Source organism: Pseudomonas maioricensis (genome assembly GCF_022790535.1).
In the GTDB taxonomy this organism is placed as follows: domain Bacteria; phylum Pseudomonadota; class Gammaproteobacteria; order Pseudomonadales; family Pseudomonadaceae; genus Aquipseudomonas; species Aquipseudomonas maioricensis.
This window is the reverse complement of the sequence record NZ_LOHG01000001.1, coordinates 552409-594950: the sequence shown is the minus strand read 5'-3', so window position 1 is coordinate 594950 and position 42542 is coordinate 552409. Positions and strand designations below refer to the sequence as shown.

General features: G+C 56.9%; 28 protein-coding genes. 14 read left to right on the top strand and 14 right to left on the bottom strand.

All coding sequences use genetic code 11. The annotated features are described in order from the left end of the window. Positions 1-157 precede the first annotated feature (157 nt). The 8 genes from AUC61_RS02630 to glnE all read right to left on the bottom strand — a co-directional run bounded on the left by AUC61_RS02630 (position 158) and on the right by glnE (position 10310). Positions 158-1594 (bottom strand): lipopolysaccharide kinase InaA family protein, encoded by a 1437-nt coding sequence (locus AUC61_RS02630; protein ID WP_243244328.1) that lies wholly within the window; start codon positions 1592-1594, stop codon positions 158-160. Then, on the bottom strand, positions 1594-2373 hold the full coding sequence (locus tag AUC61_RS02625; RefSeq protein WP_243244327.1) for a lipopolysaccharide kinase InaA family protein: 780 nt from the start codon (positions 2371-2373) through the stop codon (positions 1594-1596). The genes AUC61_RS02630 and AUC61_RS02625 overlap by 1 nt, the downstream gene beginning before the upstream one ends. Next, positions 2370-3104: a lipopolysaccharide kinase InaA family protein gene (locus tag AUC61_RS02620; protein WP_243244326.1), complete on the bottom strand. Its 735-nt coding sequence runs from the start codon at positions 3102-3104 to the stop codon at positions 2370-2372. The genes AUC61_RS02625 and AUC61_RS02620 overlap by 4 nt, the downstream gene beginning before the upstream one ends. Then, positions 3104-3910, bottom strand: coding sequence for a lipopolysaccharide core heptose(I) kinase RfaP (gene rfaP / locus AUC61_RS02615; RefSeq protein WP_243244325.1), 807 nt, complete (start codon positions 3908-3910; stop codon positions 3104-3106). Before rfaP ends, AUC61_RS02620 begins: the two co-directional genes overlap by 1 nt. Beyond that, a complete protein-coding gene (locus tag AUC61_RS02610) occupies positions 3907-5031 on the bottom strand; it encodes a glycosyltransferase family 4 protein (protein WP_243244324.1) in 1125 nt (374 codons plus the stop codon). Before AUC61_RS02610 ends, rfaP begins: the two co-directional genes overlap by 4 nt. Then, positions 5031-6098 carry a lipopolysaccharide heptosyltransferase I gene (gene waaC, locus AUC61_RS02605; RefSeq protein ID WP_243244323.1) on the bottom strand — a complete coding sequence of 356 codons (1068 nt, stop codon included), beginning with the start codon at positions 6096-6098 and terminating at the stop codon, positions 5031-5033. The genes AUC61_RS02610 and waaC overlap by 1 nt, the downstream gene beginning before the upstream one ends. Next, on the bottom strand, positions 6099-7133 hold the full coding sequence (waaF, locus tag AUC61_RS02600) for a lipopolysaccharide heptosyltransferase II (RefSeq protein WP_243244322.1): 1035 nt from the start codon (positions 7131-7133) through the stop codon (positions 6099-6101). A 219-nt stretch (positions 7134-7352) separates the two neighbouring features. Next, positions 7353-10310: a bifunctional [glutamate--ammonia ligase]-adenylyl-L-tyrosine phosphorylase/[glutamate--ammonia-ligase] adenylyltransferase gene (glnE, locus tag AUC61_RS02595; RefSeq protein ID WP_243244321.1), complete on the bottom strand. Its 2958-nt coding sequence runs from the start codon at positions 10308-10310 to the stop codon at positions 7353-7355. Positions 10311-10693: 383 nt separating this feature from the next. Here glnE and aceE point away from each other — a divergent pair, with 383 nt between their 5' ends. The 4 genes from aceE (at position 10694) to msrA (ending at position 19112) form a co-directional block, all read left to right on the top strand. After that, positions 10694-13339, top strand: coding sequence for a pyruvate dehydrogenase (acetyl-transferring), homodimeric type (aceE, locus tag AUC61_RS02590; protein WP_243244320.1), 2646 nt, complete (start codon positions 10694-10696; stop codon positions 13337-13339). 158 nt (positions 13340-13497) lie between these two features. Then, positions 13498-15141 carry a dihydrolipoyllysine-residue acetyltransferase gene (gene aceF, locus AUC61_RS02585; RefSeq protein ID WP_243244319.1) on the top strand — a complete coding sequence of 548 codons (1644 nt, stop codon included), beginning with the start codon at positions 13498-13500 and terminating at the stop codon, positions 15139-15141. A gap of 424 nt (positions 15142-15565) precedes the next feature. Next, positions 15566-18259, top strand: a complete 2694-nt coding sequence (locus AUC61_RS02580) for a sensor domain-containing phosphodiesterase (protein ID WP_243244318.1) — start codon at positions 15566-15568, stop codon at positions 18257-18259. Between the two features lie 190 nt (positions 18260-18449). Then, positions 18450-19112, top strand: coding sequence for a peptide-methionine (S)-S-oxide reductase MsrA (gene msrA / locus AUC61_RS02575; protein ID WP_243244317.1), 663 nt, complete (start codon positions 18450-18452; stop codon positions 19110-19112). Positions 19113-19218: 106 nt separating this feature from the next. On the opposite strand, the gene AUC61_RS02570 is transcribed toward msrA, so the two are convergent. Together AUC61_RS02570 and AUC61_RS02565 are read right to left on the bottom strand one after the other, a co-directional pair. Continuing rightward, on the bottom strand, positions 19219-20055 hold the full coding sequence (locus AUC61_RS02570) for a 23S rRNA (adenine(2030)-N(6))-methyltransferase RlmJ (RefSeq protein WP_243244316.1): 837 nt from the start codon (positions 20053-20055) through the stop codon (positions 19219-19221). A gap of 349 nt (positions 20056-20404) precedes the next feature. Further along, on the bottom strand, positions 20405-20776 hold the full coding sequence (locus tag AUC61_RS02565; protein ID WP_243244315.1) for a hypothetical protein: 372 nt from the start codon (positions 20774-20776) through the stop codon (positions 20405-20407). A gap of 540 nt (positions 20777-21316) precedes the next feature. Between AUC61_RS02565 and AUC61_RS02560 the strand changes: the two genes are divergently transcribed. After that, a complete protein-coding gene (locus AUC61_RS02560; protein ID WP_243244314.1) occupies positions 21317-21826 on the top strand; it encodes a BRO-N domain-containing protein in 510 nt (169 codons plus the stop codon). Between the two features lie 397 nt (positions 21827-22223). Next, positions 22224-23141 carry a hypothetical protein gene (locus AUC61_RS02555; protein WP_243244313.1) on the top strand — a complete coding sequence of 306 codons (918 nt, stop codon included), beginning with the start codon at positions 22224-22226 and terminating at the stop codon, positions 23139-23141. A 61-nt stretch (positions 23142-23202) separates the two neighbouring features. On the opposite strand, the gene AUC61_RS02550 is transcribed toward AUC61_RS02555, so the two are convergent. Together AUC61_RS02550 and AUC61_RS02545 are read right to left on the bottom strand one after the other, a co-directional pair. Further along, positions 23203-25254: a hypothetical protein gene (locus AUC61_RS02550; protein ID WP_243244312.1), complete on the bottom strand. Its 2052-nt coding sequence runs from the start codon at positions 25252-25254 to the stop codon at positions 23203-23205. Positions 25255-25401: 147 nt separating this feature from the next. Beyond that, complete coding sequence (locus AUC61_RS02545; RefSeq protein ID WP_243244311.1) at positions 25402-27360, bottom strand: hypothetical protein; 1959 nt, start codon at positions 27358-27360, stop codon at positions 25402-25404. 872 nt (positions 27361-28232) lie between these two features. On the opposite strand from AUC61_RS02545, the gene AUC61_RS02540 reads away from it, so the two are divergent. Further along, positions 28233-30479: an autotransporter outer membrane beta-barrel domain-containing protein gene (locus AUC61_RS02540; protein WP_243244310.1), complete on the top strand. Its 2247-nt coding sequence runs from the start codon at positions 28233-28235 to the stop codon at positions 30477-30479. Between the two features lie 297 nt (positions 30480-30776). Beyond that, a complete protein-coding gene (locus AUC61_RS02535; protein WP_243244309.1) occupies positions 30777-31034 on the top strand; it encodes a hypothetical protein in 258 nt (85 codons plus the stop codon). 60 nt (positions 31035-31094) lie between these two features. Here AUC61_RS02535 and AUC61_RS02530 read toward each other — a convergent pair whose 3' ends face one another. Both AUC61_RS02530 and gbdR read right to left on the bottom strand, forming a co-directional pair. Further along, positions 31095-32759 (bottom strand): hypothetical protein, encoded by a 1665-nt coding sequence (locus tag AUC61_RS02530; RefSeq protein ID WP_243244308.1) that lies wholly within the window; start codon positions 32757-32759, stop codon positions 31095-31097. A gap of 276 nt (positions 32760-33035) precedes the next feature. Next, positions 33036-34139 carry a choline metabolism transcriptional regulator GbdR gene (gbdR, locus tag AUC61_RS02525; RefSeq protein ID WP_243244307.1) on the bottom strand — a complete coding sequence of 368 codons (1104 nt, stop codon included), beginning with the start codon at positions 34137-34139 and terminating at the stop codon, positions 33036-33038. Between the two features lie 1006 nt (positions 34140-35145). On the opposite strand from gbdR, the gene AUC61_RS02520 reads away from it, so the two are divergent. The 6 genes from AUC61_RS02520 to betA all read left to right on the top strand — a co-directional run bounded on the left by AUC61_RS02520 (position 35146) and on the right by betA (position 42511). Beyond that, positions 35146-36093, top strand: coding sequence for a choline ABC transporter substrate-binding protein (locus AUC61_RS02520; RefSeq protein ID WP_243244306.1), 948 nt, complete (start codon positions 35146-35148; stop codon positions 36091-36093). A 67-nt stretch (positions 36094-36160) separates the two neighbouring features. Further along, a complete protein-coding gene (choW, locus tag AUC61_RS02515; RefSeq protein ID WP_095092419.1) occupies positions 36161-37006 on the top strand; it encodes a choline ABC transporter permease subunit in 846 nt (281 codons plus the stop codon). After that, positions 37003-38181: a choline ABC transporter ATP-binding protein gene (gene choV, locus AUC61_RS02510; protein ID WP_243244305.1), complete on the top strand. Its 1179-nt coding sequence runs from the start codon at positions 37003-37005 to the stop codon at positions 38179-38181. Before choW ends, choV begins: the two co-directional genes overlap by 4 nt. Positions 38182-38431: 250 nt before the next feature. Then, on the top strand, positions 38432-39025 hold the full coding sequence (gene betI / locus AUC61_RS02505; protein ID WP_122664215.1) for a transcriptional regulator BetI: 594 nt from the start codon (positions 38432-38434) through the stop codon (positions 39023-39025). Positions 39026-39139: 114 nt separating this feature from the next. Next, positions 39140-40612 (top strand): betaine-aldehyde dehydrogenase, encoded by a 1473-nt coding sequence (gene betB / locus AUC61_RS02500; protein ID WP_243244304.1) that lies wholly within the window; start codon positions 39140-39142, stop codon positions 40610-40612. A 195-nt stretch (positions 40613-40807) separates the two neighbouring features. Further along, a complete protein-coding gene (gene betA / locus AUC61_RS02495) occupies positions 40808-42511 on the top strand; it encodes a choline dehydrogenase (protein ID WP_243244303.1) in 1704 nt (567 codons plus the stop codon). Positions 42512-42542: the final 31 nt, after the last annotated feature.

Genomic DNA, 42542 nt, shown 5'->3' with positions numbered 1-42542 from the left:
AGGTCTAATGGTTGCTCCGCGACAGCGCTGTGTCAGGGCACAGAGCAATCTCTCCGAAAGACCCCATTGAATTGAAATGCACTCCGTAGGAGCTCACGAGCAACGCGAGGCAGCGATGGCGATCTCTCGGTGCTCTAAAGGTCCAATGTCTGGTGAGTTAAACCTTCGGCAACCGCTGCTCCAGCAATTGGTGCAGCGCGCTGCTTTCAGGCCAGTTGCGCATGAAGCGTGCGCGGTCCCGAGCGAAAGCGGTGGCGAACGAGGCCTGCGAGGTGTGCTGGCACATCGCATCCAGATCGATCAGCGCCCAACGGTCCTGATGCCAAAACACGTTGTGGCCTTTCAGATCACCATGGCTGATGCGTTCCCGTATCAGCTGTCCGAAAAGCTGATCCAGCGCCACCAGCTCGTTTTCCGGAGCATCCCCCGAGGCTACATACGGCGCAAAGCGCTCGATGATATCCGGCCCCGGCAAAAACTCGGTGACCAGATAAGCCTTGTTCCGCAAGCCAAAAAAACGGGTTTCCAGCAACGCCAGCGGTTTCGGTGTGGCAATGCCGAGGAACATCAGCCGATTGCCTTCGCGCCATGAATGCCAGGCACGGCTCGGACGCCAGAAACGCTTGAACCAGTGAGCCAGATCCTTGATGTTGTATCGCTTGATCACCAGCGCACGGCCATCGACCTCAACCCGGGCGACACTGGCCGCGCCACCGGTCTTGTAAAGATGCCCCTGGTCCAGCAGTGCATCGGCATTGGCCAGTATCGGCAGCATCGCTGCCTCTTCTTCCCGCCGAATCGCACGCAACTGTGAAGGCTCGTCCACCACAGCAAACAGACTGCAATCACGCCCGGCCTTTTCCAGGTAATCCTTCAAGCGCCAGGCACGCACTTTGTCGATCTGCTTTTGCAACGCTTCCATGGGCAAACCATGCTCGCCATTGCTCAGCAAATAGTGCACCAGCAGTTCTTCGGTGAAAGGCTCAAGTGACTTGGGCAACTGAGCGAAAAACACGCCGAGGTTTTCCAGCACTTTCTGCCGGGACAGCGGTTTGCCCGCTTCTTCAGCGCGAATCCCCGCGCCATCGATCAAATACAACTTGCCGTTGCAGCGCAGCAGATTGTCCAGATGCAGGTCTTCCTGCCACAGCCCTTTGAGGTGTAACTGAGCGATGGCTGACAACGCTTCGCCCAGCACCTCCTGCTGTGCGTCGCTCAAAGGCGTCTGATCTTCCACTGCGAGCCAGGCATCACCCAGGCTATTGGCCTGTTCAAGGAACTCGAAAAGCAGCCAGCCGCCTTCACCGTCCTGCAAGCCGTCGGCCAGCAGCAGCGGCGTGGTCATGCCCTGCGCTGCCAGCGCGCGTACGCCTTCCAGTTCACGTTGAAAATGCCGTGCGGCTTTAGGGCCGACCAGTAACTTGGCCAACACCGGTCGACCGCGCCATACCCCTGCGCCCACGTAACGCTGTCCGGGCAACACCCGTAGCAACGTCAGCAACTGCAATTCAGCAGGGCCAGCGGCATCGGCCAGCGCCAGATTGATCGGCAGGACAGGCGTGCGTCCGGCCTCTTTGAGTTCAGACAGACGCATCAACGGATCTCTTCATGTTCGTTGCGCCGCGCAGCGCGTTTGTGACTGCCGCGTTTACCGAGCAGCACGTACAGGTCTTCGACCTTGGGGCTGTCGATCCCCGATTGCAGGTAAGCCGCCAACAGCTCGCGGACCTGCGCGCTGCTCCACATAGGCGCTCGGCGCAGCAACGGCTCCAGATCCTTGATCCGGTCACGTTGCCCCAGCAGCAAGGGCCGGGTTTTCTCCAGGTCGATCAACTGCGCGCGATACAAGCCTGCCTTGGCCCGCATGAAAATATGCTTGGGATAGAAACAACCATGCACCTGCCGGGCAGCATGAAGCGTGCGTGCCAACTCACCGCAGGCCTGCAGAATCGCTGACTGCTGCTGACTTTCCAGTTCAGGCCACTGCTGCAGCAGCGTGTCCAGATCAGTCCAGCCATCCAGCGCACGCGTCATGAGGATTGCACGGCGCTCGCCATTGACCCGTTGCTCACCGTAAAACACCGCCTGCAACGCCGGGATACCCAGTTGTTGATAGCGGCTGATATTACGAAACTCACGGGAAAACGACGGCTCACCGAACGGATGGTGCAAGGTGCGAGTCAGGTAATTGCTTTGTCGCTTGAGATAAAATCCGGAGCCTTCCAGCTCCATGCGGAACACGCTGCTCCAGCCACCGCGACCGGTATTGGGCTCATCCACAGCATCAAGCTGGACCTCCCAAAGCGAGTCGAAGTCGGCCAGGCCGTGCCGTTCAAGCAACGGCCGCTCGCTGGGTGCAATAAAATCGGTCATTCGCGGCCCTCAAAGAAACTGATGACATGGCGGATGCGTTTCTTGTCGGACTCGTTCAACCGCGCCCGCTGTCGATACTGCAAATAGAAGCGCAGACGCTGGGTGTTGGACAGATGATATTTGCCCAACTTATCCAGACACGCCAGATCCTTGGTAATTCGATACCGCAGCATGAAGCTCCACCAGAACGCGCCATTAGGGCAATCGATCAGGAATACCGTGGCCTTATCGTCGACCAGCAGATTGCGCCACTTCAGGTCGTTATGAGTGAAGTTCTGGTCGTGCATCGCGCGAGTGTAGCGGGCTACCTGACGGCTTATAACGTCAACCCACGAACGGTCGGCCAGACGCGGGTCTTTACGCCCCGCCAAAGCAGACAGGTCTTCGGTATTGGGCAGCTCTCGGGTAATCAACGCACCACGGTCATAAGCAGTACCGCGACGTTCAAGGCCCCAGGCAACCACTTCAGCGGTAGGGATGCCCCATTTGGCGAAACGCTTGAGATTCTGCCACTCGGACTTGACCCGCGGCTTCCCCAGATAGCGACGCAAGCCTTTGCCCGCGCCGACGTAGCGCTTGACGTAATAATTCACGCCTTCGCGCTGAACCTTGATCACTTCGGACAGCGGGTCACGGGTCAGTTGCTCGCCCTGCAAGGCAAACACCGCATCAAGGCTGCCGAAGTCTTCGTTCAGGGAGGCGTAAGCCGGCTCCAGATTCCAACCCGCCATCAGAGCGCGTCCCCGTAGCGGACTTTACGCTGATAGAGCTTGTCGGCTTTGACTTCCAGCCAGCGCAGCAACCGGGCTTCTTCAGCCAGAATCTGGCGCAACGGCTGCTGGAAATAACCTTTGAGGAAGCGCAATTTGTCGCGTCGAGTCAGGCCGATATCCAGAGCCGAAAAATACAGGGCGGCCAGATCCTTGTTGCGCCAGCGCGGGGTAATCACCCGGCGCGTCTGGGCACGGTGCAGGTCGATCACCGAGAGACGAAAATCATCGGCGGTCACCGGTTTCTCGGTGTGCAGCAGGAAGTGGCAGATGTAACAGTCACGATGGTTGACCCCGGCGCGATGCATCATGCCGACCATGCGTGCCACTTCAGCAATAAAAGCGCGCTTGAGGCGAGGCTCAGGCGGCTCGTTGCGCCAATTGATACTGACGTCTTCCAGGCTTTCGGTAGGGGCCAGTTCTTCAGTCACGATGAAGGAATGCTGTGCCGCAGGATTACTGCCGCGCTCGCCGTAGGCCACGGCAGTCATGGTCGGCACGCCAGCCTCTTTCAGGCGGGCAATGGCCTGCCATTCCATACCCGCGCCCAGCACGGGCAGCTTGGCGGTGAGCAGGTTTTTGCCGATTTCGCCCCAGCCAATGCCACGGTGAATCTTGACGAAATAACCGCGACCGTCGACTTCGGTACGCAACGTGCGCCGACCTTCGAGTTCGCGATAGACCTGACCGCTCAGCGCCTCCACTTCGACAAAGGCATCGCGCCCGGCCCAAAGCGTCTTGAACGGTTCAGCAAGGAACAACTTCATGCGTGGTGCTCCGCCAGAATCACATCGGCCGCGTGCTGCGGCATGCTGTACAGGTCTGCTGTGTCGGCGAAAGCCAGACCATTGCGACCCCAGTCAGCGCGGGCGCTATCGTCGGCCAGCATGGTCGCCAGGTATTCGTTGAGTTGTGCCTGTTCAAACGGCTCATCCAGCACCAGCCCACTGTCGGCCTCGGCAATGTAATGAGCATATCCGCACACCGCACTGACCAGCACAGGCAGCCCGGCCACCAGTGCTTCGAGCAAGACAGTACCGGTGTTTTCGTTGTACGCCGGATGAATCAACACATCGGCCCCCATCAGGAAACGCGGGATATCGCTGCGCCCCTTCATGAAGGTGACGTGATCACCCAAGCCCAGCGTAGCGCTTTGCAGCTGGAATACTTTGGGATCGTCCTGACCAATTACAAACAGTCGGGTACGTTTTTTAAGGTCGGCAGGCAATGCGGCCAGTGCTTTCAGGCTGCGGTCCACGCCCTTGGTCTTGAATCCGGAGCCAATCTGCACCAGCAGCAGGTCATCATCAGCCAGCCCGAATTCCTCGCGGAACGCGGCGCGAATCTGCGGCGCGTCGGCCGGTGCGCGACGATCCTGAGCGATGCCCGGCGGCAACAGATGAAAGCGCGACAACGGCGTGTCGTAATACTTGATGAACAGCGGTTGCTGGACTTCAGAAATCATCAGCACCTGGGTTTTCGCGTCTTTGGCGAACACCGCTCGCTCGTATTCGGCAAAATGGCGATAGCGGCCCCATTGGCGATACAGCGAATGGCGCAACGTCTGCGCCTTGTCCTCGAAGCAACCGTCTGCAGCGTAATACACGTCCAGGCCCGGCATTTTGTTGAAGCCGATCAGACGGTCTACCGGGCGCTTGGCCAGGTCCGCTTCCATCCAGGCGCGGAGTTTTTCATTGCGTCGGTGATTGAAGAACGCCTTGACGGGCGCCACCAGCACTTCAAACCCCGGCGGTACTTCGCCTTCCCAGATCAGGGTGTAAACCCGAATCTGATGCCCGCGCTGCTGGCATTCCAGAGCGATACGCATGAAGTCACGTTGCAGCCCGCCGAACGGGAAGTATTTATAAAGTACGAAAGCCAGTTGCATCAGCCGGGCTCCTTTGCCAGCAACAGCGTGCCCAATTGGCGCGCTACCCGCTCGGGATTCAAACGAGTGAAGCACATCGGCCACTCGCGTTTCAGATCGAACTGACGGCGGTCTTCATCCGTCGGTTGATAGGTGCATTTCTTTTGCAGGCAAGGCGCACAGGCCGGGTAATCACCCGCCAGATGAACCTGTGACTTACCGTAAGCGCCCGTCAAACCAGGGTTGGTCGGACCAAACAGCGAGACCGTCGGCACATCCAGCGCAGCCGCCAGATGACCAATGCCAGTGTCCACGGCCACACAGGCCTGCGCGCTGGCCAGCACCTGAGCGACACCGGCCAGATTCAACTTAGGCAGAACGACCGCGTGTTCCAGACCTTCAGCGATACGCTCGGCACGGGCCTTTTCTGCGGGGTTACCCCATGGCAAGCGCACTTGCAGGCCCTGCTCGCCCATGCGTTCGGCCAACTGCCGCCAATACAGCTCGGGCCAGTGTTTAGTGTCCCAAGTGGTGCCATGCAGAAATAGTACGAATGGCGGCTTATTTGCGTCAGCACCCAGTAAGCGTCCACGGTCCAGACCGTAATCGCCCAGGCCGGCTGGCACTGTATAACCAAGTGCCTGAGCAAACAGCTGCCTCAAACGCTCAACCGCATGCTGTCCACGCGCAACCGGATAAGCCCGGTCATAAAAACGACTCGCAAGCGGTTCGCGGGCCGAATCCTTGTCCAGCCCGGCGACAGGCGCGCCAACATAGCGCGTCAGCCAGGCGCTTTTCAGCAAACCCTGCGCATCAATCACCAGATCGTATCGAGTGCCGCGCAAACGCTGCTTGAAGCGCCGCCACTCTCCCGTCTTGAATGTCTGCCAGAGGTTCTTGCGCCAGCGCCGGATGGCGACCGGGATCACTTCGCCAACAGCCGGGTGCCAGGTCGGAATCTCAGCGAAACCTTCCTCCACGACCCAGTCAAAGCGGATACCCGGCAAGGCTCGCGCCGCGTCCGTCAACGCTGGCAGCGCGTGAATGACATCACCCAGCGATGAAGTTTTGATCAGCAATACCCGCAATCAGGCAACCTCCACCGGAGTGGCGCCCAGATTACCCAGCGCCTGTACCACCGAATCGGGTTCCAGCAGGCGCATGCAGTTGTAATGACCAAAACGACAGGTGCGGTCGAAGCACGGGCTGCACTCGATGCCCAGTTGCACAACCTCGACCTGATCAGCCAGCGGTGGCGTGAAAGCCGGCGACGTCGAGCCGTATACCGCCACCAGCGGGCGGTTCAGTGCCGCTGCAACGTGCATCAGGCCGGAATCGTTGGACACCACGGCATCGGCACACGACAGCAGGTCGATGGCTTCAGCCAGCGACGTGTCACCGCTGAGGTTGACGGATTCTTCGCGCAGCCCCGGTATCAGCCGGTCACGAATGCTTTCGCCGACCGGATGATCCTTTTTCGAACCGAACAACCAGACTTGCCAGCCTTCACGAATCTTGGTTTCGGCCACTTTGGCGTAGTGTTCGGCGGGCCAGCGCTTGGATTCACCAAACTCGGCACCCGGGCACAACGCCAGCACCGGGCGGTCCAGGCTCAGGCCAAACTTGGCGAGCGCTGCATCGCGGGTGGTGAGATCAATGCGTAGATCAGGTTTTGGGTACGGACGCGGCAGCTCGGCACCGGGTTCATACGCCAGCGCCATGAAGCGCTCGATCATCAGCGGATACCGCTCTTTGTCGAGAGTGCGCACGTCGTTGAGCAGCCCGTAACGAAACTCGCCACGCCAGCCGGTTCGCTTGGGGATGCCAGCAAAGAACGGCACCAATGCGGACTTCAAGGAGTTGGGCAGCAGAATTGCCTGATCGTATTGCCCTGCGAGGGACTTACCGATCCGGCGACGTGTGGCCAGCTCCAGCGCACCGTGGCCCAGCGGAAAGCTCAGCGCCGCGCGCACTTCAGGCATACGCTCAAGGATCGGGCGGCTCCATTCCGGGGCCAGAACATCGATGACGCATTCAGGGTGGCGCTGTTTCAGGCACTGGAACAGCGTTTGCGCCATTACCATGTCGCCTACCCAGCTAGGCCCAACGATCAGAATTCTCATGTTTCATCCAAAACGACAGAAACGATCAGGGAGGCCGATCGGCTTGCGTGACGTTCCCACACAACCCGACGCCTCCCTGTCATAGCTTTATATAGATCTACCAGAACATTCAGCGTTTCCACTGACGTCATCGCGGGCAAGCGCGCTCCTACAGCACAACGCGGGCCGCCTGTAGGAGCGCGCTTGCCCGCGATGGGGGCGTAATGGGCGCTGAAAAACCTAGCTCAACCCCATCTCCCCCCAGACCCGCATCACTTCACGCCGCTGGGTTTCAAACTGATCCCCAGGCACGACACCGGCCTGGTTCTGCAAGGCCTGACGGTGAGCGGCCGAGCGGTAGATCTTGTAGACCTCGCGCAACAGGCTGGCATCGCTGGCGGGTATCAACCCGGCCTCCTCCAGCCCTTCAAGAATACGAATGTTATCGGTGTAACGCAGCAGTGCCGGATGTTCCCGGGACCACGCCAAGGCCGCGTATTGCACCATAAATTCGATATCGACGATACCACCGGCATCCTGCTTGAGGTCGAAGGGCACCGTCGCCAGGAAGGCATTCGCCGCCGTACCGGCCGCTGTAGCCTTGGTGCCGAGACTGCCGCGCATCTTGGCGCGCATCTCGCTGACCTCCTGCTGCAGCTTCGGCAAATCCCGCTCACGCCCTAATACCGCTGCACGCACGCCTTCGAATGCATGCCCGACTTCGTGACTGCCCACCAGCACCCGCGCGCGGACCAAAGCCTGATGTTCCCACGTCCATGCTTCATTTTCTTGATAGCGGGAAAAAGCACCGAGTGAACTGACCAATAGCCCCGACGCCCCGGACGGACGCAAGCGCATGTCCACTTCATACAACTGACCGGAGTTGGTCTGAGCGGTCAGTAAATGGATGATCCGCTGCCCCAGGCGGGTGAAGAACTGCGCGCTGTCGATGGGTTTTGCGCCATCGGTTTCGGCTTGCAGATCACCGTCATGAATAAATACCAGATCGAGGTCCGAACCATGCCCCAGCTCAATGCCGCCGACCTTGCCGTAGCCGACAATGACAAAGCCCGGATCACACAGGCTGCCATCCGGCCGTGACGGCGTGCCGTGACGCGCGACCGTGTGTCGCCAGGCCAGTGCCAGCACCTGCTCCAGAATCGCCTCGGCCAGCCAGGTCAGGTAATCGCTGACTTTCATCAAAGGCAGACTGCCGGTGATTTCCGAAGCGGCCACTCGTAGCCGGTGCGCCAGTTTGAAATGACGCAAGGCCTCCATTTGTTGCTCAAGGTCATCCTCGGGAATGCGCGTCAAACGTTCGCGCAGCTCTGCGGCCAACTCCAGCGCCTGTGGCGGGCTGAACAAGCGGCCTTCGTTGAGCAATTCATCAAGCAGCAGCGGGAAGCGGGCAATCTGCTCGGCAATCCATGGGCTCGCGGCGCACAGGGTGAGCAACCGACGTAGCGCGTCGGGGTTTTCGGTGAGCAACACCAGATAAGCCGAGCGCCGAGCGACGGCCTCGACCAGTGGCAGCACCCGCTCAAGCACCAGGTCGGGATTATCGTGCTCAACCGCCTGCGCCAATAAACGCGGAATAAACGCATCCAGTCGCTCACGCCCCAACCGCTGCATGGAGCGCAACTGCGAACTGTTGCGCAAATCGTTGAGATTCTTCAGCGCTTTGTCGGCATCCACGAACCCGCCTGACAGTAACTGGCGGCAGGCGGCGTCTTCGTCCTGGGACTCTTCCCACAACGGCAACCATTCCACGCCGACTACGACTTCGGTTTCTTCCTGCTGCTCGTCGTCCGGATCCGAATCCGGGTCTGCGATGACCTGGCGGAAATGCCAGGACACGCGCTCACGCCAATGCATCAAGCGCTCATGGAAACTCTGCCAGTCCGCGAAGCCGAGCATGAAGGCAATGCGCGCCTGATCCTTTGCGTCATCAGGCAACATTTGCGTCTGGCGGTCGGCAATGGCCTGGATGGCGTGTTCGGTATAACGCAGGAATTCGTAGCCCTGGCGCAGTTCGTCGATGACCGCCGCTGGCAAATAGCCCTGCCCTTCAAGCGTGCGTAGCACCTTGAGCAGCGGGCGTTGTTGCAGGCTCAAGTCACGGCCGCCGTGAATCAGTTGGAAGGCCTGGGCGATAAACTCGACTTCGCGAATACCACCTGCACCCAGCTTGATATTTTCCGCCATGCCTTTGCGGCGTACTTCCTGCTGGATCAACTGCTTCATGGTGCGCAGCGCTTCAATGGCCGAGAAGTCCAGATAGCGGCGATAGACGAACGGCCGAAGCATGTCCAGCAACTGCTCGCCCGCAGCCTGATCGCCACCAACGACGCGGGCTTTGATCATCGCGTAGCGTTCCCAGTCACGGCCCTGATCCTGGTAATACTGTTCAAGCGCATTGAAACTCAGCACCAGCGCCCCGGATGAACCGTAAGGCCGCAGGCGCATGTCGACGCGGAACACAAAACCATCAACCGTGATCGGGTCCAGTGCCTTGATCAGGCGCTGCCCCAGACGAATGAAGAACTCCTGATTATCCAGCGGGCGCTTGACCCCCACCGTCTCGCCGCCTTCCGGATAAGCGAATATCAGGTCGATGTCCGACGAAAGGTTCAGCTCCACGGCCCCCAGCTTGCCCATGCCGAGAATCACCATCTGCTGCGCTTCGCCGCTTCGCCGACCAGTGGGCGTGCCGAACTGCTGACAATGACGCTCATACAACCACTGATAAGCCAGATCGATGCAGCCGTCAGCCATGTCGGACAGGTCGCGACAGGTCTCTACAAGGTCGGCCTGTCGAGTCAGGTCTCGCCAGATAATCCGTACTTGCTGACGCGTGCGCTGCCGACGTAGATTACGCCCCAGTTCATCCTCGCTACTGGCTTGAGCCACCGCCGCAGCGATCTGCCCGCGCAACTCGCCGGGAGTAAAGCTGCGCTCCAGCTCGCCGGATTCAGCGAGGTCCAGCAGAATCTGCGGGTCACGACAAACCTGCTCGGTGACAAAATCGCTGGAAGCGCAAACCCGGTCGAACGCTGCACGACGAGATTCAGGCCAGGCGTCGAAAGATGCCGAAGCGCCGTCCGACGTAGCAGCAAGAGATGTACGAAACGTCTGTTGCGCACGAGAGACTAAAGGCAGCAGGATGGCCGGAATATCGGCCAGCGAAGGTAGGCTCATGGTCTATCCTAGATCGGCGTGCGAAGAGCTGTGTAGCGCGCAAAAAACCTGCGAGCGACTGACAGGACTGTCGAACAAAAGTCATAAATTGCTGGGATATTAAGTTTTGTAGCAGCCAGCATCTGATTTAATCCGTTTATGTTTGTTTTTAACCAACAGGAACGTTTTATTCCACAACACAAGACGAACGATTTACACGCTTCCCTGTAGCTTTACTACTGACCCTACAGTTCGAAAGGCTGAAATAGCCGACGATTTGTAGTAAAACTACACGCCGCCGGATCAACCGCCGGTCATCCAAGAATTTATGTCGTCTGCCCACAAGGCCAGTCGCAAACACTCAGGCAACCGATTCTGGAAGCCTTTCCGCCCTGGAGCAAGCCATGCAAGACCTCGATCCCGTCGAAACCCAGGAATGGCTGGACGCCCTGGAATCGGTTCTCGACAAAGAAGGCGAAGACCGTGCTCACTACCTGATGACCCGTATGGGCGAGCTGGCCACCCGTAGTGGTTCGCAGCTGCCGTACGCCATCACCACGCCTTATCGCAACACGATTCCGGTGACTCACGAAGCACGCATGCCTGGCGACCTGTTCATGGAACGCCGCATTCGCTCGCTGATCCGCTGGAACGCGTTGGCCATGGTTGTTAAAACCAACCTGAATGACCCAGACCTGGGCGGTCACATCTCCAGCTTCGCCTCCAGCGCCACGCTGTATGACATCGGCTTCAACTACTTCTTCCAGGCCCCGACCGACGAACACGGCGGCGACCTGATCTACTTCCAGGGTCACGCATCGCCAGGCGTTTACGCCCGTGCGTTCATGGAAGGCCGCATCACCGAAGAACAGATGAACAACTTCCGTCAGGAAGTCGACGGCAACGGCCTGTCGTCTTATCCACACCCGTGGCTGATGAAAGATTTCTGGCAGTTCCCGACCGTTTCCATGGGTCTGGGTCCAATCCAGGCGATCTACCAGGCGCGCTTCATGAAGTACCTGGAGCATCGCGGCTACATTCCTGAAGGCAAGCAGAAAGTCTGGTGCTTCCTGGGCGACGGCGAGACCGACGAGCCGGAATCCCTGGGCGCCATCGCGCTGGCCGGTCGTGAAAAACTCGACAACCTGATCTTCGTCGTCAACTGCAACCTGCAGCGCCTTGATGGCCCGGTACGCGGCAACGGCAAGATCATCCAGGAACTCGAAGGCGTGTTCCGCGGTGCTCAGTGGAACGTGACCAAAGTAGTCTGGGGCCGTTTCTGGGACCCACTGCTGGCCAAAGACGTCGACGGTATCCTGCAACGTCGTATGGACGAAGTCATCGACGGCGAGTATCAGAACTACAAAGCCAAAGACGGCGCGTTCGTCCGTGAACACTTCTTCAACTCGCCTGAACTCAAGGCGATGGTTGCTGATCTGTCCGACGACGAAATCTGGAAGCTCAACCGTGGCGGCCACGACCCGTACAAAATGTACGCGGCGTACCACCAGGCTGTTAACCACAAAGGTCAACCGACCGTGGTTCTGGCCAAGACCATCAAAGGTTACGGTACCGGTGCTGGCGAAGCGAAAAACACTGCGCACAACACCAAGAAAGTCGATGTCGACAGCCTGCGTCACTTCCGTGACCGCTTCGACATCCCGGTCAAAGACGACCAGCTGGAAGCCCTGCCATTCTTCAAGCCAGAAGAAGGCAGCGCCGAAGCCCGTTACCTGAGCGAGCGTCGTGCTGCGCTGGGCGGCTTCGTGCCACAGCGTCGCGCTGAAAGCTTCAGCCTGCCGACTCCGCCACTGGAAACCCTCAAGGCAATCCTGGACGGTTCCGGCGACCGCGAAATTTCCACCACCATGGCCTTCGTGCGGATCCTCTCGCAACTGGTCAAGGACAAGGAAGTTGGCCCGCGCATCGTGCCGATCATCCCGGACGAAGCCCGTACCTTCGGTATGGAAGGCATGTTCCGCCAACTGGGCATTTACTCTTCCGTCGGCCAGCTCTACGAGCCAGTCGATAAAGAACAAGTGATGTTCTATCGCGAAGACAAGAAAGGCCAGATCCTCGAAGAAGGCATCAACGAAGCAGGCGCCATGTCCTCCTTCATCGCTGCCGGTACTTCGTACTCCAGCCACAACCAGCCGATGATTCCGTTCTACATCTTCTACTCGATGTTCGGTTTCCAGCGTATCGGTGACCTGGCATGGGCCGCTGGCGACAGCCGCACCCGTGGTTTCCTGATCGGCGGCACCGCCGGCCGTACCACCCTGAACGGCGAAGGTCTGCAGCACGAAGACGGTCACAGTCACATCCTGGCGTCGACCATCCCGAACTGCCGCACCTTCGACCCGACTTACGGTTACGAGCTGGCAGTGATCATCCAGGACGGCATGCGCCGGATGTTCGAAGAACAGCAGGACGTTTTCTACTACCTGACCGTGATGAACGAATCCTACGCTCAGCCAGCCATGCCGGCCGGTGTCGAGGAAGGTATCGTCAAGGGCATGTACCTGCTCGAAGAAGACACCAAGGAAGCGGCGCACCACGTCCAGTTGCTGGGCTCGGGCACCATCCTGCGTGAAGTTCGCGAAGCGGCGAAAATCCTGCGTGACGAATTCAACATCGGTGCTGATGTCTGGAGCGTTACCAGCTTCAACGAACTGCGTCGCGACGGCCTGGCCGTAGAGCGCAGCAACCGCTTGCATCCTGGCCAGAAGCCAGCTGTAAGCTACGTTGAAGAATGCCTCGCTGGCCGTAAAGGTCCAGTGATTGCATCGACCGACTACATGAAACTGTTCGCTGACCAGATCCGTCAGTGGGTTCCGACCAAGGAATACAAAGTTCTGGGCACTGACGGTTTCGGCCGCAGCGACAGCCGCAAGAAACTGCGTAACTTCTTCGAAGTCGACCGTCACTTCGTTGTGCTGGCCGCTCTGGAAGCCTTGGCTGATCGTGGCGATATCGAACCTAAAGTCGTGGCTGAAGCCATTACCAAGTTCGGCATCGATCCTGAAAAACGCAACCCACTGGATTGTTAAGAGTCTGCTTCGAGATCGTATAACGCGCTGAAAGAGGAGCGACAAAGCAGCTGAAGATGCGGAATTTACGGACGTAAATGAGCATTGAAGGCTGTTTTGTTGTAACTGACTTACACAGCGCAATCGAGAGTGAACAGGTTCTCCGAAGGAGAGACATTGTGAGTGAGCTAATTCGCGTACCCGACATCGGCAACGGTGAAGGTGAAGTCATTGAATTGATGGTCAAGGTCGGCGATCGCATCGAAGCCGACCAGAGCGTTCTGACGCTGGAGTCGGACAAGGCGAGCATGGAAATCCCTGCTCCCAAGGCTGGCGTCATCAAGACCATGAAGGTCAAGCTGGGCGATCGCCTGAAAGAAGGCGACGAGCTGTTCGAGCTGGAAGTTGAAGGCGAAGCGGCCGCTGCGCCTGCTGAAGCTGCTGCTCCGGCCGCTGCTGCACCTGCTGCTGAAAAGCCAGCCGAAGCCGCTGCTCCTGCACCGGCCGCCGAGCCAGCTGCTGCTGCCGCCGAAACCGTACAAGACATCCACGTACCGGACATCGGTTCGTCGGGCAAAGCCAAGATCATCGAGCTGATGGTCAAGGTTGGCGACACCATCGCCGCTGATCAATCGCTGATCACCCTGGAATCCGACAAAGCAAGCATGGAGATCCCTTCTCCAGCCGCGGGCGTTGTTGAAGCCATCCTCGTCAAGCTCGAAGACGAAGTCGGCACCGGCGACCTGATCCTGAAATTGAAAGTAGCGGGCGCCGCGCCTGCTGCCGCACCGGCTCAAGCTGCTGCTCCTGCTGCGGCCCCGGCCAAGGCTGAAGCTGCACCGGCCGCGGCTCCTGCGCCAAAAGCAGAAGCGCCAGCCGCTGCGCCGCAAGCGCCTGCCAAAGACGGCGCCAAGGTTCACGCAGGCCCGGCGGTTCGCCAACTGGCTCGTGAATTCGGCGTTGAACTGAGCGCAGTCAGCGCCACCGGCCCACACGGCCGCGTGCTGAAAGAAGACGTGCAGGTTTACGTCAAAGCCATGATGCAGAAGGCCAAGGAAGCTCCAGCGGGCGGCGCAAGCGGCGGCGCGGGCATCCAGCCAATCCCTGAAGTCGACTTCAGCCGTTTCGGCGAAATCGAAGAAGTGCCGATGACCCGCCTGATGCAACTGGGCGCGACCGGCCTGCATCGCAGCTGGTTGAACATTCCGCACGTTACGCAATTCGACCAGGCCGACATCACCGACCTCGAAGCTTTCCGTGTTGCGCAGAAAGCCGTTGCCGAAAAAGCGGGCGTCAAGCTGACCATCCTGCCTCTGCTGCTCAAGTCCTGCGCCTTCCTGCTCAAGGAACTGCCGGACTTCAACGCCTCGCTGGCACCAAGCGGCAAAGCGGTTATCCGCAAGAAATACGTGAACATCGGTTTTGCGGTTGATACCCCTGAAGGCCTGCTGGTACCGGTTATCAAGGACGTCGACAAGAAGAGCCTGCTGCAACTCGCTGCCGAAGCTGCTGTGCTGGCTGAAAAAGCCCGTACCAAGAAGCTCTCGGCGAACGAAATGCAGGGCGCTTGCTTCACCATTTCCAGCCTCGGCCACATTGGCGGCACCGGCTTCACGCCGATCGTCAACGCGCCTGAAGTGGCGATCCTGGGTGTTTCCAAGGCAACCATGCAGCCAGTCTGGGACGGCAAAGCCTTCCAGCCGAAGCTGATGCTGCCATTGTCACTGTCCTACGATCACCGCGTGATCAACGGCGCAGCTGCAGCGCGCTTCACCAAACGCCTGAGCGACTTACTGGCCGATATCCGCACGATCCTGTTGTAAGCCGAGGACCTGTAGGAGCTCACGAGCACCGCGAGGCAGCGATAGCGTTCTGCCTGATACACCGCCATCGCGGCCTCGCGTTGCTCGTGCGCTCCTACAGAACCGGGAATGCTGCTCCATTTTCACCGAGCCAAAACCGCTCGACCTCAACCCCGCCCACTTGGCGGGGCTTTTTTTGTGTGCGATTTGGCAAAGTGCGGCGAAATGCCGCTAATCCACGTTCTTGCCCTGCTCCCGCCAAAGCATTGATCTAGAGCACTTAATTCGAATAACGCATACAAGTGACGTCTTCATCTCAAACATTTATAGCACTAAGCCACCGCGCTCCCTTGTCAGCCAGTGCTGCATGATGCAACCTTGCCACACGCGAAATCAGAAAGGGCCTTGCCCGCACGCGATCAGTATTCCGGAAGCGAGTTTCTTCATGAAGAGCCAACCCGATGCTGCCGGTAGAACGGCGGCCGAGGTAGTGACGCAATTGCCTGTGCCCTCGCGGCTCGGCATGCTGCGTTTCGAGCGGCTGAATGAGGCCAATTGGGCGCTGCTCTACCTCGATCCAAACTGTGAAAAACAGTTCGGCCTGGCTGCCGTGGAACTCTGCGCCTTGTTGGGCTCGCCTTATGCGAGCCTGATGGAACCTGAAGCCCGTTATCACCTGCACGACAGCATTCAATCGCAACTCGCAGAAACCCCGCACTACAGCGTGCGCTACACCCTGCACACCGCTCGCGGCCCGCTCAGCGTGGTGGAGATTGGTGAAGGCTATAAGCAGCACAACCGACATTTGTTACGCGGTTATCTGATGGTAGTCGATGGCCTGGAAATCAGTGACGACCTGTCGAGCAATCCAGATCTGGAAACCCAGAACTCTCGCCTGCAAATCGCTCTGGAGCTCAATCAGCAAGCCCAGCGCGAACAGTTTGAGCACCTTGAGCGTGTCCGGGCACAGCAAAACCTGATCCTGCATCTCGCCCGTCAGCGCTACAGCACCAACAATGCCCTGCAGGAAGCAGCTGAACTGATTACCAAAAGCGCCTGCGAGATCTACAACATCTCCTGCGCAAGCATGTGGTACCTCAATGGCCAGATGCTTGAACCTATCTCCGAATATCGCCGCGATACGGGCGAATACCGCTTGCCGGAGCCTGTCGACGCGAGCCGTTATCCGAGCTACCTCGAAGCGCTGCACAACAGCCGCGCCATCGATGCCAACGACGTCCAGCTGGACCCGCGCACCAAAGAAATGGCCTCCAGCCTCAAGCCGCGTGACATCAGCGCCATTCTCGACGCGAGCATTCGTATCGACGGCCAGGTGATGGGCGTGCTGTGCCTGGAGCAGACTGGCGAACCGCGCGCCTGGCAGTCCGATGAAATTGCGTTTGCCGGCGAGCTCGCCGATCAGTTCGCCCAAGCCATCAACAACCACACCCGGCGCACCGCCACCAGCGCACTGCATTTGTTCCAGCGCGCAGTGGAGCAAAGCGCCAACGCCTTCCTGCTGGTCAATTGCGATGGCGTCGTCGAGTACGTGAACCCGAGTTTTACAGCCATCACCCAGTACACCACTGACGAGGTGCACGGCTACAAGCTCTCGGAACTGCCTGCCCTTGAGAACCTTAACGACTTGCTCAAGGACGCCAACTCCAGCCTGGCGAACAGCAACAGCTGGCAGGGTGAATTCAAGAGTCGGCGTAAAAACCTGGAACCCTACTGGGGCCAACTGTCGATTTCCAAGGTGTATGGCGACAACCGCGAGTTGACCCACTACATCGGCATCTACGAAGACATCACCCAGAACAAGCTGGCCCAACAGCGCATCGAGCGTTTGGCGTATACCGACAACCTGACCAACCTGGGCAACCGGCCGGCATTCATTCGTACCCTGGACGAGCGTTTTACCCGGGACAGCGACACGCCCATGAGCCTGTTGCTGGTGGACATCGACAACTTCAAGCGCATCAACGACAGCCTGGGCCACCAGACCGGCGACAAACTGCTGATCAGCCTCGCGCGACGCCTGCGCAACACGCTGAGCCCCAGCGACGTCCTGGCGCGCTTCGCCAGTAACGAATTCGCTGTATTGCTGGATCAGACCGGACCTGATGCCGGGCAAGGTATTGCCAGCCAGGTACTGGCGACACTGGACAAGCCGATCTTCGTCGACAATCAGTTGATTAGCGTCACCGGCTCTGTAGGCCTGGCCTGCGCGCCGCTGCATGGCCGTGATCCGCAGACCCTGATGAAAAACGCAGGTCTGGCACTGCACAAGGCAAAAGCCAACGGCAAGCATCAGGTCCAGGTGTTCACCGAAGCCCTGAACGCCGAGGCCAGCTACAAACTGTTCGTTGAAAACAACCTGCGCCGCGCCCTGACCCAGAACGAGCTGGAAGTTTTCTATCAGCCCAAACTGTGCCTGCTCAGCGGTCGCCTGATCGGCATGGAAGCGCTGCTGCGCTGGAACCACCCAGAGAAAGGCATGATCCGCCCTGATCAGTTCATCAGTGTGGCGGAAGAAACCGGCCTGATCATCCCGATCGGCAAATGGGTGGCGCGCCAGTCCTGCCGGATGAGCAAGCAACTGACTGCCGCTGGCTTCGGCAATCTGCAAGTGGCGATCAACGTGTCCCCCAAACAGTTCTCCGACCCGGAACTGGTCGGCGCGATTGCTGCAATCCTCAAGGAAGAACAGCTCGACGCTTCGCTGCTGGAACTGGAGCTGACTGAAGGCCTGTTGCTGGAAGCCACTGAAGACACCCGCCAGCAACTGGATTCCTTGAAGAAAATGGGCCTTTCCCTGGCCATGGACGACTTCGGCACCGGCTATTCATCGTTCAGCTACCTGAAAAAATTCCCCATCGACGTGATCAAGATCGACCGTAGCTTCATCCGCGATATTCCGGATGATGAAGACGATATGGAAATCACCTCGGCAGTGATCGCCATGGCCCACAACCTGAAGCTCAAAGTGGTCGCCGAAGGCATCGAAACCGCCGCCCAGCTGACCTTCCTGCGCCGCCATCGCTGCGACGTGGGCCAAGGCTATCTGTTCGACAAACCGATCCGTGGCGAAGAGCTGATCGCCAAACTCCGCCGCTACCCGCGCGGACCGTCTGCCTGACAGGCTTCCCCCTGCCCGCTTGTTTGGGGCACACTTGCTGCTAACTGACATCACGCCGCCCTCGGTAGGAGGCAACTTGTTGGCGAGACGGCGAAACTGACATCGCCTCGCGAACAAGTTCGCTCCTACCGGGAGTCGCGCCCTGATTACCTTCGCGGCCCGCCCGCATCCCACCATGAGGAAAAGGTTCATGGCTCTACGCTCGGAAATTCTCGTGAACAAAAACGTACTCCCTACCGCTGAACAAGCCCTGCCTGGCCGCGAAACGCCGATGGCCCTCCCGGATACCCACTTCGTCAACGGCAACCCGCTACTGGGCCCGTTCACCGCAAACGTGGAATTCGCTATTTTCGGTCTGGGTTGCTTCTGGGGTGCCGAACGCCGCTTCTGGCAACGGGACGGCGTCGTCAGCACCGTCGTCGGCTATGCCGGTGGCTTCACGCCTAACCCGACTTACGAAGAAGTCTGCTCCGGTCTGACTGGCCACACTGAAGTCGTGCTGGTGGTCTACGAGCCGGAAAAAGTCAGCTACGACGAACTGCTGACCCAGTTCTGGGAACTGCACAACCCGACTCAAGGCATGCGCCAGGGCAACGACATCGGCACGCAATACCGCTCGGTGATCTACTGCACTACACCAGAACAACTGGCTGCCGCCAAAGCAAGCGCAGCGGTGTATCAGGCTGAACTGACCAAAGCCGGGCTAGGTGAAATCACCACCGAAATCGAAGAAGCCCCAACTGTGTTCTTTGCCGAGGCGTACCACCAGCAATACCTGGCGAAGAATCCGCAAGGCTATTGCGGGATTGGCGGGACGGGTGTTTGCATGCCGCCGAGTCTCGCGGGGAATTGATTGGGTTAGGCAATTTGTTAGCGAGGCTTTTGTTTTGCGTAATCAGGAACATCGCCTCGCGAACAAGTTCGCTCCTACCCAGTATTACCGCAGCCGTTTAAACACATCACTCCGCAATCAACCAATCCATCTTCCAGTCACCCTTGGTTTGACCCAGCTTCTGTGCCAGATACGGCAGCAACTCGCGTAGTTCTTCTTCAAGGCCCCAAGGCGGGTTGGCGATGACCAGGCCTGAGCCATTGAGGCTGGCGGGGGTGTCCAGCGGGTGGACATACAGCTCGACACGCAGCAGCTTCGGCGCACCGGTTTCTGCGAGGTCCTGGTAGAAACGCTTGAGCAGACGCGGGTCTTTGATCGGGTACCAAATGGCAGCGACGGTCTGGCGCATACGGCCGATGGTTTCTTTCAGGGCAACGGCGCAGCGTTTCATCTCGTCGAGCTGTTCGAACGGCGGATCAATCAGCAACACTGCCCGCTTCTCACCGACTGGCAGTAGCGCACGCGGCACATGCCAGCCTTCGCCCAGATGCACAGCCACACGACGGTCGCCTTTCATGTTCTCTTTCAACAAGCGGCCGTCTTCCGGGTGCTTCTCGTTGAGCAACACCCGATCATTGGCGCGAGTCGAACGGCGGGCGATTTCCGGGGAGCCGGGGTAGTAACGCAGTTCACCATCGGGGTTCATGTCATGCAGCAACTGCATGTAATCGGCCGCCAATGCAGGCAAGTCCGGCGCATTCCACAGTCGCGCGATGCCTTCCAGGTATTCGCCAGTTCGGATGGCCTGATCACCTTTGAGATCGTAAAGGCCCAGCCCGGCGTGGCTGTCGATGTAGGCGAACGGCTGTTCCTTGCGCGCCATCAGGGCGAACAAGCGAGTCATGATCAAGTGTTTGAGTACATCGGCGTGGTTGCCGGCATGGAAGGCGTGACGGTAATTCATGGCAGCTCCTCGAAGGCTGCGCAGTTTAGCAAAAGCCAGAGTTCAGATCAGGTCAAACTGCCCGGTGAGCCTATTCAGGCAAAGGTGAAGTTATCCACATACAGCCAGTCTGTACCCGGCTTGACAGTCAGCACCAACGATCTGATCCGGCGATCCGGGCTGACAACCGCCTGCCAGGCGGCTTAGTCGAATCCGCATTCCAGCTTGTCCTCGAATGTAAGAGCGCCCTGCTCATCGATAAGGGCAAGGTAGGTTACTTCGACCTCTGGGGTTGCTCTGACTGTCCACGATGCCTGTAATAGCAGGTACCGCGAGAGACGTACTGGAACGTGATTGGCTATCCATTGGCTCACCATTCAATGCGATAGATCTCGCGGTCCGAAGACATGAAGCTAACCGGCGGTTTTACTTGGCGCGGTACCTCAACGGTGACCTCCCAGACCGGCGATATATCGCCGTCACTGGTGCACACGCTAAAGCGATGAAGGCCTTTCGAAGCAGTACAGGTCTTGGTCCAGGCGCCTACCCCCACCACCACAGTGGTCCATGCCAGTTCACCATGATCCAGTATGAAAACCGTTCTGTTCGAGGGTCCCTGGCCAAAAAACATCAGGCTGGGGTGATAAGCAGTACCGGGGTTCGCGAGAGAGTTGCAGCGGTCGTCAACCACGCGGGTTATCGCGACCGGGATATAAGTGGAGTGTTCGGAGTAGGTGTGCATCGTTCACCTGCATTGGCTAATGGCAGAGTTCCTGACAACTGCTTTATGTCAGCGCGAAGGGTGAGCAACTTGCAGTATCGTTGATGACTGTCGCCTGGGAATGATCAAATCGGACTATCGCTAGACTCTTCGGCAATGAGCTGCGCCCGGGGCGTCATGTTTTGTTCTATCAAGCTCGCCACTTGGGGAGGCCACGGTACTGGCGGGCTGTCGCGTCACAGAGCCTGTGAAAATCACTCGGCTCACGCCGTCGGTCACATCCACACACACGTGCCAGCATTTACGCCCAAAACCGCCTGCCCAATCATGCGCGCCGTGAGCCTAAGAACTCTATCAAGCGTTACCCGCCACGACAGCCAGCGGTTTTTTTGTGCCCGCGATAAATTCGTTTATCGCGGGCGCATAATGCCTTTGCATGTCTGTTATGTCGGGAGTCGGCTAATAAAAGACCCTTCGGGGGAATATGTCGGCACTTCTTGATGGTGTTCTTAGCTCCCGACGCCTTTGGTCCCTCAATAAAGCCAATACGGACAGACAGCAATGGAACCACCTTTAGAACCCATGGTGTTCAACCGCCATAAATATCACTTGCACGGCCTGCTCATCGACCGCCAGGCGTGGTTTTGCGCACGGGATCTGGGCCGCATGATGGGCCTGTTTCTCGAAGAACGCTTCACCCGAAAACTCGCCCCCGACCAGCGCCGCAACGTGCTGATGAGCTACTACGGCGAAGCGAAAGAAACCCTGATGGTCAGCGAGTCTGCGGTGTACGCCCTGCTCGTCTACCACCCGAACCCGGCCAATCTACCGCTGCGCAAATGGCTGACCTACAGCGTACTGCCACGATTGAGATACGCCTCGAATTCGGACAGCCACAACGGCCCGACGCCTGGGGTATTGGAGTGGCAGACCGGCGAATTGAACGTGGTGCATTGGCAGGATGAGGCGTGGATCCGGTTGCGGGATATGCCGTGTTTGTTGCCCAGGCGGGATCAATTGGGGGCTGGCCGTGTGGGTGGATGGTGGGAGGGGTTACGGCGGATTTTTTAAAGGGACACTCACGTTGATTAGTGCATAGGAAGTTTAGCGGCCGGCAGCGTTAACACCGCGCACGCAATAAGACCCATTGGAAATAATCAACGCTTCAGTTATTTCGGCGTGGTGTTCTGCTGTCGGCTTTTACCAAACCCTTGATACATAATCCTGTTGCCCAAGGGTTTAGACGCGCGCGCCCTGCACTATCCGAACACCCGCCCACCCATTTAATGAGGAAGTAGCCTCTAAAGGCGGCTAATTATCTTGCTTAGATTACTTCGAAATCAGTGAGAATTTTCAACGTCGAAATCCTATTAAAACTGCCATTCCTTACAGTGTTTATTCTTTAACTTTACCTCCAGAATTAGTTAGCGACGGGATGTCCTCTCGCTACATTTCTGGAGTATTAAACATGACAAAATTACACTCCCTACTCCTCAGTCTGGCCCTCGTGGGCTGTACTTCAACCGCTGTTAACGACGCGCCAACCGCAATGCGAACACCCGAGTTACAAGCGGTCGGTATATCAGGCATTGGCGAAGATGCACAGCGTCATTTAACCAACCGGTATGCCGATACGGCCGTCACCTGTGGCGCGCCTTCGCGACCGGCGTTTCTTTGCAATGGGGTTTTGATACGCGGCACCAGCTATAAGGCTGGTCGTCATTCCTGGGACAATAGCCCGGCCAACCACACTTCTGGCGGTGTTTCCTTTTCCTACTTGAGAAAAGACTCTAAATATCAAAAGTTAGCATACGGCTATAGCAACGGTTATATCTTCCTGCCGGTTTACCACGCCGGGAATAAAATCACCCCGGAAATTCTCTGTGCGTTCCCACTGGATGCAGGCACCTCCGCCAGAGTAAACAAGGGGTGTGGCGCATATACGGGTATCCCGGGAAGCGCAGCTTGCCAGGCCCAGGGCATTTATACGGCAGCAGCCTGGTACAACCACTTTAGAGCGAGTGGCAGCACGCGTGCTGCCCAGTGTGGGTTTGATGTCAGGGACGCACTGAATGACAGCGCCGCCGCCGCGTTTGATGCAATGATAAAAGGGATGGCATTAATCAACGTTGAATCGTTCGCCACTCAGAATGAGCTCAGATTAGCAGTCTGGCAGGACGGCTTGGGGAAAGTGCTACCTCTGGAGGCATTCTTTTACGTCAATAGCACGCCGCAAGGTTTGATTGATGCACAAAATGATCAACGGGATTTTAAAAGTGCGACGGGGATTTCACTGCCGATTATTTCTCTATGGCTTCCTGGAACTCCGGCCAGTCAGGCAACCTTCAGGTACTTAGCTGGTGACCAGGTTATCCCTATTCCCTGAGTCATTTCATAACTCCAGGGACGCTGATGCGTCCCTGGAGTTACTAGACGACCGCGAGCACTCAAAGCGTTTTTCTAAGTACCCTGGAAAAGATCAAGTGTCTGCCTTCCCCTCTATACACCGTGTAGTTGATCAACACTTCACGCCCCCGGTTTTCAGTGACCCAGTTGATAGGAATGCGAAACTCCTCAGGCCGAGTGTCCAGATCCTGTTCGTCCGTATCGTGCTTAACGATGCCCTCCCAACGAATCCGGCCTGTATGAGGCGCATGCATGTCGGTATACCGCAGTGTGACAATTGAGTTATCTGCAGAAATCACCGGGGGAATCAAGTCATACGTCTGAGTATCGACGCTGAGCGTTAATGCATCTGATGGCCCTGCTACAGTTCCGTTGGCAAGTGTTACGGTGTAGGTCATCGTGGCGGATCGACCGATGACATCGACTACCTCCATACGAGGGATCCGAAACTCCATATCGCCTACAAACTCCACAGGCTGGTTTGCGGACAAATAGACCACGGTCCCCGCCCAGCGCAGTTGCACGCGTTGCCCAATGGCCATCCCCGTAAAGTTGACGATCACCGACAAGTAATCATCGTAGTACATAGCCGAGTCGAAATTAAGACGTGTGCCGTCGCCGTAGGCCTTCGGTACTCTAGGCTTGCGCAAGTCCAGTCCCGGCGATACCGCTCGGACACTTAAAGGAAGGGTCGCCGAATCCCGAGTGCCAGTCCCACTGATAACGGTGTAATAAACGTCAACAGTACCCCCTGCCAACGGGTCAACCTGAGTAACCTTGGGCACTCTGAATATGACCTCCTGAGAAAGGTCATTACCGGGCTGTTGACCGGTAAAGTGAGTGGTGTCGCCACCCGCCGTTTTGCCGACCCAATAAATCACGATCTGGTCTGCGCTGCTCATCCCCGGATAAGGTTTAACGACTACCGTGGCGCCCGCAGCCGGCACACTGGCGGGATCAAGTACACCACCCACTTGCTCCCGGACGTCAGGCGCGGGAAGTTTCTGGACCACACCGCTGACAGTAATGGCCAGTCGTTTGGAGCGCCTGACCCCGTTGACTTCGTAATAGATAATGGCACGTCCGTTAGCAATAGCGACTACCGCAGCATTAGGTATTTCCCGGGTCACCACAAAACCTTCATCAGTATCTTTCATCTGATAAGTGTCAGTCTCATTGACCTCGACACCGCCTTGTGTGGTCCCGAACCAGTAGATTTTAACTTGGTCTCCAACAGTCCATCCCGAATAAACGGGTAGATCCACATGCGCATTTTGTACGCCAAGTTCGGCCAGGTTTATGTCTTTATCACCCAAGGCCTCCTGAACTCTCGGCGCGGGTAGCGTGTTAGGGCCAGCTTCGACATCAACACTGGTCGCCGGGGACATCAACGACCAATTACCGACGTTATCGCGAATGTCGTAAAAGACTTTCAGCCCCAAGGTATTGGACGTGGCAAGGATAACTTCCTTGCTGACATGCACCGTAATCGGTTTGTTCAGATCTGCCACCGTTAACGGCGGCAAGGTGATTTTTGTCTGCCCCCAGGTCAAAGTCAGGACATCACCTACCTCCATGTGAGTCGCGGGCAACCAGGGCGCAATAATGACATTGATACCATTTTCAGCGATGGCATCAGTGATAGGTGTAGGGATATTACCGGGCGGTGTCAAAGCCTGATTGATCGGCTCGGTCGAGTTGAGCGCCGGATTCCCGGGCACCTTGGTATTGACGCGGATATAGCCGGGAAATGATGTGACAGGGTTGCCCCCGACCGGCGTAAAGATCTCATACACAAGTTCAGAATTTTCGGCATCCAGAATTTGTCCCGGTGGCACATTGAAGATAATAAGACCTGTCGCCTGCTGATCCTCGTTCAATATGTAAGAATCAACATTAACACCGTCCCAAAACAATACCAGCGTTGACCCAAGCGCCACACTCGATAACAGCGGAGCGGTGACAATGACATCTTCAGGTGGGTTTTTTCTAAGCTCGGCAACGCCGAGCCCACCTTTACCTGTTTGTTCGACGACGGGTATTTTTGGTTTTACCAAAGACGGGGCTATCGCTTTATTTCGCTCATGGTTCATTGGAGTACCCATTAATGAGTGTGTCCCACCCTGGGCCCGGTGCAGTGAGCACATAAAATCGAACGGCGATGCTATGACTCCGGCCAGGATACGTGAATGGCGAGTCCCTTTTCAAAAAAGGGACTCGCCAGGCAGCCGTACCAATACTTATATCGTGCACGTCGGATTGGTTGCATCGCTCAGGTCCACAATGGCCTCTGCCTGCAATGATTCAGTGGAACCTTTATCATTGGTGATCACATACGTCACTCGGCCATAACCTACACACAACCTGCGCAAGTTTTCCCGAGGAATGGTGATCACAGCATAGCCACGCCCTTCATCGATATCTGTGATTTGAGTCGTCACTTCAAACGCGGAGGGAGTTATCGGCTGGGTCGGGTTATCAAAGTCATAACCCATGAACTTCAGGGTTATATCGTCACCCTGACTCACGCTGGAATAAACAATGGGGCACTGAACAGGGGCGCCATTGACTGCAGCGTCCTGGTCAATAATGCCATCCGGGTTAACGGTTGTGTAAGTAGGTACCGTAAGCGGTTGACCATCATTAGGCAGCCCGTCCCTGGAGCGCACCTCAACAGTCGTAATTCCAGCAGTACCGGTCCCATATTGCGGCGGGGTGTAAGGAGGTTGCAGTTCCCGCCGAATGGAATAGGTGACGGGTTTGAGTCCAGCGCCTTTATCGGTGATGTAATTGGCTGGAATCGGTAGGAGTAAATTACGACCTACGTCAACACTCTGAACCTGATAAGGGGGCAATATCGGTACACCGTCCCAGATAACAGTCACCTCATCGCCGGACAGAAAACTGTTCAGGGGAGGGACCGCATTGGTAAAGCCAGGAATCGTTGCGCGAGCATCTTTGCCATAGTCGTCCTCTGTAATGACGTCGACTTGAGCATCAGCGCCGAGGACGGTGAGAGGCCTCAACAACCGTTCCGGATCGGGCTCACCAGGCACACCAAGATCAACGTTGACTGGCAACGTAGGCGAAGGGTAAGGCGAGCCTGACCGGGTCACGGTATAGAAGACTGGCAAAGCAGGGTTACTGCTTGCAAGCTTCACAAGTGCAGCGGTCAGCTTAATGGTGGTGACTGGATCATTGACGATATCAGCCGCCGTCAAAGAATAGGGCGGTGTGGAAAGCTGCCCTCCCCAATTGACAACGATAGAATCCCCCTCTTTCGGCGTGACGTAGGTAGGAATCTCGACTTCGACACCCGCCATAGCATCATCATAATTAATAACTCCGTCACCTACGCCCGCATTGTCCCGGAAGGCAGGCACTACAGGCGCGATTAATCCCGACGGTACATCCAGCAGCAACACCTGTATTCTCGCCAAAGGCGACAACACCGAGACATTGCCTGCCTCATCCGTTACCTGATAGCCAAACTCGTGCAAACCGTCACCCTGAGCAGTGATATCTGCGCGATCAAAAAACAAGCGAACCTTGTTGGTATGAACTTCGTCGTCATCAACTATTTCTTCAGAGGCAACGAAGAATACCGGGGCAGCGCCGCCCTCTGGAATAATAAACGGCACTATCCTGTCATTGACCTCAATACCATCGTAGTCCGCAACCAGCGTTTCGAACTTTCCGTTGGTATCGAATACGCTCTCGGTCAGATTCCTAATAATCTGCGTTGCATCCGGGTTCAGTAATATGGGTAAAACCTGGCCGCCAGGTGCGGTACGATCGACGATGACGGTTTGGGCTTCCGTTGGCCACCTTGGATTTACGCCGGTACGGGTAGTGTCCATGTAGCTAACAATAATACTGCCTTCAGCCACCGTATAAGAAGCAGGCAACGGCAAGACAAAGATTTTGTTAGGGTCAGCCGCATCAGCTAGCGATACAGAATATCCAGGCAGTACTCTATTGGCGGTGGTATTTCCACCAACTGTTAAATATATATTATGGCCAGCGGTCAGATCTACCCACCGAGGAAACCTCACTGACAAGCCGCTGTCCGCTAACGTCACCGGCACTTTTTTGCTGGTAAATTGCCCGTCGATAGTGGGCGTCAAGAGCTGTGGATCAGGGAGGCGAGCATCCCCCGCTCCAGGCTTGGCTACCGAACTTACATTTAAATTAACCATATCGATACATCCTTTATCAATCATAATGAAAGGTCTACGATTTCAAAATGCAGTCAATGGCCCAGCGAGGTCACTGTAGTATGAGCAGCCTGTTGCCGAAAAAGGGAGACGAGGTATGCAGTGGCAATCCCTGCCTGGCAGTGCATTTTAAAATCATTCATCCTGCCCTTTAAAGCTAGATCAACCCACCTCGTGCATTATATTTAATGGCGATTTGGTTGATCGTGAACGGCAATTATGATCGCCTGCTTATAGCCATTCAAAATAACGGCCCCCTCCCAAATAGCGAAGACCACCAAAAATATCGGCGCACACCCCTCAAACTTGACAATTAGAACAATTAGCTTTTACTAGTCAATACCTGCAATGGCACACATTCCCGCCTATACCTGCCCGCAGGATTTTTCAGAAAACCCATGAGTGTCGCTCTTATTAGGCACATGTGTTAATCAAATGAAACACATCCAGGCTCTGTGGGAACTTTCCCACATGGATTACAGATCCTTCCTATGGGTATTGGAGGGCGCTATCTATCTAATTAGTGACCTTTAAGCACCTTTAGCACTTAAAGGCTGCATTACCGCAAGGAACTAAGCGTGAATATCAAAAGGCCTCCACATAAACTAACCCCTGTGGCGGTAAGCATCTCAATGATGCTGGCAATAAGCCCACTTACTTGGGCGGGTGAATTAATACCTGACGAGCCCAGAACTATTGGCCCAGGAACACCGGTAGAATCATGGCTTCTAAGGGAGCGCTCTTCTCTGACGGTCCTACCGGGCACGCAACTATTTGAAATTACCGCACTTGACAGTTCAACGCTGAATATTGACGGTGGCACTGTCACCAGTGGCGCGGCTGAAGGCATCACCTTGTTCGGGGCAACTGCAATCCTCAACAACACAAATGTGACCAGCACCGCCAGCTATGGCTTGCTTGTTCAACGTGACGGTGGATCGGTCGGCGGCCCTTCAAGGGCGACGGTAACCGGAGGCTCCATCACCGGAGCCGATGCGGCGGTTTATGTCACTTATCAAAGCGCAGTCTCGCTCTCCGGGACAGTAGTCAACGGCATTGGTGATGGCAGCGCGGACCCATTTTCGGGGGGCGCCGGGCTGGCTGTTGAGGGTGGCACCGCTACTGTCCAGAACGGCAGCTCTGTTACGGGCTCGGCCTATGGGGTTTATCTGGGCTCAGACATCCTGGGTGGCGCTGACGGGGGAAACACCTCCCTGACCGTCGACGGATCGAGCATCACAGGCACGTCCCAGAGCGCTATATATGTTGCGTCTTTCGAACCAGGCACACCTACCAATGCAACTATTTCCATCGCCAATGGTTCTGTACTGACCGGTGGTAATGGCCTGGCCATTGAAGTCGCCAACGATTCGTCTGCTAACGTCCTGGTGGACAACAGCACGCTACAAGGCGGCATATTGATCAACCCTGGCTCGACCGGGACGGTCGCACTTAACAACAACGCTCGCATCATTGGCGATGTTACCAACGTTGCCACCATGGCAATGAGCAATGGCTCAACGCTGACTGGCGACCTTACTGGCAGCGATACCCTCAGCCTGAACAATAACTCCAGCATTACCGGCAACGTTTCCGATGTTACCGATTTCACGCTGGACAACGGTTCGAGCCTGACGGGGAATGTGTCTGATACCACTAACCTCAGCGCCAATAACGGCTCACGCCTGACAGGCGACGTTAGCAATGTCCAGCAGTTCAATCTGGTCGGCAATTCATCTATCAACGGCAACTTGAGCAACGTTGAAAACCTGAGCCTGGACAACTCAACCTGGACCACCAGCAACGGTTCAGGCGTGACTAACCTGAGCATGAACGCAGGTAGCGTAAAACTCGGTGAAAACGACGGAACATTCGAAACCCTCACCGTCAGCACCCTCTCGGGTAATGGCCGGTTCATCATGGACACCGACCTGGCCGCCCATCAAAGCGACTTCATAGACGTCACCGGCGTGGCAACGGGCAACTACGATCTGCAGATCAAAAACACGGGTGTTGAACCTGTAAAGGGTGATCAGGATCAGCAGGTCGCTCACACCGGCGCGGGCAGCGACGCGGCATTTGGCGTAGTAGGGGGCCAGGTGGACGTGGGCACGTTTGCCTATGAACTGGAGCAGCGTGGAACAGACTGGTTCCTGGTTCAAAAAGTAGACGACACCGGCAACCCGATCACCACGCCTGGCACCCGTTCGGTCATTGGTTTGTTCAGCGCGGCACCAACGGTCTGGTACGGCGAATTGACCAGCCTGCGCAGTCGCATGGGCGAGTTGCGTTATGGCAAAACCGAAGGTGGCGCATGGGTGCGTGCTTACGGCAACAAATTCAATATGTCGGCCGCGGGCGGCACAGCCTATCAACAAAATCAGCAAGGGGTTTCCTACGGTGCAGACCTGGCGCTGCCCAGCAGCAGCGGTCAGTGGCTGGTAGGCGTACTTGGGGGTTACAGCCGTTCGGATCTGGATATCGCAGCGGGTACCACCGGCCGTGTCGACAGCTACTATCTGGGTGCCTACACCACCTGGCTGTCGGACAGCGGGTATTACGTTGATGCAATCATCAAGGCCAACCGTTTCAAGAACCAGTCGGACGTCCGGATGAGCGACGGCACCAAGTCTGACGGCGACTACACCACCCATGGCATCGGCGCGTCGATTGAGGCCGGCAAACACATCAAGCTTGCCGATAACTGGTTCGTGGAACCCTTTGTACAAGGGTCGACCTTGTGGGTTTCGGGCGAGAATTACTCGCTGGACAACGGCATGAATGCCAGCAGCAACAAGGCTGATTCGTTCCTGGGCAAAGCGGGAACGAGCGTCGGTCGCAACTTCCCTCTGGACGGTGGTGGTTTCATCCAGCCCTACGTGAAGGTGGCAATCGCCCACGAGTTCGCCAAAAGCAATCGGGTAAAGGTCAACAATACGACGTTCAGCAATGATTTGTCAGGCAGCCGCGGTGAAGTCGGTGCCGGGATTGCAGCGCAGTTGACCGATGTATTGCAATTACACGCTGACGTTGATTACAGCAAAGGTGAGAATATCGAACAGCCTTGGGGCGTGAATGTTGGCTTGCGTTACAGCTGGTAAGTAATAGCAAATAAAGGAGGGGCCATACGGCCCCTTTTTTTACGCCTGCAGAAAGACGCCAATCCGGCCAAGCCATTACAAACCGGGCTAAACGCCAAGAGCAGACTCACGATACAGAGGGTGACCAAACCATGTACCGCGCTTTAAAGCACGCCCAGTCTGCCTGTTGATATCTTTTGCCGGTTAGCCGAAAACGACCTGTTCATAGGCATACCGGACATTCTTGCAAACGGGTCTTGCCGATGCCGCCGGGCGCTACCAGAATCGTCCAGACCCAAATAACAAGGAGCAGTCGCAATGATGCACGCGGACCTGATTGACCAGGAAGACTTGATCGGCCAGCTAAGGGCTATCGGCTGCGAATTGCCTTCAAACATCACGGCCGAACAAGCCTGCGCGCAAGCAGTAAGAGGTCTGACCGCGGACCGCGCCACCGCCTTGCGCAGATTGGTTGAGCAAATGCTCACCGGCAGTGCAACGATCCTGCCTGCGGTAAGGCAGGCGATTGATCAACAGTTGCTGCCTGCGTTGGCGATTTATAAGCAAGGTCACTGACCAAGACATATCAATGGCGTAGGACCCGCTGCCAACGTGCCTACGCCGCCGCACTGCCTATTACAGCCCCTGATCACTCGGGTGATAGCTGAAGATATTATTGCCCCCGGTTTGGAACGCGACACTGATCACTGGCGCTGTTTTTCTGCTCTGAGCGTAATAATCACGCTGAATATATTGGGCACCCACAAGCCCCGGTTTCGCCCGACTTTGATCGTAAATATAAATAAACGCTTCGATGGGCAACTGCGTTGGAATATTTTGCGGCCAGCGGTCAATCAGGATTTCGTTATGCGCCATCCAGCTCATTTCTGCCTGTGGATTTTCCCGGGCTATGAGGCTTAGTGCAAAACTTGCAGGATCGGTTCTGAAACCGCACTGATGGCGATATCTGTTGACCGCCAATGGCTGAGAAAAGAAATGAGTTTTCCAGGTGGCAAGGCTGGTGATGCCCTGGTCGGCACAGAGGCGGCTGACCGAGGGGAAATACTGATTCTGGCCGCATCCTTCCCCGTCCCGCTCGGCGGTGGCGCCGTCATACGGGAATGAACATAGCACTGCTAACGGGTAGACCCCCTGCTGGCCATACGCATCGGCTTCTCTGAAGATAAACCCTTGCTCAACCTGCCCCATATAGGGGGCATGGTTAAACTTGAGGTCTTTTCTGAGGTAGGTGAATGAAACATCATTTTGGCCACTCGGATTGGGGTTCCATGAATGAAAACCCGCGCCGTAAGTGGTCATGCGAGCAATCACGCCGTTACAGTAATAGGCTGCACGCCCGGCGCAATCATTGAGTGTGGCGTTATAGCGCGCATTCAAACGATCTGCCACGTCCCAGCCATCTGTTTGATCAGCGCTATTCCAGGTAAATATATTTTTGTCAGCAGCAGCAAAGTTAACCCTGACAATGGGCAGCTTTTGCGATGTTTTCAGATAATAGGCATGGCGCAAGGACTGCGCGTTCAACATGCCTCCCGTCGCAGCATTGTAGAAAAAAGCCTCAATCGGCAACTGCTCGGGCGTATCTTCTCGCCAAGTGGCAATCAGTAGTTCATTGCGGGTGGCCGTATGTGCCGCGTCAACACCGTTATGCGCGTCAAGGCTGGCTTTGAATTGGCTAGCGACCAGTGAACTCAACGAACACTGCTTATAAATGTCAGAGCCGAAACGGCGAAAGTTTTCCAGCCAGAGCGGCGCGGTAACAGCAGGCGTTGCCAATGTTGCGCACGTACTGAGGTCCGTTTCCTGCCGCGCGCTTGTTGCTGCAAAGCCACAGCCAGATCCAGGACGCCCTGCATTCTGTGTTCCAGCCATAAACGGATAAATGCATCGGACTATGGGCGCTTTGTTTTCGGCCAGCGATGTTTCCTGATCGCTGAAGATAAAACCACTGCCAAGGTCTGAGCCGTTGCTTCCAATATCACGACGAATATAGGAGAACGTCACTGAGCCTAAGGCAGCAGCAGGCGGACTATGAGTCCAGAACGGATAACTGGCATTGTAAGTTGAAACCCGCAGCATGACACCCGAGCAGTAATAAGCGGGTGTGCCCTCGGTACACTGCTCAATCGTATTCTGATAACGCAGGTTCAGCTTATCGACCAATGCCTGATCTGCCACACCTGCACGAGAAAGTTGTGAGGGCCCGCTCACCGGTGCAGGGCCTGTCGAACAAGCCATCAGACTTGTTGCAAACAATCCCACTGTCCACATTCTGTTCATTACGACCTCCTGTCTGCCCCACTCACTCCCTGAGCTGCTGATTAACTTACGACCGTCATACGGTGAGCCTATGGTGCGCCCGAGCAATAAGGTCGTCTAAGTATCAATCACGATAGGGACGGTGCAGAGATATAGCGAAAGGAGGGAGGCTTCAAGGGAGGGATGGGGAAGCTGGCTGGAGCCAGGAAGGCGTATATCACAACGCAGAGTTGATGGCGGTCAACCGGCTTCTTCCAGACTGAAGCCGGTCCCACGACCTAAGATGATGTACTTGCTTTACAGCCGCACACTCGCAAACGTTGACTCATTACGCGCCTGGCTCAACGCCGACAGCGGTCCAGACAGCGGTGCCAGAACCATCGCTTGCGGGATAGGCATCATCGCCACTTGCTGGGTGGTATTGGAGCCTACGCGCTCGTCACGCGGCGGGATGCCGAAGTATTCGCGATAGCACTTGGAAAAGTGCGGGGTAGACACAAAACCGCACACCGAGGCAACTTCAATGATCGACATCGGCGTTTGTTTGAGCAATTGCCGGGCACGGATCAGGCGCAACTTGAGGTAGTAGCGCGACGGCGAACAGTGCAGGTATTTCTGGAACAGCCTCTCCAACTGACGACGGGAAACAGCGACATAAACCGCCAGTTCATCCAGGTCGATCGGCTCTTCAAGGTTGGCTTCCATCAGTGCAACAATTTCCTGCAGCTTCGGCTGATTGGTGCCAAGCATGTGCTTGAGCGGCACTCGCTGGTGATCCTGTTCATTACGAATGCGTTCGTAGACGAACATTTCCGAAATCGCGGCCGACAGTTCACGCCCGTGATCACGGCTGATCAGGTGCAGCATCATGTCCAGTGGCGCGGTGCCACCGGAGCTGGTGAAGCGGTTGCGGTCCAGAGTGAACAAGCGGGTGCTCATGGCGACACGGGGGAAAGCTTCCTGCATCGAGGCCAGACATTCCCAGTGCACGCTGCAATCAAAGCCATCCAGCAAACCGGCGCAGGCCAGCGCCCAACTGCCGGTGCAGACCGCACCAAGCCGACGCGACTGACGCGCCTGGCTTTGCAGCCAGCTGACGTGTTCACGGGTCACTGTGCGTTGAATGCCAACGCCGCCACAGACAATCACAGTGTCCAATTCCGGCGTCTTGTGCATGGCCGCATCCGGCGTGATCTGCAGACCGTCGCTGGCCCAGATCTGGCCGCCGTCGGCACTCAGTGTGGTCCAGCGATACAACTCGCGGCCCGACAGCTGATTAGCCATACGCAGAGGTTCAACCGCTGATGCGAGAGATATCAGAGTGAAGTTATCCAGCAGCAGAAAGCCAATGGATTGTGGTGCGCGATTCTGGGGTTGGGCCCCGGAGTTGAACGAAGTCATCACAGTATCTCCTCACACAAAGCGGTTGGGAGGCCTCAGGCGGAGGCTCTTGTTATTGCCCCATACGAAGCAGGGCTTTGTGATGACAACGCAAATGCCATGCCTAAAATTGAATGCTCATTCAATAACCCCTGAAAACGACGTCGCGATGCGTCTAGTCAGCAGCGACCCGAGTTGTCGATTAGCGACGTCTGCACGTGTTGCGGCCCGTGCTGTGTCGGGTGGGTGAGCAATTCGGTAGCACTTGTGTGAAGGGATAAACCAGGCGTTGTATCTGGATGTCACTCAATGCACGAACGATCAGGATTCGAGTGCCTACGGTCGTAGCATTGCGCCACATACACTGGCTTTCGCGCCAAAAGGTGGCGGTAATTCGAGGGGATGGTCAATAAGTGCGCACCTTCCAAACCACCCCCATCGTATGCCTTTGCAGGAGCTGCCGAAGGCTGCGAATGGATTGCATGCCGACACCTGTTTCGCAGCTTTCGGCAGCTCCTGCAACGGCTCATAAGCCTTGATCAGGGAACATAACACCCAAATGACCATCCAAAACCACCGTGACGAGTGGTTAAGGGGCAACGGCTAGCGCTGCCGCAGCTGCTACGCTCTTGCTGTTACCCGCCGTGGATGTACGCATCATCAGGCTTTTGCAGGGCCTGTGGCATCCCGTAACGACACGCACATCCCCGCCTGCGTCATCTGCGATTCATAGAGTCGCGGAATGATGGCTTATGCCGTTTTTTGCCGCGTTCGCGCAGCAAAAGCAGGCTTACGGCATGGAAAAAACCTGTAAGCGACGTCACCAACACTGGATACGACGCCCTGTGTACTGGTTACGACGCCCCCTGTAGGCGTTTGATTTTTGCTGTTACATGATCCGTATCGACTCGTTCGCCAGCGCAGTGGAAGAGCCTTGATCAAACGCCTTGTACTTCAGCCAAAAAAACACCAACCGCGTCAGCTTGCGAAGCTGATAGCGAGAAAAAAACACCAAGGGAGTCCGCTAATGAAAGGTTCTAAATCGTTGCTACTGGCTGTTGCGCTGGGCTTACCGATGCTGGCACAGGCCGCTGAGCCTGAGCAGTGCAGCACGGTCAACTTTTCGGATGTCGGCTGGACAGACATCACTGTCACCACCGCCGTCACCAGCGCCGTTCTTGAATCCCTCGGCTACAAAACCAAAACCACGATGATTTCCGTGCCAGTCACTTACAAGTCTCTGGCCGACGGCAAGAACATGGACGTGTTCCTTGGCAACTGGATGCCGACCATGGAAAACGACATCAAGCCGTATCGTGACGCAGGCACTGTCGAGACCATCCGCGCCAACCTGGAAAACGCCAAATACACCCTGGCCGTTCCTCAGGTGCTCTATGACAAGGGCCTGAAAGATTTCGCCGACATCGCCAAGTTCAAGAAGGAACTGGACGGCAAAATCTACGGCATCGAGCCGGGTAACGACGGCAACCGCCTGATCCAGAGCATGATCGACAAGAACGCTTTCGGCCTGAAAGACGCCGGCTTCAAAGTCGTCGAATCCAGCGAAGCGGGCATGCTCTCTCAGGTTGATCGTGCTCAGCGTCGCAAGTCCGATGTGGTGTTCCTGGGCTGGGAACCGCATCCAATGAACACCCGCTTCAAGATGCAATACCTGACGGGCGGCGATGACTTCTTCGGTCCTAACTTCGGTCAGGCCACCATCTTCACCAACACCCGTAAAGGCTATGCCCAGGAATGTAGCAACGTGGGCCAACTGCTGAAAAACCTGTCGTTCACCCTCGACATGGAAAGCACGTTGATGGGCAAGGTTCTGGACGACAAGCAGAAGCCTGACGCTGCCGCCAAAGCCTGGCTCAAAGCCAACCCGCAAGTGCTCGACACCTGGCTCGCAGGCGTCACCACCATTGATGGCAAACCTGGCCTGGAGGCAGTAAAAGCCAAGCTGACGAAGTAAGCAGACAAGCAGGCGGGTACGCCCGCCTGTTGTCCCCCTTTTCTCCCGCAAGCGGACAATCGATACCATGCTGACAGATCATAAAATTCCCTTAGGCGAGTACATCGCGGCCTTCGTAGACTGGCTGACCCAACACGGCGCCAGCACTTTCGATGCAATCGCGTCATCGCTTGAAACCATGATCCACGGCCTGACGTTTGCGCTGACTTGGTTCAACCCCTTCGTGCTGATCGGCCTGATCGCTCTGCTCGCGCATTTCATCCAGCGCAAATGGGGCCTGACTGCGTTCGTCGTCGCGTCGTTTCTGCTGATCCTCAATCTGGGCTACTGGGATCAAACCCTGGAGACCCTGGCACAAGTGCTGTTCGCGACCTTCGTCTGCGTCATCATCGGTGTGCCGCTGGGCATTGTTGCCGCCCACAAACCGATGTTCTACACCGTGATGCGCCCGGTGCTGGACTTGATGCAAACCGTACCGACCTTTGTTTACCTGATCCCTACCCTGACGCTGTTCGGCCTGGGCGTGGTGCCCGGCCTGATTTCAACGGTGGTCTTCGCCATTGCTGCGCCGATCCGGCTGACGTATCTGGGTATCCGTGATGTTCCCCATGAATTGCTCGATGCCGGTAAAGCCTTTGGCTCATCGCGTCGTCAACTGCTGACCCGAATCGAGCTGCCCTACGCCATGCCGAGCATCGCTGCCGGTATTACCCAGTGCATCATGCTGTCGTTGTCGATGGTGGTGATTGCCGCACTGGTGGGCGCCGATGGCTTGGGCAAACCCGTGGTTAACGCATTGAACACTGCTGACATTTCCCAAGGCTTCGAAGCAGGCCTGGCGATCGTATTGCTGGCAATCATGCTCGACCGTATCTGCAAACAACCCGAAACCAAAGTGAGGGCTGACGCATGAGCATTATCAAGTTCGATAACGTCGACGTCATCTTTGCCAATGATCCTCGCGAAGCACTCAAGCTGCTTGATGAAGGCTTGACCCGTGATCAGATCCTGAAGAAAACCGGCCAGATCGTCGGTGTCGAAAAAGCCAGTCTGGACATCGAGAAAGGCGAAATCTGTGTACTGATGGGCCTGTCCGGTTCGGGCAAGTCCAGCCTGCTGCGCTGCATCAACGGCCTCAACACGGTTAGCCGTGGCGCGCTCTATGTCGAGCACGAAGGCTCACAGATCAATATCGCCAATTGCACCCCGGCCGAGCTGAAACTGATGCGTACCAAACGCATCGCCATGGTGTTCCAGAAATTCGCCCTGATGCCTTGGCTGACCGTGCGCGAGAACATCAGCTTTGGCTTGGAAATGCAGGGCCGCCCCGAGAAAGAACGCCGCAAGCTGGTGGATGAAAAGCTCCAACTGGTCGGCCTGACTCAGTGGCGCAACAAGAAGCCCGATGAGCTATCCGGCGGCATGCAACAGCGCGTCGGTCTGGCTCGGGCATTGGCCATGGACGCCGACATTCTGTTGATGGATGAACCCTTCTCGGCACTTGACCCGTTGATCCGCCAGGGTTTGCAGGATGAACTGCTGGACCTGCAGAGCAAGCTGAATAAAACCATCGTGTTCGTCAGCCACGACCTGGACGAAGCGCTGAAGCTGGGCAGCCGGATTGCGATCATGAAAGACGGTCGCATCGTGCAGTACAGCGTGCCGGAACAGATTGTGCTCAACCCCGCCGATGAGTATGTGCGTACCTTCGTCGCACATACCAACCCGCTCAATGTGCTGTGCGGCCGCAGCCTGATGCGCACACTGGACAACTGCACCAAAGTGAATGGTTCGGTGTGTCTGGACCCGGGTGCAGACTCATGGCTCGATCTGGCCGAAGGCAACACCATCAAAGGAGCACGCCAGGGTGCCGGTCAACTCGACCTGCAAAACTGGACGCCGGGCCAACCGATGGACACGCTGGACCGCAAGCCGACCCTGGTGCACTCCAATATCGGCATGCGCGACGCCCTGCAGATTCGTTATCAGACGGGTAACAAGCTGGTGCTGCAGGATGGCAACCAGGTGGTCGGGATATTGGGGGATAGCGAGTTGTATCACGCGTTGCTCGGCAAGAATCTAGGGTAAGCCCCTTGTGGGAGCAGAGCTTGCTCGCGATGCATGAGACGCAGCTTGAAGACACACCGCGTTATCGTTTATCGCGAGCAAGCTCTGCTCCCACAAGGGAACCGAATTTCATAGCCCCACACATGTGCATTTACAAGGCTTTCCGCACGCCCATCATTTTTTATTGATTGAACGTTCAATAAAAAATCTTTAGACTGGTCGAGCCTTTTTGGGCAGAGCGATCAGTCAGGCGAATCAGGAGATTTAGCGAATGCCCAAGGTCGGTATGCAACCCATCCGCCGCCAGCAGTTGATCCAGGCCACGCTTACTGCGGTCGATCAAGTCGGTATGGGCGACGCCAGCATTGCGCTGATTGCTCGTCTGGCAGGTGTCTCGAACGGCATCATCAGCCACTACTTTCAGGACAAGAACGGCCTGATCGCAGCCACCATGCGCCACCTGATGAATGCCCTGATCCTGACCGTACGCGAGCGTCGTCAGGCCCTCACCGATGACAGCCCCAGGGCGCATCTGCAAGTGATCATCGAGGGCAACTTCGACGCCAGTCAGGTTAATGGCCCGGCGATGAAAACCTGGCTGGCCTTCTGGGCTACCAGCATGCACCACCCGTCATTGCACAGGCTGCAGCGGATCAACGATCACCGCCTGTATTCGAACCTGTGCTGTCAGTTCCGCCGTGTACTGGCACCGGAGCAAGCGCGTAGCGCGGCCCGCGGTCTTGCGGCACTGATCGACGGTTTATGGCTGCGCGGCGCGCTGTCGGGCGATGCGTTCGACACCGACCAGGCGCAGCAGATCGCCTACGAATACATGGACTTCCAACTGGCGAAAGCGGTGAGCTGAAACGTTTCACATTTGATGAGGCGAGCACCGAACGACTACGCCCCCATGTTGCCCAATTTGCTAAGGCAACCTGACGCGAGTCATCGCCAGCCACTCTGAATTTGCGAGGACTTTATGGCCCGTTTCGAACAGCAAAAACTTTACATCCACGGCGGCTATGTAGACGCCACCAGCAATGCAACCTTCGACGCTATCAACCCGGCCAACGGTGAGCTGTTGGCTCAGGTCCAGCGTGCCTCCAAAGAAGACGTTGAACGCGCCGTAGTCAGCGCCGAAAAGGGCCAGAAAATCTGGGCCGAAATGACCGCCATGGAACGCTCGCGCATCCTGCGCCGTGCCGTGGACATCCTGCGTGAACGCAACGATGAACTGGCCGCACTGGAAACACTGGACACCGGCAAAGCTTTCTCCGAAACCAAATACGTCGACATCGTGACCGGTGCAGACGTACTGGAATACTACGCAGGCCTGGTACCCGCCATCGAAGGCGAGCAGATTCCGCTGCGCACCTCCTCCTTCGTTTACACCCGCCGCGAGCCGCTGGGTGTAGTTGCCGGTATCGGCGCGTGGAACTACCCGATTCAGATCGCCCTGTGGAAGTCCGCTCCGGCACTGGCTGCCGGTAACGCGATGATCTTCAAGCCAAGTGAAGTCACTTCGCTGACCACCTTGAAGCTGGCTGAAATCTACACCGAAGCAGGCGTGCCCGATGGCGTGTTCAACGTACTGCCGGGCACAGGCGCTGAAGTCGGCAGTTGGCTGACCGAACACCCGCGCATCGAGAAGATCTCGTTTACCGGCGGCGTGCAAACCGGCAAGAAAGTCATGGCCAGCGCTTCGGGTTCGTCCCTGAAAGAAGTGACCATGGAGCTGGGCGGCAAATCACCGCTGATCATCTTCGACGACGCCGATCTGGATCGCGCCGCCGACGTTGCGATGATGGCCAACTTCTACAGCTCCGGCCAGGTCTGCACCAACGGCACACGCGTGTTCGTACCTAATGCGTTGAAGAGCGCGTTTGAAGCAAAAATCCTGGAGCGCGTTAAGCGCATCCGTGTCGGCGACCCGGAAGACGAAAATACCAATTTCGGCCCGCTGGTCAGCTTCTCCCACATGGAAAACGTACTGGGCTACATCGCATCCGGCAAAGAGCAAGGCGCACGCCTGCTGGCCGGTGGCGAGCGACTGACCGAAGGTGAACTGGCCAAGGGCGCTTATGTCGCTCCAACGGTTTTCACTGATTGCACTGACGACATGAAAATCGTCCAGGAAGAAATCTTCGGCCCGGTGATGAGCATCCTCGGTTACGACACTGAAGAAGAAGTCATTCGCCGCGCCAACGACACTGATTTCGGCTTGGCTGCTGGCATCGTCACCAAAGACCTGAACCGTGCGCATCGTGTGATTCACCAGCTTGAAGCAGGCATTTGCTGGATCAACGCCTGGGGCGAGTCCGACGCAAAAATGCCGGTCGGTGGCTACAAGCAATCAGGCGTTGGTCGCGAAAACGGCATCAGTTCACTGGCGCAGTACACGCGGATCAAGTCCGTTCAGGTTGAGTTGGGTGATTACGCTTCGGTGTTCTAACCAACCCCCTACCGGGCGGCAATTCAACTGCCGCCCCGGACCCTGTAGGAGTGAACTTGTTCGCGATCGGCTGCGCAGCAGTCGCAAAAGGTGGTGAGCACACCACCGCAGGAAAGTCGTTCCGACTTTATCGCGAACAAGTTCACTCCTACAGGGATTGCGTGACCTTCCCCATTTTTCAAAGAGGGTGCAGTAATGTCCCAGGAATTCGATTACATCATCATCGGCGCAGGTTCGGCCGGTAACACCTTGGCAGCCCGTCTCACCGAAGACGCAGGCGTCACCGTTCTGCTGCTGGAAGCTGGCGGCCCGGACTATCGTCTGGATTTCCGTACACAAATGCCCGCTGCTCTGGCATTCCCGCTCCAGGGCCGTCGCTACAACTGGGCCTACGAAACCGACCCAGAGCCACACATGGGCGGTCGCCGTATGGAATGCGGTCGCGGCAAAGGCCTTGGCGGCTCTTCGCTGATCAACGGCATGTGCTACATCCGCGGTAACGCGATGGACTACGACGGCTGGGCGAAGAACCCTGGCCTGGAAGACTGGACCTACGCCGATTGCCTGCCGTATTTCCGCAAGGCAGAAACCCGTGACATCGGCGCCAACGACTACCATGGCGGCGACGGTCCGGTCAGCGTGACCACGCCAAAAGCCGGCAACAACCCGCTGTTCCACGCCATGGTCGAAGCCGGTGTGCAAGCCGGTTACCCGCGCACCGATGACCTCAACGGTTATCAGCAAGAAGGCTTTGGGCCGATGGATCGCACTGTGACGCCTAAAGGCCGCCGCGCCAGCACCGCTCGCGGCTATCTGGATGAAGCCAAGAAGCGCTCGACCCTGACCATCGTCACTCACGCGCTGACTGACCGAATCCTGTTCGACGGCAAAAAAGCCGTGGGCGTGAGCTATCTGGTCGGCGACAGCGATGCGCGCATCGAAGCTAAAGCCCGCAAGGAAGTATTGCTCTGCAGCGGCGCAATTGCCTCGCCGCAGATTCTGCAACGCTCTGGTGTGGGCCCGGCTGAAGTCCTGAACGCACTGGATATTCCTGTGGTTCATGATCTGCCAGGCGTCGGTCAGAATCTTCAGGATCACCTGGAGATGTACCTGCAGTATTCCTGCACCAAGCCGGTGTCGCTGTACCCGTCGCTGCTGTGGTGGAACCAGCCCGCGATTGGCGCCGAGTGGATGTTCCTCGGCACCGGCATCGGCGCCAGCAATCAGTTCGAAGCGGGCGGTTTTATTCGTTCGAGCGAAGAGTTTGAATGGCCGAATATTCAGTACCACTTCCTGCCCGTAGCGATTAACTACAACGGCACCAAGGGCGTTCAGGAGCATGGTTTCCAGGCTCACGTCGGTTCGATGCGTTCGCCTAGCCGTGGCCGTGTGCAGGTCAAATCGAAGAACCCGCGCGATTACCCGAGCATCCTGTTCAACTACATGGCGAGCGAACAGGACTGGCAGGAATTCCGCGATGGCATTCGCCTGACCCGGGAAATCATGCAGCAGCCTGCGCTCGATCAATACCGTGGCCGTGAAATCAGCCCTGGCATCGAAGTGCAGTCGGATGAAGCCCTTGATACGTTCATTCGTGAACATGCCGAGACGGCTTATCACCCGTCGTGCTCGTGCAAGATGGGCACCGATGAAATGGCTGTAGTTGATGGCGAAGGTCGCGTGCATGGCATGCAGAGCCTGCGTGTGGTCGATGCGTCGATCATGCCGCTGATCACCACCGGCAACCTGAATGCGCCAACGATCATGATCGCCGAGAAAATCGCCGACAAGATCCGCGGCCGCGCGCCTCTGCCACGCAGCACGGCTGATTACTTCGTCGCGGGTGACAAGCCAGCACGTGGCAAGCCAGTGCGGGAAGTGAGCCGTACTGCGCAGTAAGACCTGAAATGCAAAACCTGTGGGAGAGCTC

Bases quoted from the DNA above. Each gene is read 5' to 3' on its own strand.
- choV (WP_243244305.1), top strand. From the start codon at position 37,003: ATGAGCATTATCAAGTTCGATAACGTCGACGTCATCTTTGCCAATGAT.
- AUC61_RS02630 (WP_243244328.1), bottom strand. From the start codon at position 1,594: ATGCGTCTGTCTGAACTCAAAGAGGCCGGACGCACGCCTGTCCTGCCG.
- AUC61_RS02545 (WP_243244311.1), bottom strand. From the start codon at position 27,360: ATGGTTAATTTAAATGTAAGTTCGGTAGCCAAGCCTGGAGCGGGGGAT.
- AUC61_RS02560 (WP_243244314.1), top strand. From the start codon at position 21,317: ATGGAACCACCTTTAGAACCCATGGTGTTCAACCGCCATAAATATCAC.
- AUC61_RS02620 (WP_243244326.1), bottom strand. From the start codon at position 3,104: ATGGCGGGTTGGAATCTGGAGCCGGCTTACGCCTCCCTGAACGAAGAC.
- waaF (WP_243244322.1), bottom strand. From the start codon at position 7,133: ATGAGAATTCTGATCGTTGGGCCTAGCTGGGTAGGCGACATGGTAATG.
- aceE (WP_243244320.1), top strand. From the start codon at position 10,694: ATGCAAGACCTCGATCCCGTCGAAACCCAGGAATGGCTGGACGCCCTG.
- AUC61_RS02555 (WP_243244313.1), top strand. From the start codon at position 22,224: ATGACAAAATTACACTCCCTACTCCTCAGTCTGGCCCTCGTGGGCTGT.
- betB (WP_243244304.1), top strand. From the start codon at position 39,140: ATGGCCCGTTTCGAACAGCAAAAACTTTACATCCACGGCGGCTATGTA.
- gbdR (WP_243244307.1), bottom strand. From the start codon at position 34,139: ATGACTTCGTTCAACTCCGGGGCCCAACCCCAGAATCGCGCACCACAA.
- rfaP (WP_243244325.1), bottom strand. From the start codon at position 3,910: ATGAAGTTGTTCCTTGCTGAACCGTTCAAGACGCTTTGGGCCGGGCGC.
- glnE (WP_243244321.1), bottom strand. From the start codon at position 10,310: ATGAGCCTACCTTCGCTGGCCGATATTCCGGCCATCCTGCTGCCTTTA.
- AUC61_RS02565 (WP_243244315.1), bottom strand. From the start codon at position 20,776: ATGCACACCTACTCCGAACACTCCACTTATATCCCGGTCGCGATAACC.
- AUC61_RS02520 (WP_243244306.1), top strand. From the start codon at position 35,146: ATGAAAGGTTCTAAATCGTTGCTACTGGCTGTTGCGCTGGGCTTACCG.
- AUC61_RS02535 (WP_243244309.1), top strand. From the start codon at position 30,777: ATGATGCACGCGGACCTGATTGACCAGGAAGACTTGATCGGCCAGCTA.
- AUC61_RS02570 (WP_243244316.1), bottom strand. From the start codon at position 20,055: ATGAATTACCGTCACGCCTTCCATGCCGGCAACCACGCCGATGTACTC.
- betA (WP_243244303.1), top strand. From the start codon at position 40,808: ATGTCCCAGGAATTCGATTACATCATCATCGGCGCAGGTTCGGCCGGT.
- AUC61_RS02610 (WP_243244324.1), bottom strand. From the start codon at position 5,031: ATGCAACTGGCTTTCGTACTTTATAAATACTTCCCGTTCGGCGGGCTG.
- betI (WP_122664215.1), top strand. From the start codon at position 38,432: ATGCCCAAGGTCGGTATGCAACCCATCCGCCGCCAGCAGTTGATCCAG.
- AUC61_RS02550 (WP_243244312.1), bottom strand. From the start codon at position 25,254: ATGAACCATGAGCGAAATAAAGCGATAGCCCCGTCTTTGGTAAAACCA.
- AUC61_RS02530 (WP_243244308.1), bottom strand. From the start codon at position 32,759: ATGAACAGAATGTGGACAGTGGGATTGTTTGCAACAAGTCTGATGGCT.
- AUC61_RS02625 (WP_243244327.1), bottom strand. From the start codon at position 2,373: ATGACCGATTTTATTGCACCCAGCGAGCGGCCGTTGCTTGAACGGCAC.
- msrA (WP_243244317.1), top strand. From the start codon at position 18,450: ATGGCTCTACGCTCGGAAATTCTCGTGAACAAAAACGTACTCCCTACC.
- AUC61_RS02580 (WP_243244318.1), top strand. From the start codon at position 15,566: ATGAAGAGCCAACCCGATGCTGCCGGTAGAACGGCGGCCGAGGTAGTG.
- choW (WP_095092419.1), top strand. From the start codon at position 36,161: ATGCTGACAGATCATAAAATTCCCTTAGGCGAGTACATCGCGGCCTTC.